This window comes from Halobacillus naozhouensis (genome assembly GCF_029714185.1).
GTDB lineage: Bacteria > Bacillota > Bacilli > Bacillales > Halobacillaceae > Halobacillus_A > Halobacillus_A naozhouensis.
In genome coordinates, this window is the sequence record NZ_CP121671.1 from 1786582 (window position 1) to 1844252 (window position 57671).

The window sequence follows — 57671 nt, forward strand, 5'->3', positions numbered from 1 at the left end:
ATGCTTACGTTTTTCGATTTTATCAGGAATTGTCTTTTTCATAGTCGGATGTTCATCTTCTGCTTCGCCAGAGCAAAATGAGACCATTGCCCATATCGAAACGGCTTACGATTTCACCGATTATGTAGAGTACAGTAAAGAAGGGTCAGACCGAGAGTCCATGAAAATGACTGGGAGAGTAAATGCGAATGAGGAAGGTAAAATTACATGGGTGAGATATTACAATGGCGGAGAGTTAATACGGGCACTGGATGGAGTACGTTAAGTTAGCGTGGGAGTGACGCCTATTAAGAGATTTATTTATGTTGAGGATCTAAATAACTCATTTGCAATTTCACGGCTGTCAATGTAATATATAAATTACATAATGAAACATATATTTTCCTTTGGATAGGTGAGTTTATGAGTAAAATTAAAGTGGCACGAGTAGAAAAGGGGCTTACTCAGTCTCAACTTGCCAAAAGGGTAAAAGCGACAAGGCAAACAATTGGATTGATTGAAAAAGGTAAGTATAATCCAAGTCTAAATCTATGTATTTCCATAGCTAAGGAACTGGATAAAACGTTGGATGATTTGTTTTGGGAGGAGTGATAAAATGGTGCGTTCTTTTCTGAATTACTTTATGCCGGATGATGAATACAAGCGGATTCGTATCTTATACTTTATGGCAGAAGCGGCCTTTATCATGACTGGTATTCTGTTTTTGTTTTCATTTTTGAACCTTTACTGGTTGGAATGGGAGTTTCCTGGAGGTACATTTACTGCCTTTTTAACAGCAATGATTATCATGATTTATACATATCTGCGTTATATTGTTTCGGGGATAGAACATTCCGATATCGCAAATCAAAAACAGTATACTAGGCAGGGTCGAGGAAATTTGAAAAAAGTTTTAATTTTTGGCTTAGTATTTTTTGTCGCTACCTTCATAGCTTCAGGCATTCCTTCTAATTGGTTAGAGTTTCTGGATATTATCGGTCCAACATTTTTGGCTATGATTTTTTTCTATACACTTGACTATATTTCACTCAAGCGCTCTTATAAGAAAAATAAAGAAATAATCGACGACTAGACTTTTTTAACTAAACGTCTTAGGGATTCGAAAAGGGGGATCATATGAGTTTAAGATATAAATGTTTAATACTTGATCACGATGACACAGCAGTAAAAAGCACACCTGAAATACATTATCCATCCTTTGTTCAAGCTTTAAAAGAGTTAAGACCTAATGAAAAAACTCTCACATTTGAAGAGTTCGTTGGGTACTGTTTTAATCCGGGATTTTCTTCTTTATGTAAAGACATCATTCAATTTACAAAGGAAGAACAAGCACACCAGCAAAAAATATGGAAGCAATATACTGAAACAAAAATCCCGGATTTTTATGATAACTTTCCCGAAACCGTTCAAGAATTTAAGAAACAAGGGGGGATTGTGACGGTTGTTTCTCATTCAGAAAGAAGTCGAATTGAAAGAGACTACGCCGTTCATTGTGGGTTTTCACCAGATGCAATTTTCGGCTGGGAACTTAAGGAACACCAGAGAAAACCGCATGCGTACCCTATCAACCAGATAATAACTCAGTTTGACCTTAAAGAAACAGATGCTCTTGTACTGGATGATCTGAGGCCAGGGATGATGATGGCAAGAAGCTGTAACATAGATTTTGCAGCAGCCGGTTGGTCTCACAGGATTCCGGACATCAAGGAGCAAATGAAAAGAGAGTCTGATTATTACTTTGAAACCGTGCAAGCATTCAAGGATTTTATCTTCAATAATTAGTGAAATACATAATTTAAAATGGTTGGCTTAAGAAGGGAGTATTAGATGGTATTTGATTCTATAGATGTAGCATTATTAGCAGGAATAGTTTATTTGCTTCGTCAGGTGATTAACTTAGATGGTCGTGTTAAAGGGCTGTCCTATACTTTAGATCAGGTCACTAACCAAATGACACTGCCGGAATATCTAATAAATGATGATTTGCGAAAACTTATATCAGAAGACGAGGAGATAAAAGCCATTAAAAAAGCGAGGGAAACATTAGGTCTTTCACTAGTAGAGGGAAAAAAGTATATTGATCAATTAAAAAATGATCTATGAATTAAAAAAATTGCCGGCTGATTCAAAAATGAGATGACTCTTTCTTATTGAGTAGACTTACATTGTCAACTACTGCTCAGGCGGCCCGTAGTTGCTTCGACCGAGTGCCAGGGCACCCGGTCGCTATTTAAATAAATAAAATTTTTAGTTATTCGTTTTCTAACCATACCTGGACTTTCTTAATCTGATCATCCACCATTTTCGCAACCTTAAAGTGATGCAGTTCCTGCGAGACGGTTGTGCCCTCTTTCGCATCAATATTCTGATTTAAAATCCAGCCGGAAATCGTATCGACACTTCCGTTCTTAAGGTTAAGATCAAAGTATTCATTAACAGATTGGATAGAAGTTTTACCGTCCAATACGTATGAACCGTCTTCGACTGGAGTAATGTCCTGCTCTTCATCGTGGTCAAATTCGTCCCTTATGTCTCCAACGATTTCTTCTATTATGTCTTCACTTGTCACCATACCCGATGTTCCGCCGTATTCATCCGTCAGGACAACGAGGTGGGTTCTTTCTTTCTGCATTCTTATTAATAAATCATGAATCGGTATATTTTCAAAAACCTTCGAAACAGGACGAATATATGGCTCAAGTGATTCGACCTGGCTCCAGTCTTTATAAAAAAGTTCTTTTAAATGAAGAATACCGATAATATGGTCCTTATCATCACGATAAACCGGAAAGCGTGTGAATCGCTCCTCGTCCATGAATTGTAAGGATTCTTCGACTGGATCCTCGATATCAACGACAGACATATCTGTACGAGGAACCATGATTTCTTTTGCCGTTCGATTATCAAATTCGAAAATGCGGTCAACATATTCAAATTCCGATTGATTAATTTCACCTTGTTGATAGCTTTCCGAAAGAATATGACGCAATTCCTCTTCAGAATGAACTTCCTCAGACTCTTTAGCGGCATGATAGCCAAATAAACGAACCAGCGTGTTTGCTGAACCATTTAATATCCAGATTAATGGATACATGATCTTACTGTAGAGAATTAAAGGTCCGGAAAGCAATAACGTAATTTGTTCGGCCCTTTGAATGGCAATCGTTTTTGGTGCCAGTTCTCCCAGTACGACATGTAAATAGGTAATGACAAAGAAAGCAATTACAAAACTAATGGTATGGCTAACTGTAGAAGGTAAATCGAATCCAGCTAGTAACGGGTGAAGGAGTGCCTCCAAGGTTGGTTCACCTAACCACCCTAACCCTAGAGCAGTGATTGTAATCCCCAGCTGATTAGCAGAAAGGTAGTAGTCTAAATTACCTGTAACCCGAAGAGCGTTTAAGGCTTTTTTATTCCCTTCGGCTGCCCTTGATTCTAATCGTGTTCTTCTTACCTTTACAATCGCAAATTCGCTTGCAACGAAAAACGCTGTTAGAAAAATTAACAGAGCTACCGCTGCAAGCCTAATCGACGTTTCCATAACATATCCCCTTTGTATCATTGTTGGTGATCATATCGTCACCAATTATTTATTTTACAGGAAAAAAGGTCACATGCCTATTTTGCTGATTCCATCCTAAATCATTCAGATCATACTAAGTCTCGATATAGAACCGTATAAAAAAAACACCCAGGGAATGGGTGAATCTTTTTATCAATCGTTCAGCGTTATTCTTCTTCTTCGTTAAACCAAAGCGGGGCGTCGTTTTGAACCTCTCCATTATAGTTAATGAAGATTTCTTCTCCAGCTTTAATATCCGTATGAGCATAGAAGTCGAACGAGTCATTCTCAAAGTTAACTCGATAATCTGCGTTAGGCTGATAAGAATGATTAAACATCATCCCATACCCTAAAAGAAATGCAGTGTGGTTGCTCCCATACTCGAATGCATAATTAGCAAGGTACGTTTTCTCAATATGTTTATGCTCCTCATTTGGATAAGGTAGCACTGGCGCTTCGTGAATGAGTTCATTTTTCGCAATATCGCGAGTGGCGAAAACGCCTTTATTAAACTCATCATCTGTAATTGTGGAAGTTCTTACCTCTATCAATATTTCACCTTCATCCTCTAGTCATTATATCTATCCTTATCAGTTTGACAGGTTATAGGTCAGAAAGCAATTGTCGCAATATTCTTTATGAATGGAACTTATTTCCCTGACAATTCGTAGAAATACAGAGGAAGCTCATATGGAACCAATTGAATATGATAAACACAGAGATAGCTGATAGCATATAGGTTTTCACTTTAGTAGAGAATATAATATTTCTTAATTGGAAGGATGATTACCGTTGGACACTACACAACATAACAGTAATGCCTGGGACAAGAAGGTCGAAGAAGGTTCACAATATACTAAATCTGTCACTCGTGAAACTATTGAAAAAAGTAAATCTGGTGATTGGAGAATTACTGTTACAACAGAAAAACCAGTACCGAGAAATTGGTTTCCTAATTCATTAGATGGTTTGAAAGTCCTTTGCTTAGCTTCAGGGGGAGGGCAGCAAGGTCCTGTTCTAGCTGCAGCAGGAGCAGATGTAACGGTTACTGATATATCTAAAAAGCAGTTGGAACAAGATGAATATGTTGCTCAACGTGATCAGTTAACTTTAAAGACCGTTCAGGGAGATATGAGCGACCTTAGTGATTTTGATGATGAATATTTTGATATGATTGTCAATCCGGTGTCTAATTTGTTTGTAAAAGATGTGCGGCCTGTGTGGAGTGAGGCCTCCAGAGTATTAAAAAATAATGGGATCCTTATTTCTGGTTTTACTAATCCTCTGTTATGGATATTTGACGATAACAAGGAGAGAAAAGGGATTCTAGATGTAAAACACTCTATCCCTTCATCTACATTAGATTATTTACCAGAGGAGGAGGTCGAGGATTTTATAAATTCCAATCACACCATTGAATATGCTCACACATTAGAAGACCAAATTCAAGGTCAAATCGATGCCGGCTTTGTTATTTCCGGCTTTTATGAGGATGACTTTGGACACACGAGGATGCTAGACAAGTATATAAAAACTTTTATTGCTACAAGGGCGATAAAAATAGTCAATTAATCATGCTCAAGTTCCGAAGTTCATTTATGAATAGAGGCGCCCGATTCAGAGGATTGGCTTCGCCCGTTATGGAAGAATACTATAGAAATTCCTCAGTGTTTATTTTGGAGGTGTGTTTAGATCGTGAAGTTCTTTTTGAGATTAAATCTTGTTCGGACATAAAAAAATCCACTCCATTCTCAAATGAAGTGGATCGTTTACATGTTAGCTTTCTGTCTCCTTTAATTCATACAAGGGTACTTCCTGATAAACGTTCGGTTGATCAACGGGATGGATGCGGGCAGTTTCACTTCTTTCAATCACTTCTTCAATATAGATTTGGCGCTCCTCGTGTGTGACGTCAATCATCTCTGAGGAGTGGAAGATTTCTTTGGCACGTTCTTTGTTCATTCGTCATGTCCTCCTTTAGTTTGTGCGTTTAATTTTTGCCTGAATTGACATTACTATGCACGTTTTTCATAAGGCCCGATTTCAATAAGGAATGCGGGTTTGTAGTTTGTAGCCTAATTCGGTTCACTTCAAAGAATTGGTTATGAGCGTTATAATTTTCACATAGAAAAAGGGGGTTGTCGGTGTTGGATCGAACAGGTTTAGTATTAGAAGGAGGAGGAATGCGTGGGGCTTATACGGCAGGGGTTCTTGATTTTTTCCTTGATGAAAAGGTCCATTTTCCTTACGTGGTAGGAGCCTCAGCAGGTGCTTGTAATGGCAGCTCTTATGTGGCTGCACAGCGGGGCAGGAATTATGAAGTGATGGTGAATTATGGGGACCATCCCGAGTACATATCCTTCAAACGGATGTTTACAGAGCGTCAGTTGTTTGGCATGGACTTTATTTTTGATAAGCTTCCTAATCAGCTTGTGCCCTTTGATTATGATGCTTTTTTATCCCGAACGACAGAATTTGTAGTAGGTACGACAAATATGCGAACGGGTGAGGCACAGTTCTTTGACCACTTCCCTGATCGGACAAGCTTGCTTAAGGTGATGCGGGCATCGAGTTCCCTGCCGCTCATAGCTCCAAGTATCTCTTACTTAGGGGAAGAACTTATGGACGGCGGGATAGCTGACCCGATTCCGATCAATCCGTCGATTGAGTCGGGAAATAAGAAGCATGTGATCGTGCTGACAAGGAATGATGGTTATATTAAAAAAAGGATGAAAATGAATTGGTATTTCACTCGCAAATATAAAAACTTCCCGAAATTTGCACAGGCTTTACGAATTCGTCATCAAAAATATAATACGACATTAAGGAAGATCAAGCAGATGGAGGAGAATGGTCAAGTATTTGTGTTACGTCCTCAAACTCCTCTGCAAGTCAGCCGCATCGAGAAAAATAGACAGCGTCTGCATCAGCTCTACATGCAAGGCTACAAGGAAGCTGAGCAGCAAAGTGACCAGCTTGCAAAATTTATTCAAACTTAATAAAAGGAGGTCCATATGGAGCAATCTGTATTAATAAAAGACGCCATTGTTAACGAATTTAAGACCCATCGAAATCCCGCCCAAACCGAGGCGATGGAGAGCTATATGAAGGATCAGTTTTCTTTCTACGGACTGAAGACGCCGGAGCGGTCAAAGCTCGTGAAGCAATGGCTGAAATCTTATGCTTCGATCACTTATAGTGAACGTGTTGAGACGGCTTTATTACTTTTTCAAGAACGGGAGAGAGAATGTCATTATGCAGCACTCGCGTTACTTGAACAAGTCTCTAACCAGCCGCCTGTTTCTGCTATTGCGGTTTATAAACAACTGCTGACGTTGAAGCCCTGGTGGGATACGGTTGATATGATTTCCTCTAAACTATGTGGAGACTACTTGCTTCATTATAACGATGAATTAACAACGATCACAGAAAGCTGGTCCCGTTCGGAGCATTTATGGGTGCGCAGAGCAAGTTTATTGAATCAGCTCAAATTTAAGGACAAGACAGATGAACAGCTACTATATCGGACCATCCACACGTTAAAGCATGAGAAAGAATTTTTCATTGAAAAAGCGATTGGCTGGGTCTTGCGAGAATATAGTAAAACGGCTCCTGAGTCTGTCATTGCTTTTATCGAATCGACAGAGCTGCGGTCTTTAAGTAGAAGAGAAGGCTTGAAATGGATGAAAAATAAGGGGTTATATCCTGCTCCTACAAAGGTATAGATTGGAAACACAACGATCATAATGGGGATAACTACTTAAAAGTGAGGGTCCTATTATGAATCAATGGATAGATGTTTCTTTTCTGGAGCGGGCTATTCAATGGCTTGATCAGGATGTATTGCAAATATTCGGATTAAATGGTGTGCACATTCAATTTGTACTCGTCTTTCTGCTGACAGCCAGCATCATGTTTGTTATCAAACCTATCATGGAATGGCTGCTTGTTAAACAATGGTTCACATTGCTTGGGTATAGTATCACGACTGTTCTGGCTTTTTGTTTTTTACAAATGGTCGATCGTTATGCAATGGGGGCTGAATCAACGTTTTTACCGTCCTATTATTGGTCTGTCAGTCTGCTTGCGATCAGCAGTTACGGTGCGGTCCGGGTAATTGCTGGAATAACCAAGTTGATTATGGTGCGGTGGAGAGTCCGGTCTAAGAAACGTGTAGCCTAATAAATATGACTTTTGTTGCAATATTTTGTTCGTTCCTTTTCTTCGCTGTGGTATAATTTACCTAACAAGAAGTTTTATAGAGAGGGAAGGGGAAGCGGATGCAGAAGGATCAAGGGATTTTATTAGAAAGCGGTACAAATGAACTAGAAATTGTCGAGTTCAGTGTGGCCGAGAACCGGTTCGGCATCAATGTGATTAAGGTAAAGGAAATATTAAACCCAGTACCTGTTACGAAAATTCCTCACTCGCACGCAGCGGTTGAGGGGATTATAGATATCAGGGGAGAGGTTGTCCCGGTGGTTGATGTCGCTCATGCATTAGGTTTTGAGACTTCATCCAATCCAAAGCAGGATAAATTTATTCTCGCTGAGTTTAATCAGACGAAAATCGTTTTTCATGTTCATACGGTCACGCAAATTCATCGTATTTCCTGGGAGTCGATTGAAAAGCCAGGAACGATGTATCAAGGGTTAGAGACGGAAATTACCGGCGTCATTAAAAAAGAAGGCGACATGCTGCTGTTGCTTGATTTTGAGAAGATTGTGGCGGATATTAGTCCGGAATCGAGCATAAAGAAAGCAGATATTCGTGTCCTGGGTGAACGGGAGCGTTCCGACAAGAAAATTTTAATTGTTGAGGATTCTGGGCTGCTGCGCGGGCTGCTGCAAGAAACACTTGAAGAAGCTGGTTACATACATACAACAGCATTTGAAGATGGAAAAGCCGCTTATGATCATCTGGCTGGATTGGCAGCTGACGGAAAGACGATTGAGGAAGAGTATCAATTGGTCATCACGGATATTGAAATGCCGCGGATGGACGGTCACCATTTAACTCGTCGAATTAAAGAAGATCAACAGCTTCAAGCACTACCTGTCGTTATTTTTTCGTCCCTAATCACAAATGATCTCAAGCATAAAGGTGAGATTGCAGGGGCAAATGCCCAGATCTCAAAACCGGAAATAGTGGAACTTATCGAGGTCATTGACCAGCATATAAAATGAAAAACCGCTCCAATTAGGAGCGGCTTTTTTCATTTTCAACTTTTTTAAACAGAGTATCGTGCCAGTCATAGGCTTGTTGAGTAATTGTTTCTGGTTCAGAGCCATACGGATGAGATTCGCGGATGATACTTTTCTCATGATCGGTTAAATGTTCATAGGAAGATCTTAATTCCGTGGCGTATTCCACATATTTATTAAGCTGATACAGAAAATCGTCCATAGGATTCATGGTCATAAAAAATCACCCTCCTAAAGGTACCTATACCTTATTTGGAAGGTGTTGAAACATTCTAATGAAAAGAGTCAGGCTGCTGCCTGGCTCTTTTCGCGACCTTATCGTTTAGGACGCTGGTTCCACGGGGCGATATGCTGCTGTCCAAGCATGGACAGATTTGAATGGGTAGAAGGTGAGTAAGAAGTGGAGGCCTTGTCGCGATCCCAACCTAAATAGTTGTACAGCGTTCGTTTAGCTCTCGATAGGGAGAGCTTTGGTTTCGGATTGCGATACGATTGGTCGACCTTACCAAGGTGTTTCAACTGGTTGAAATCTTTCTTTTCTGCTGGAATATGAAAATAGTAGCCGCCGACCTCTATGAGAAGGGTGGAATGCTGTTTACTAAGCTTAGGGTGGTCAGAAAAATGAAGACCAATTTTTTTAGCTCTTCGTTCCTTCAATAATTTCGTAATCGTTGATTTTTTAATTTCATATAAATGCTTAGGTTCAGGGGCTGTTTTCGCGTGTCGATTGACAATAAATAGTGATTCGGCAAGTTCTCGGTTTGAAAGCTGCTTTTCTCTCATTCATGTTCTCCTTTCTAGACGTATACAAAGCCATTGTATGAAAGTAGTGGCTGGATGGCCTATTTTTTATCGGAATCGTTTATTACATCAACTTCTTTAAATCTGCTATAATCTGATCGATTTCGGCCGCCTTCATACCGCTGTACTGTTTAATAACGTCACCCTCGGGTGTAACTAAATAGAAGCTTGTCCCATGGGCCACCTGGTTAGAGCCTTCCATCTTAGAGACAGGAGATTGAAATGATTTAATCGATAATTCCTTAACTTCATGAAAAGTATAGCCGGTAAGAAAGCTCCACTGATCGTAATCTGGCTGGTAGGCATCTGCAAATTCCTTGAGTTGCTCCGGGGTATCATGTTCTGGATCAACGGAAAATGATACAAGTTTCACATTAAGATTCTCTTGTTTTAGTCGTTGCTGTAAACGCGACATGTTTCCTGTCATCGGCGGACATACAGTTTCACAGCTGGTGAAAATAAAATCAGCTATCCAATAGTCGCCTTTAAGATCCTCAGGTAGGTTCATCGTTTCACCACTTTGGGTCGTAGCTGTAAATTCTCCGACTTCCCGGGACATATTTTCTTCAATAGGAGAGCCGCATGCTGTTAAGAATAACAGTCCTCCTAGAAAACTGATCAATATGAAATATTTCATCGTTCATCCTCCATCAACAGGTAGTCCTTTTATTCTATCATGTACTGAGGTCCTTTCAGCTGATGTCACAAAAACGTTAAAGCTTCGTTTGGAGGTGGAATACCGAATATTCCGGACGGCACATAAATCGATAAGGAAGGCGGGTTGTTCCAATTCCTTTATTTACATAGAGGGTGAGAAGCTCACTAATCGTATGTTTTCCCTCAATGTAGGTATCCGCATAAGGCGGAGTGACGAGCGCCCCGACGAATGGAAGTTGAATCTGGCCGCCATGACTATGGCCGGACAGCTGTATATCGATTCCATGCTGCTGCATTTGGTCCGCTACATCAGGCTCATGTACAAGCAGTATCGTAAAAGGATCCCCTTTAATTTGGGCAGTAGTTGCTGAAATATTTGGTGACCCAAGCATGACATCATCTAAACCTGCCAGGGCGAACGTATCCTGACCATTGTCGATCGTCGCTACACTATTTTGCAGGAGCTGAAATCCGCCATCATCCATAACAGCTTTAACTGTCTCTGTTCCATAACCACCATGATCATGATTCCCGTAAATCCAGTACTTGCCATGACGGGCCTGCAGTCGCTGAAGGAGCTGCGGAATGCTGTGATCAAAGCGATACGTATGCGGCTTATCTACCAGGTCTCCAGTAAAAACGATTAAATCCGCATTCTCAGCATTTATCGTATCAATCAACTGCTCAAATTCAGTTAAATCATAATTAAAGCCAATATGAGTATCAGAAAATTGGACAACCTTAAAATTATTAAACGAGGTCGGTATGTTTGAATGGCTGATCGTATATTCTCGTCTGTCGAGCATGTGTGGCTCAATATGACGGGCGTAGTAATATCCACCGCCGCTCAATCCGAGCAGCCCTAATCCGCTGAATAGAGATTTTTTTATGAAGCTGCGTCGTGTTAATTTCATGTGAAGAATCCCTTCATAATAAATACTCCCGCTATTATACCATGATCCCTTCAGTTTCGATAAGAATAAATAGCTGTGATAAAAGTTTAGAAACTGAACAGGAATTCAGTCGGTGGCTATGGAATGTAATACAGGGACAGGAGGGCGAAATATGAAGGATGAAGTCGTAATTATTACAGGTGGATCAAGTGGTATGGGATTGTATATGGCGAAGCGGTTTGTCGACGAGGGAGCAAAAGTTGTGATCACCGGCCGAAACAGCGAACGGTTAGATAAGGCGCGAACTCAAATCGCTGAAGGGAAAAAAGAGAATGTGTTTGTCATCGAGATGGACGTTCGCAAAGTGGATGATGTGGAAAAAATGGTACAGCAAACCGTAGCTAAGTTTGGCCGGATTGATCATTTAGTGAATAACGCAGCGGGCAATTTTATTGCACCAGCCGAAAAACTTTCCCCAAATGGCTGGAGTACTGTAATAGATATCGTATTAAATGGTACTTTTTATTGTAGCCACGCAGTTGGTAAGTATTGGATTGAAAATGGGCAGAAGGGTTCGATTTTAAATATGGTTGCCACCTATGCTTGGAATGCGGGGGCCGGCGTCATTCATTCGGCTTCAGCAAAAGCCGGAGTATTAGCCATGACGAGAACATTAGCCGTGGAATGGGGATCGAAGTATGGCATTCGTGCAAACGCGATTGCACCTGGTCCGATCGAAAGGACAGGAGGCGCAGAGAAATTATTTGAATCCGAATCGGCCGCTAAGCGGACGCTGCAATCAGTTCCGCTCGGCCGATTAGGCACGCCGGAGGAAATCGCTGGTTTGGCGCGATTTATTTTGTCAGAGGATGCTGCTTATATGAATGGTGAAGTAGTCACACTAGATGGGGGACAATGGCTCAATCAGTTCCCTTTTTAAAGTTTCGGTGTGGCCGGCTGGGACAACTCAGCTTGTGTCGTATGTGATGCTCAAGTGCTCACCGCCGGTTTTGCTCGGTGGTGAGCGCTGATAAAAGAACAGATTCCAGAGGAAGACCTAAATTGCCCGGACAAAGGAAAAACCGCTGCATCAAATCACACAGCGGCTTATTTCATAACTACAGAATATAAAGAAATACCGTGAAGAAATGAAGAATGGATCCGCTGAGCACGAGTAAATGCCAGACCATATGGTGGTAGGCAAAGCCTCTCCACACATAGAAGATGGCCCCAACTGAATAAACGAGTCCGCCTAATACGAGCAGCAGAATTCCGGTGGATGGGACAGCCTTGGTAAGGGGCTCCCAGACAAGCACGACCAGCCAGCCCATGAGTACGTAGAAAACGGTTGACAGTACGACAAACCGTTTGACGAAAAAGATTTTGAAAATTACTCCTGCAAACGCAATTCCCCATACTACCCCGAATAACGTCCAGCCCAGTGTACCCCGTAACGGCACGAGGAGCAGGGGAGTATAAGTTCCTGCAATAAATAGGTAAATTGCTGAGTGGTCAAAGATTTCAAACAAGTCTTTGACTTTTCCTGGTGGAAAGCTATGAACCAGAGTGGAAGAAACATAGAGAACGAGCATCGTAATTCCGTAGATGGTCACGGAAACGACCTCCCATGCATTTCCGCCTAAGCTTGCAAATACAATGAGCAATGTGAGCATAGCTATACTTAATATGGCGCCGACACCGTGAGTGATGGCATTAGCGATTTCTTCACGTTTTGAAAAAATGTGTGTGCCCATGTTCCGTTCATCCTTACTTAAATGAATTTCTATTAGTATAAGCGTTTCAACCTATTTTATAAAGTAAATAACTTATTAGGTTTATCTTCTAAATAATTCTGGGTATTTAAAAGGTGAGCAAATACTGCGCACACGGCGGAAAGTGTCGAATATTGCGTTCGTTTTGCTTAGTGGATCTATGTTAATATTAGATTGAATGCGTGTGAGCGTTTCTTCTTGCTCCTTCAATTGTTTGCTAAAAAGGAGTGGTGATTATGGTAAGTGTACAGAGTAAAAAGCTTGAAATTCCATTAGTTGAAGAGTTAATGATTCCAGCAGAGAAAGTCGCTCATGTTCAGATAGGGAATCCGTTAGACCATGCATTACTCGTATTGGTGAAAACTGGTTATTCGGCTGTACCTGTCGTTGACAAATTGTATAAATTTAAAGGGACAATAAGCAAGACCATTATTCTTGAGGAAACGCTCGGGCTTGAGCAGTTTGAGTTGAATCGATTGAATGATATGACAGTTAATGAGGTTGTCGACACAAGTGTTCCTTGTTTGCATCGTAATGATACGATGATTGATGCGTTACACAAATTGATTGATCATCCCTTTATTTGTGTCATGAATGATGAAGGAGAATTTGACGGGATAATTACGAGAAGAACCATCTTAAAACAATTCAGCAAACATTATCATGAAACATTGAAAAGAGTATAGAAAAACAACTCAAATATAAGAAAGATGGCGCCTCTTGCAGGCGTCTTCTGTTTGTGTGGGGATGAAGGTTCATGGAGCAAGTTCAGCAACTTAAGCAAAAGCAAAAACGCGGACTCGTATTGGCTTCTATTATGCTGGCGATGTTTCTGGCAGCCATTGAGGCAACAATTGTGTCAACGGCTATGCCGAGTATTGTAGCGGATTTAGGTGGTTTCAGCTTGTATAGCTGGGTTTTCTCCGCCTACTTGCTTACGAATGCCGCTACTGTACTCCTGTTCGGCAGACTCGCTGATATTGTAGGGCGCAAGCCGATTTTCTTGATTGGGATTAGTTTGTTCCTGACGGGGTCAACGATGGCCGCTCTGTCCCAGACGATGTTGTTTTTAATTGCAGCTCGGTTAGTTCAGGGACTTGGCGCTGGTGCCTTAATGCCGATCGCAACAACGATCGTAGGGGATCTGTACACAAAAGAAGAACGTGCCAAAATTCAAGGCTATTTGTCCAGTGTCTGGGGGATCTCAGCTGTATCGGGACCGCTGTTAGGCGGTTTCTTCGTAGATATGCTAAGCTGGCCCTACGTATTTTGGATGAATATTCCGCTTGGATTACTGGCAATCATCGGGATTGTTTTGTTTTTTAAAGAAGAAAGGGTTCAGGAAAAGCAGTCGGTGGATTTAGTCGGTTCTTTATTAACGATGGTGGCGGTCAGTCTCTCCATGCTGATTCTTGTAGAAGGAGGAGTGGGAATTCCCTGGCTGTCCCGTGAAATGGGGATTCTATTGATCCTGGCAGCAAGCAGCTTTATCATCTTCTTTTTCCATGAAAAGAAAGCAAACTCGCCGATGATGCCCTTTGAAATATGGAGGGTTAGAGCGATTAAATACGCCAATTTAACTTCATTAACCTCCGGGATGATTTTAATTGGTGTCTCCAGTTATTTGCCGGCTTTTGTGCAAGGAGTGATGGAGAAATCAGCAACGGTGGCTGGGTTTACTCTCACGACCATGTCGATAGGCTGGCCGATTGCCTCGACTTTAGCGGGGAGACTTATTTTAAGGATTGGTTTTCGTACAACTTCGATCCTTGGCGGGATTTCGCTCATTGCTGGCGGGGGGATTTTTTCCTTGTTATCACCTGAACGCGGCCCGGTGTTTGCGGCAATTGGATCATTGTTCATTGGAATTGGAATGGGGCTTTCAACGACATCATTTATTGTGTCCATCCAAAATGCTGTTCAATGGGAAATGCGGGGGATCGCTACAGCTACAAATATGTTTATGAGAACACTCGGTAGTGCTATTGGAGCGGCACTTTTAGGCGGACTGCTCAATAATCGAATTCAGGCTGCTTTGAATGAATCTCACTTGAATGATCAGTTCACAGTGGATTCGACGAATTTGTTATTAAATAAGGAAAGCAGAAGTGAATTAAGCGAACAAGCTCTTCATGTGCTGAAAGAGGGGCTGACGTCTGGTTTGCAGCTCGTCTATATCGGCTTGCTCGTATTGGCGATCATCAGCTTGATTTTAATTTTACAATTGCCAAAGGGAAATAAAACATAAATTCTTGTCACGATTACAGTGCTTTGATAAAGTAAAGAATGTAATTAACTACGCGCCTGAAGGAGGATACATATGAAACAAATGGATGCAAATGAGATTATCTCATTTATTTCAAATAGTGAAAAATCAACACCAGTTAAAGTCTATTTGAAAGGGAAGGACCTTTCGACACTGGACTTTGGTGATGATGTACGAGACTTTATCACTGGTGAATCAGGGGTTCTTTTCGGAGAATGGAAAGTGATTGAACCACTTCTTGAAAAATACAGTGATCAAATTGAAGACTATGTACTTGAAAGTGATCGCAGAAACTCAGCGATTCCTTTACTGGACACGAAAAAAGTAAATGCTCGTATCGAGCCGGGTGCTGTCATTCGTGATCAGGTAGAAATCGGAGACGGAGCGATTATCATGATCGGCGCTTCCATCAATATCGGTTCTGTTGTGGGAGAAGGAACGATGATCGACATGAACGTAGTAATGGGCGGCCGTGCAACCGTCGGAAAAGACTGCCACATTGGCGCAGGGGCTGTTTTAGCAGGTGTAATCGAACCGCCTTCTGCACAACCTGTTGTCATCGAGGATGAAGTAGTCATTGGGGCCAATGCCGTCGTGCTTGAAGGAGTTACGGTTGGAAAAGGCTCAGTAGTTGCGGCCGGTGCGATTGTAACCGAAGATGTTGCTCCAAATACGGTAGTTGCCGGTACACCAGCCAAAGTGATTAAGAAGATTGATGATCAGACGAAATCCAAAACAGAGATTAAGAAAGAACTTAGAAAACTCGATAACTAATTTTCTTAAGACCTTGCTCCTCAAAAAAGCAAGGTCTTTCCTATAACAGGGGGCTTAGCGAATGTTAACAGAATCGGAACTCATCCAAATACGCAGAGATTTGCACAGAATCCCTGAGCTCGGCTTTCAGGAAGTGAAAACCCAGGCTTACTTATTATCGTTTATTCACGAACTTCCCCAAGAGCATTTAACCGTGGAATTGTGGAAGACGGGCATTTTTGTAAAAGTGGACGGAAAGGCGCCACAGAAAACGATTGGGTATCGTACTGATATTGACGGGCTGCCCCTAACAGAAGAAACAGGGTACCCATATGCCTCCGAACACGACGGTCATATGCATGCGTGCGGCCATGATTTTCACATGACGATTGCGTTATCCGCTCTCGAGTCGTTAGCTCATCAGCCTGCAGACAATCACGTTGTATTCCTGTTTCAACCGGCCGAGGAAGGTCCTGGCGGTGCGGAACCGATGCTGCAATCAGAACCGATGAAACAATTTAGACCAGACATCATATTTGCTCTTCATATCGCCCCAGAGCTGCCGGCAGGAGTCGTGTCGTCGAGACCAGGTCTGCTGTTTGCCAACACAAGTGAATTGTTTATTGACTTAAAAGGCGTAGGCGGGCATGCCGCTTATCCGCATTTAACAAAAGATATGATCGTGGCTGGAAGTTTCCTCGTAACCCAGCTGCAGCAAATTGTCGCTCGCAGAGTAGATCCGCTTGATAGTGCCGTGATTACAATCGGCAAGATTACTGGCGGAAGTGTGCAGAATATTATCGCTGAACAAGCGAGGCTAGAAGGAACGATTCGAACGATGTCACCTGAGGCGATGAAGGCAGTGAAAACTGAAATTGAAAAAGTCGTCCAGGGGATAGAGGTAGCCCATGATTGTTCGGCAACCATTGATTATGGGGCGAACTATTATCAAGTCGAGAACGATCCTGATTACGTTGAAAAGTTTGCGGCCATCGCAAACGATTCAGGCGTCACTTATCAAGAAGCGAGTGCAGCGATGACAGGTGAAGATTTTGGCTATATGTTAAAAGAGATTCCTGGATTTATGTTCTGGCTTGGAGTGGATTCGCAGTCAGGCCTTCACACGTCCCGACTGTCTCCTAAGGAAGAGGCGTTATCTATTGGGGCGCGACTTGTAGTCAACGGGCTGCGTCAATTGTAATTCCTATGCATAATCACGGTCCCTTTGGCAATAATAACCACGTGATTCTTATAATGAGGAGGATTTCACGTGAAAAAAGTAGCCATTGAGGAAAATTTAAGCGACATTCGTGCTGCATTGCAGCAAAAAGGGTATGACCTTGTGACCTTACAAAACGATCAAGATGCTGAGGGCTGTGATTGCTGCGTGATCTCTGGTCAGGACCGTGATGTCATGGGGATTCAGAACGCTGCAACGAATGGCGTTGTCATTGATGCCCGCGGCCGTACGGCTGATGATGTTTGCCAAGAAGTAGACAACTGCTTTTCATTATGACAATAGAGGGGCAGCCCCTCTATACATAAGCTTTTTCGAGCAGAAAAAATCCCGGACTTTTAAAGGTCCGGGATTTTAATTAGTTTGCTTTTGTTTTCTCCACGTTGACCTGGTGTGGATACGGAATATCAATGCCTTTTGCTTCAAGTGCTTCTTTAATTGCTTTTCTCATGTCTCGTTCAACGCCCCATTGTTCCATATTGGCTGTCTTCCCGAGCACTCTGAGAACAATATCAGAAGATCCGATACTCTGAACACCTAATACATCAGGGCCTTCCTTAAAGCGTGGATCCTCAGCAAAGTCTTTAGTAACTTTTGATAATACTTCGATAGCCTCATCAATATTATCTTCATAACTAATGCCGATATCAACAAGCGCACGCATATTTCCGCGGGAATGGTTGCTGACTCCCGCGATATTGCGGTTAGGAATGTAATGCAGCGTTCCATCAAACCCTCTTAGTTTTGTGGTGCGAATGCCTACTTCCTCTACGATTCCATCATAACCCGCAGCGGTTACATAATCATCCACCTCGATTTGACGTTCAAGTAGAATGAAGAAGCCCGTAACGATGTCTGAAACTAACCCTTGTGCTCCAAACCCAATCGCAAGACCAACAATTCCAGCACCAGCCAGAAGCGGTCCGATGTCAATGTTGATCGCGCTTAATAGCATAACAATTAAGACAAATAACAATACATAGCTGAAGAGGTTTACAGAAATTTTCTCCAATGTTTTGGTTCGTGCTTCCGTTAGTTTACGCTGCCTTCCCATTCTGCCAATCGCAGCTTCGATCGTTTTTTTCCCTATAGGGCTAATAATTGCAAAACCAATCAGAATGACTAATATCTCCAACCCGCCTGTGATCAGCCACTCGACTATTACAGTGGGGTTGAATTCAAACCCTTCTTCAAACAAATTCATGTGCAAACTCCTTTCATGGTCAACAAGTTCTTTCTATATGATAGCGGAAAATTATTATCTGTTTCAAAGATTTACAACTTTATATGAAATTTTGTCGAAATACTAGATGAGCTTATCATTTTACTTTCCTCAACAAATCATGTTTAATGAGAACTAGTAGTGTCCATATTATGAGTATATGCCCTTTTATTGGAGATCCAAACTAGTTTACATTTATTATTACTTTAGATTGACTCTAATAAAATATCTCGTTATACTATATTATGTGCTTATTAAAGCAGGATCATCTATATAAACGCTATAAAACATTTGGAGGGATTTATAATGGCAGAACGTATGGTAGCAAAACAAGCACCCCGCTTCGAAATGGACGCAGTGCTTCCAAACAAAGAATTCGGTAAAGTTTCACTAGAAGAGAATATGAAGAACGATAAATGGACGGTTCTATTTTTCTATCCAATGGATTTCACTTTCGTATGCCCGACAGAAATTACAGCTGTTTCTGATCGCTTCGATGAATTCGAAGATCTTGATGCAGAAGTTGTTGGTGTTTCAACAGATACGATCCACACACACTTAGCATGGATTAACACATCTCGTGAGGATAATGGTCTTGGTGATCTAGAGTATTCTCTAGCAGCGGATACGAACCACCAAGTAGCTAAAGACTACGGAGTACTTATCGAGGAAGAAGGGGTTGCTCTTCGCGGTCTATTCATCATCAGCCCTGAAGGCGAACTTCAGTACCAAGTGGTGAACCACAATAACATTGGCCGTGACGTTGATGAAACTCTTCGTGTACTGCAGGCGCTGCAAACTGGCGGACTTTGCCCGGCAAACTGGAAGCCAGGCCAAGAAACTCTTTAAGGTTAAATAAGGTCACAAAGGTCTAACCTAAGTGTTAGACCTTTTTCGATAAAAGTTGGACAGGAGGAATAACAAATGCGTTTAAGAACACCTATGCCTGAACTTCCTGAAGCAACACAGTGGATGAACAGTGATGCTCTCACAAAGGAAGATTTAACTGGCGATAAACCGACATTGATTCACTTCTGGTCTGTCAGCTGCGGACTATGTAAAGAAGCGATGCCTAATGTCAATGAATTTAGAGATGAATATAGTGATGATTTAAATGTGGTAGCTGTTCATATGCCTCGTTCTGAGAAAGATTTAGACCTTGAACAGATTAAAGAGGTTGCTGAAGAACATGGCATCACGCAGCCAATCTATGTTGATAATCAACACGCCCTAACGGATGCTTTTGAAAACCAATACGTACCGGCTTACTACGTGTTTGATGAAGAAGGCAATCTAAGACACTTTCAAGCAGGCGGTGGCGGCATGAAAATGTTGCGTAAGCGTGTGAACCGTGTACTTGGCGTCAATCAAAAATAGCAGTCATAAAGAGCAATTCCCTTCGTAAAATGGGGGAGTTGCTTTTTTTTATGAATAAATTTGGAGAAATTTTTAAAAATTACCTCAAATAGGTGGAAATTTATTTCGATTGCCGATATATTATTAATTACGTAAAAAGAAAGGGAGGGAGACATCATGGAAACGTTTAAAAAATTAAAGCAATTTTACTGGCCGTTTAAGTCCTTCTTTTTATGGTCATTATTTGCCCTTCTATTTGTCACAGTCATCACCGTCGTCTATCCAATTGTGTTGCAAATTACAATTGATGAAGTGGTGCGGGGCGAAAGGTATAATCTTATCCCGTATATCGGGGCTGCTTTTATTTTACTAATGATTGTAAAAGGGGTCGCGACATATTTCCATCAGTACCTTGGTGACTATTTTGGGATCAGGTCGGTTTATACCATGCGTGATGCGCTCTATAAGAAGCTGCAAAGACTTTCGTTTAAGTACTATGACAACGCAAAGACAGGTGACATCATGTCACGTCTGACAGCAGATGTGGAAGGATTTCGGTTCTTTCTATCAGTAGGATTTTCTGAACTTATCCGCATTGTATTATTAATTTTGATCAGTCTTAGTGTCATGTTTTACTATTCCGTTCCTCTTGCGCTGGTTACGATGGCTGCCATGCCTTTCCTGACGGTGGTAGTGTTTAAGTTTGATAAACAAGTTCATCCGGCTTTTCGTAAAATTAGAAAGTCATTTGGTAAGCTGAACACACGTGTCCAGGAAAACATTAGCGGTATGAATACAGTGAAATCGCTATCAAGGGAAGAGTTCGAAGTCGGCCGCTTCTTAAACCGCAGTGATGATTACCGGAAAAAATATATTGATACGTCTAATATTTGGTCTCGTTACTTCCCGCTCATGGAATTCATCGGCAATGTCAGTGTTGTCGCACTGCTAGCTTATGGCGGCTATCTCGTCATTAACGGGTCCTTGCAATTAGGAGAGCTTGTCGCCTTCTTTAGCCTGGTTTGGTATATTTTAGGGCCGTTAATGAATTTTGGCTTCGTCATTAACCTTTTTTCTCAATCAAAAGCCTCTGGAGAACGCTTACTCGAGATTTTAGAAGCAAAAGAAGACGTTACGGAAAAAGATGATTCAATCGTACTCGACCGTTTGCAGGGACATGTGACGTTCGATGATGTCACCCTTACTTATACAGAAGATGATGATTCAGCATTGAAACATATCAGCTTCGATGCGCCTCCAGGTAAAACAATCGGACTGATTGGGGCAACCGGATCAGGGAAAACGAGCATTACCCAGTTGATTACCCGCTTCTATGAACCTGAACAGGGCCGGGTCCTGGTCGATGGAAAGCCAGTAGCTGATTATGGGTTAAAAACACTACGTAAAAATATCGGTTTCGTGCTGCAAGAATCATTCTTATTTTCAACTTCTATTAAAGAAAATATTTCGTACGGGAATCCTGATGCCACCCTTGAAGACGTAATCGCTGCAGCCAAAAGAGCGCAGGCTCACGAGTTTATTATGGATATGCCTGAAGGATATGACACCTTGCTTGGTGAGCGAGGCATGGGCTTATCTGGCGGTCAGAAGCAGCGGATTGCGATTGCACGGGCGATATTAATCGACCCAGCCATTCTCGTTCTCGATGATGCGACTTCGGCCGTTGATATGGAGACAGAGTTTAAGATTCAGAAAGCACTGCAAGAGGTGATGGTAGGCCGAACGACGTTCATCATCGCTCACAGAATCTCTTCGTTAAAACATGCTGATGAAATTCTCGTACTTGAGGATGGCCTCGTTAAGGAGCGCGGCGTTCATGACGATCTACTAGTAAACGGCGGGCCATATCAACGAATTTACGATATTCAGTATCAAGATAAAGAGAAAATATTAAATACATCACATATCTCTTAAAAGTGGAGAAGTTTTTTTCAAAAGGAGGGGAGAGCATGGCTCGTAAACCTAAGCATAGACCTGAAACGAATAAACATTTAAACCGGTTTAAGTACACCCAGGACCAGGCGATAGAAAAGCCGTTCAACTGGACGCAGATGCTGCGCCTACTCTCGTACGTTAAACCGTACACTAGGCGCCTGCTGCCGATATCGATTATTGCGATGCTGGTGTCAACGATCGTACGGCTGGTGGTTCCTATTTTAATTGGTAAAGTAGCCATCGATGTTGCGATTGCAGAAAACAATGTGAATTTGCTGATTCAGCTCGTGGTCGGCATTTCCATAATGTATGTGTTAAGTTATATCGGAAATGCCCTAAGGATTAAATATGTTAATATTTTGGGGCAAAATGTCATTTACGACTTGCGTCAGCACTTATTTTCCCATGTGCAGCGCCTATCCCATAAGTTTTTTGATTCAAGATCGGCGGGCTCGATTCTCGTGCGGATTATGAATGATATAAATTCCTTACAAGAGCTTTTTACTAACGGGATCATCAATCTACTAATGGATGTTGTCATGTTAACAGGGATTATCGTGATCCTGTTTGCACTGAGTCCGAAGCTTGCCTTGGCGATCTTAGTAATTATGCCGATCATGTTCTATATTTCAACGAAGCTTCGACGGAATATTCGTCGCTCGTGGCAGCAAGTTCGTATCCAGCAATCAAGGTTGAACTCTCATTTAAATGAGAGTCTTCAAGGGGTGCGTATCACTCAATCCTTTTCACAGGAAACAGAGAATGCAGAATACTTTAATGGCGTAAATACCGACAATTTTCAGTCGTGGAATATGGCGACAAGAAAAAGTGCTATGTTCCGTCCGTTTGTAGAACTGAGTAATGCTGTTGGAACGGTTATCCTCGTGGCATACGGGGCACATCTTATTTTACAGGGCGATATTGAGATTGGTACATTTGTGTCGTTCGCTTTCTTCCTTGGTATGTTCTGGGAGCCGATTTCCCGTCTCGGTCAAATGTATAATCAGCTGCTAATGGCGATGGCCGCCTCTGAGCGCATCTTTGAGTTTCTTGATGAACAGCCCAACGTTCAAGAAAAACATGATGCCCGTGAACTTACAGACATGAAGGGGCATATTGAATTTGATCAAGTCCAGTTTGCCTATGATGAAAAACGAATCGCTTTGCACGACATTTCGCTTGAGATGAAGCAGGGAGAAACGGTAGCCTTAGTCGGACACACGGGGTCTGGTAAATCAACGATTGCCAACTTAATCAGCCGTTTCTATGATCCTACCAAAGGCGCCGTGAAAATCGATGGTACGGACTTACGCGATGCAACGATTGATAGTGTCCGTCAGCAGATCAGTGTTGTTTTGCAAGACACGTTTATTTTTTCAGGCACGATTATGGAAAATATTCGGTTTGGCCGCCCAACTGCTTCTGATCAAGAGGTGATCGAAGCGGCCAAGGTTGTTGGAGCAGATGATTTCATCCAGCGATTAAGTGACGGATATGAAACAGAAGTCGAGGAGCGGGGTAATATTCTATCAGCCGGTGAACGACAACTGTTATCCTTTGCACGAGCGCTTCTCGCCAATCCAAGGATATTAATATTAGATGAAGCGACCGCGAGTATCGACACAGAAACCGAAATGAAAATCCAGGAAGCCTTGAGGCGATTGTTGAAAGGCAGAACTGCTATTATCATTGCTCACCGACTGTCAACGATCAGGGAAGCTGATACGATTTATGTACTCGAGCACGGCAAGATCCTCGAACATGGATCCCATGATCAGCTGATGGATCAAAAGGGCGAGTACTTTGAATTAGTGAAAGCACAGTTTCAAATGCTTGATGCTATCTGATTTGCTTAAGAAAACCACCTGAATAACATGGAAAACCCATCAATGCCAATTAGCGTTGATGGGTTTTTTGTGCTAGTCTCATAAATCTTCACCATTTAGGATTGTAAGATCCACAGTAGGGTAATGTATAGAAGAGTACGCCTACATAATATGCGCGAGTCCTGTCATAGTTTTAGTGGAATAGAAAGTTTGTGAAGTTCGTCACAAAATCTTCATCAATCGTGCACACTGGAACCGTTTACACGATTTATACTTAAAGAAAGAATCACATCTTATTCATTTGTAAGGGGGAAAATCACGTATGTTCTTTGAAGACAGCGTCCTGATGAGCCGATTGCTTACCTTCTTAACCCTCGGATTTCATGTCATCTTTGCAACTGTTGGTGTCGGAATTCCGATTATGATTTCGATCGCCGAGTGGATCGGCATTAAGAAGAAGGATCCACATTATACCTTATTAGCGAGAAGGTGGACGAGGGGGCTGACCATTACAGTTGCTGTTGGGGTTGTAACCGGAACAGCGATTGGTTTACAGCTTTCTTTATTATGGCCAAGCTTTATGAAAGTAGCAGGAAATGTGATCAGCCTTCCATTATTTATGGAGGTCTTTGCCTTTTTCTTCGAAGCTATTTTCCTGGGAGCTTACTTATATACGTGGGATCGTTTTAAAAATCCGATTTATCACTGGCTGCTGTCGATTCCGGTAGTTATCGGATCTACTTTATCAGCCTTCTTCATTACAACGGTAAATGCCTTTATGAACGCCCCACAGGGGTTCGAAACTGAAGGAGATAAGCTGGTCGCGGTAGACCCGTTTGCGGCGATGTTCAACCCGGCTACACCGACAAAAGTAGCTCACGTGGTTAGCTCGTCTTATTTAACATCGGCAGCTATTTTAGCTACGATAGCCGCGTTTATTATGTTAGTTCGTAAGAGTAGCATTTATCATAAAAAAGCTTTAAAGCTAACCGTAGCTGCTACATTTATTTTCGCTGTAGCTACAGCCGTGGCCGGGGATTCTTCAGCTAAATACCTTGCCGAATACCAGCCCGAAAAACTAGCCGCCGGCGAATGGCACTTTGAGACAGAGAAGAACGCGGATCTTATTGTATTTGGTACGTTAAACGAAAATAATGAAGTAGAAAATGCCATACGGATTCCCGGGGCCTTGAGCTTTCTGGCTCATGGAGACTTTAATGCTCCCGTGGAGGGCTTGAATGAAACACCTGAAGATGAACGGCCGCCGCTTTGGATTCACTACATGTTTGATTTTATGGTGATGATCGGTTTCTATTTAGTCGGCATCTCGTTCCTTTTCTTAGTTTTCTGGAAAATGAAACGCTGGAATGAGTTTAATAGATGGTTGTTAACAGGTCTTGCTGCTGTAGGCCCGCTAGCGATGCTCGCCATCGAATTTGGCTGGATTTTTTCTGAAGTGGGCCGTCAGCCTTGGATTTTACGAGGATTTATGACCGTGGCTGAAGGGGCCACCACGTCACCGCACGTCGGTTTAATGTTTTTACTCTTCCTTGCCCTGTATATCGTCTTAGGAGTAGGATGCTTAGTTGTTCTCAGAAAAATATTTAAGAACAATCCTGCAGAACTTGAATTGGAAAGTCGCTACCCTCATGTAAAGGAGAGTGACAAAGAATGAGTTATGAATATATTGGGATCACGGTCCTCTGGTTATTTCTGTACGGATACTTGATCGTTGCTTCTATCGATTTCGGTGCCGGATTCTTTGCTTATTATGCCAGGCTGACGAAGCAGGACCATATTATTAATAAACTCATTTCAAGGTACCTTTCACCAGTATGGGAAGTGACCAACGTATTCTTTGTCTTTTTCTTCGTTGGTCTTGTCGGATTTTTCCCGGATACGGCATACTACTTCGGTCAATCCTTGCTCGTACCGGGAAGTATTGCGATCGTCCTGCTTGCGATACGCGGCTCTTTCTATGCATTTGAAAGTTATGGATCAAAAGATAACCATGTGTATATGTTTCTTTACGGAGCCACAGGCTTATTGATCCCAGCTTCGCTTGCTACCGCTATGACAATCTCAGAAGGAGGATTTATCGAAGAAACAGCAAATGGAGTTCACTTGATGATTGGCAAATTGCTGACCAGTCCGTACTCCTGGAGTGTGGTGCTGCTTGCGATTGTATCGGTACTATATATCAGCTCGACATTTCTTACCTATTATGCACATCGGGCCGATGATGACCCAGCCCTTGCTATCGTTCGCAAATATGCACTGTTCTGGAGTTCACCAACGATTATTGCCAGCTTAACAACGTTCATCGCATTAAGTCAGCATAACTTCGCTCATTTCCAAAAAGCCATTGAGCTTTGGTGGGTGTTCGGGCTTTCGGTTGCATTCTTTATGATCGGCTTATTTCTCATCTATCAAGGGAAGTATTATGGTTGGGCCTTCATCGCCGTGATGTTCCAGTTTTTCTTTGCTTTCTTTGGATATGGGGCTTCCCATCTACCTTATATCATCAAACCATTTGTCACGATTACGAATGGTGCTACGAATGAAACAATGGGCCTCACCTTAATTATTGCTTTTATAGGTGGACTGCTGTTGTTAATACCATCTCTAATCATGCTCATGCGTATGTTTTTATTCGATGCAGATTATGTCCAGGGAAAAAAATAGAGCCAGAGTCGTTAATTTATAAGGACGAATTCGATCTGTTCTTATCGATGAATTGTGATAAAATATGGATACATTGATTTGAAAAGTTGGAGGATGAAGCATGAAAAAGGACTTTGCAGTCGTAGGGCTGGGCCGCTTCGGCGGCAGTATATGCCGTGAACTCAATAATGAAGGCATGGAAGTGTTAGCCTTAGACTTGGATGAGGAAAAAGTAAATGAATACAGGGATATTGCCGCACACGCTGTTATAGCAGACTCGACAGATGAAAGTGTGTTAAAAGAGCTAGGGTTGGGTAACTTTGACCATGTCATCGTAGCGATTGGGGACAACATTTTATCCAGTATTCTAACCACGGTAATTCTCAAAGAACTAGGAATTGCGACGGTTACCGTCAAAGCACAAAATGATTATCACGAGAAAATTTTACGGAAAATCGGGGCAGACCATGTTGTTCACCCAGAGCGTGATATGGGTAAACGAATTGCCCATAACATTATCTCTAATAACATTCTCGATTATATTGAATTATCTGATGATCACAGCGTGGTAGAAGTTAAAGCTGGTGAAAGAATGAGTGGACAAACCCTTGTTGACCTGGATATCCGTGCCGAATACGGTTGTAACGTTGTAGCGATTAAGAGGGATAAAGACGTTATTGTTTCTCCGATGGCTACTGAGGAAATTCAGCATAGAGATGTGCTAATCGTCATAGGTGCCGATAAGGATATTAGTCGATTTGAGAAAAATTTAGTTGTGGAAAATTGAGGAAAGGCACCCTGGCCAGCGGGGTGTCTTTGGTTTATCTGTTGGTAATTTAGGATAAAGAGGAGGTATAGGCTAACTTGGAAAGGATGATAGAATATGTCTACTCAACGAACAGGAACAATATTAGCAGATCAACTTATAGACTGGGGAGTTAATCATGTATATGGTCTTCCTGGTGATTCGATTAACGAATTCATAGATGATCTAAGGAAAGAACAAGAGCGTATCAAATTCTTTCAAGTACGGCATGAAGAGACAGGTGCGCTTGCGGCTGCCGCCTATGCGAAATTGACAGGTAAACTGGGAGTTTGTTTGTCGATTGCCGGACCAGGCGGGATTCATCTCCTGAATGGCTTATACGACGCCAAAGGTGATGGGGCTCCTGTTCTGGCCATAGTCGGGCAGGTAAGCAGTGAAGCAGTTGGAACGGGAGCCTTTCAGGAGGTTAATCTGGAACGTTTGTTTGATGATGTCGCTGTTTACAATGAACGCGCTGAGACCGAAAGCCAGCTGCCTGATTTATTAAACCAGGCTATCCGTGAAGCTTATGCCAAAAAAGGGGTAGCGGTTTTAGTGGTGCCTGATGATCTTTTCTCTGTTAAGCAAAAGGACGAAGAAAGGCTGACCGCACAAGCCTATTATAAGCCGACGATTACCCCGAGGGATGAGCAGCTTAAAGAGGCTCGGCAATTGATTGAGAAGGCCGAAAATCCGGTCATACTTGCCGGAAAGGGAACGAGTGATTCTCAAACCGAACTTATCGATTTTGCTGAAACAATTAAAGCGCCCATCGTTCTTAGCTTACTTGCTAAGGGAGTAATTCCCGACAATCACCCTTACTGCTTAGGCCACCATGGACAAATTGGCACGAAACCAGCGTATAAAGCGATCAAAGAATGTGATCTGCTGCTATTAATCGGTACACAGTTTCCTTATCGCGATTTTCTGCCAGACCATGTGCAGGCGATCCAAATTGATAATGAACCTGAACATTTGGGTAAATATTATCCGATCGAGCTCGGAATAGCAGGGGACGCTAAACAGACACTCAGCGGCCTCACTAAATTGATCTCTCCACGAAGTGAGAATCCGAACCTTGAAAGGTATCAGGACATGATGAATCAGTGGAGAGTTTCCTTGCAAAAAGAAAAGCGTTCAGAAGAAGATCCACTCCACGCACCTCAAGTGATGTTTGAATTGGAAAAACATATGAAGTCACAAGCCATCGTGTCGACGGATGTGGGGAGTGTAACCGTGTGGGCATCGCGGTTCCTGCCATTAGTTGATCAAAAATTTCTGATTTCAGGCTGGCTTGCAACAATGGGAGTGGGGTTGCCTGGAGCGATTGCCGCCCAAATTGCCTACCCTGATCGCCAGGTGATTGGGATTTGTGGTGATGGAGGTTTTTCTATGGGGATGCAGGATTTTGTAACGGCTGTCAAATATGACTTGCCGGTTAAAATGGTGGTCCTTAACAACAGTAAGATTGCGATGATCAAATATGAACAAGCCCAAATGGGCCACGAAACGTTTGAAACATCGCTTGGTGAGGTTGATTTTGCTAAATTCGCGGAAGCCTGCGGTGGGGAAGGCTATCGGATTGAGTCTTATGAAGATTTATCAACCCGTATGGAACAAGCTTTTTTATCAGATAAACCAGCGATTATTGATGTGGTGATCGAAGAACAAGCTCCACTGCCAGGTCATATCGACTATGTATCAGCTGTCAACTTTTCTAAATATATTATTAAGCATTTCTTTGAGACAGGTGAGATGGACTTGCCTGACATGAGTAAATCCTGGGAACGTTTAAAATAAATACAAAAAAGGTCCGCTAACCTAGTTAGCGGACTTTTTTTTGTGTGATCAGACTTCCATAATAATCGGAAGGATCATTGGGCGGCGTTTCGTTTTCTCAAATAAGAATGGTGCAATCGTGTCAGTGATTTCATTCTTTATCTCAGACCACTGCGTAGTGCGGCGGTCCATGACTTTTTCTACATGTGTACTTACAAGTTTTTGCGCTTCTTTAATCAGGTCTTCTGATTCTCTCATGTAGACAAACCCGCGAGAGATAATGTCAGGACCAGAAGCGATCTTGAATTCTTTCATGTTGATGCTTACGACGACAATAACGAGTCCTTCTTCGGAAAGGATACGGCGGTCACGCAAGACAATATTGCCAATATCGCCGATTCCGCTTCCGTCTACATAAACGGATCCGGACGGGATTTTACCTGCGATCATAGCTTCATCTTTGCCAAGTGCAAGGACATCACCATTGTCCATAACGAAACAGTTGCCTGGATCGATGCCGCATTCTTCACTTAACTTCACATGTTCTTTCAGCATCCGATATTCACCATGAATCGGCATAAAGAATTTAGGCTGGATTAAGCGCAACATAAGTTTCATTTCTTCCTGGCTGCCGTGTCCGGATGTATGGATGTCATTTAATGGTCCGTGAATGACATCGGCACCTGCACGGTAAAGTTTGTTGATGGTTCGTCCTACACTGATCGTGTTACCAGGGATTGGGGAAGAGGAGAACACGACCGTGTCGCCAGGCATAATTTGAATTTGACGGTGAGTTCCGTTAGCAATTCGTGAAAGAGCTGCCATAGGTTCACCCTGTGAGCCGGTACATAAAATAACTACTTCATGTGCAGGCAAACGATTAAGCTGCTGGGCATCGATAAACGTTTCCTTAGGTGCGCGGATGTACCCAAGGTCCTGTCCAATTCGAATTGATGACTCCATGCTTCGTCCAAACACAGCCACCTTACGATTATTCCTGACTGCTGCCTCAACAACCTGTTGAAGACGGTGGATGTTTGAAGCGAAGGTTGCAAAGATTAAACGACCATTCACACGCGTAAAAATGTCTTGAATGCTTTGTCCGACTACCCGCTCAGACTTGGTAAACCCTGGTACTTCACTATTCGTGCTATCAGATAGTAAAGCAAGTACACCTTCTTTGCCGATCTCAGCCATTCTCGCTAAGTTTGCCGGCTCACCTACTGGGGTGAAATCAAATTTGAAGTCCCCTGTATGAACGACGTTACCAGGCGGTGTTTTTACAACGATTCCATATGAATCTGGAATACTGTGCGTCGTACGGAAGAAGGATACAGATGTTTTACGGAATTTAATCACATCATCTTCCTGAATTGTGTGCATCTTCGTATTTCGCAATAATCCGTGCTCATCCAATTTGTTGCGTAGTAACCCCGCAGCAAGCTTGCCTGCATAAATAGGGATGTTAATTTCACGCAGCAGATAAGGAATCCCGCCAATATGGTCTTCGTGGCCATGGGTAATAAAAAGCCCTTTAATTTTGTCCTCGTTCTGGACTAAATAGGTGTAATCAGGAATAACATAATCAATTCCTAATAGTTCGTCTTCTGGAAATTTGATTCCAGCATCAATGAGGATGATTTCGTCCTGGAATTGAACAGCGTATGTGTTTTTGCCAATCTCACCGAGTCCGCCTAAAGCGAAAACAGCTGTTTGGTCATTTTTAACAAACTTCATCTGTTACACATTCTCCAATTGGAAATCTTCAGATTGTTTCTCATAAGCCAAGTGATCCTCATCAAGCACCTGGATAAATTCAATATTTATATTTTTTGCGGCCAATTTCTTACGCACTTCTCTTTCTTTTTCCGCTTCGACATACATGGCCTGTGTACGTTCGCGAACAGGAACCTCTTGTGCAAGTTCCTGGTACAATACTTTAAAAATCATGTCTTTATCGCTCCTTACTAAAATAGTTTCCTCGATCATTCTGTTGATTATGATAGCACGTTTGTTATGAATGTGGGAATACATTCCAAGGTTGAATCAGTCACACTCCGCCATATGACTATTGGATATTTACGCGTATGTTTTTCGTTCCAAAAGTTTTTTCCAACGTTTTCTAAGCTTTCTTCTAAGACGCTTCATCATATGAGCCATCTCCTTTCGTGATGAAGAAAGTCAGCAAAAAACGTTAAACCGCCCAATCCCTGTTAACTTTAGTATAATACGGTTTCGTTCAGAATGAAACAATTACCTTTCATCATTTTCAAATATGTTTCCGAAAATAGTAACGAATTATGAATATCTTTCGTTTTTCTTCTCAATTATATCCACTCATGCTAAAGTATAGCCAGCGCAGTATGTGGTTAAAAGTATTTTATGTATCTTGTATGTTTAATCTGTGATGAGGGGAATGATTGGTATGGGAAAAATCGCTTTTTTTGATATAGACGGGACGTTGTTAAATCATAACAAAAAGCTGCCAGAGAGTACGATTAAGGCAGTGAAGGAGTTACAAAAACAAGGGGTATACTGTGCGATCGCGACAGGGCGTGCTCCATTTATGTATGAAGAGTTGAGGGAAACCCTGGGCATTAATTCTTATGTTAGTTTTAATGGACAGTACGTGGTTTTTGAAGGCAATCCAGTCTATAAAAATCCGCTATCGAAAGATGACTTAGAAAAACTCTACATGGATGCGGAAGAAAATAACCATCCCATGGTGTTTATGAATCAGGATGAAATGAAAGCGTCAGACCGTGAACAAATGTACATTAAGGAAAGTCTTGCATCCCTGCACTTTGAGTACCCAGCAATTGATGCAGCCTTTTATAATGATTCAGAAATTTATCAGTCGCTGTTATTTTGTGAAGGGGATGAGCTGAAATACTACGAGTCAAAATATGATGCCTTTGACTTTATTCGCTGGCATCCCTATTCCTGTGATGTCCTGCCTAAAGGCGGTTCAAAAGCAGAAGGAATTAAGCAATTAATTGACGCGGCCGGGCTTAACATTGAGGATACGTATGCATTTGGCGATGGACTGAATGATATAGAAATGATTCGCGAGGTTGGCACTGGCGTGGCGATGGGCAATGCCGTGGATGAAACAAAAGCTGTCAGTGATCATATCACAGCGGACGTTGACGAGGATGGACTTGTGAAAGCGATCTATGACATTAACTTATTATCGAAGTAAAAGAAACGCCTGCGTAAGCGGGCGTTTCTTTTACTTCGTATTCGCATTCTTTATGCGTCAGCAGGTTTGGCGTTTTCTGGTTCTTTAAATGGTTGCTCCTGATCAATGTGGTCATAGAACATAATGCCATGAAGGTGGTCAATTTCATGCTGAAAGACTATAGCTGCATAATCTTTCAGACGCAGTTTTACTTCGTTTCCTTCCAGATCAACAGCTTTCACTGTAACCCTTCGATATCTCGGAACATAGCCGGGAACTTCCCTGTCAACTGATAAACATCCTTCTCCGGACGATAGGTAGGTGCGCTCCACGGAGTGACTGATAATTCGCGGGTTAAATAAACCGTAACTGTAGAACTTATCATTTAGATCTGTAAAATGAACCGCAAGCATTCTCTTATTGACATTAATTTGCGGGGCAGCCAGCCCCACCCCGGGGCGCAAGCCATACCGCTCACAAACCTGTTCATCCTGACTATTCTTTAAGTATTCCAACATATCTTCAAGAATTCGTTTATCCTCTTCCCTTGGTGGAATTTCTACTTTTTCGGTTACTTTTCTAAGGGCAGGGTGCCCCTCGCGTATAATATCGTCCATTGTAATCATCCAATTCATCCTTTCTGAACACCATCATCTAATTCGTATTTCATTCTAACATAGAAATGTCAATGCTTATGGTTATTAAAAAACTGGAAAGAAAAAGAAACCTTTCAATTTAATTTTATTTATTATACTATTGTACATATGATAAAAAAGGTATCAAGACACCAGTTAGAGGGGGATGAATTGTGCGTTTCACGAAGATTTTCTCGTTGCTAGCGGCAACGATTTTTATTTTGTCCGCGTGCTCAGGCCAATCGGCTTCGGAGAAAATATATGAGCATTTAGAAAAAGCGGTATCGCTTGAGGATAAGTTTCGGGAGCAGCAAGAACCGCTTATGAAATTAGAAGAGCAGGAACAGCAGTTATACAATCAAATTATTGACTTAAGTATGGACGAGTTTGATCAAATAAAGGAATTGTCTAAGGAAGCGGCAGCACTGGTTGAAGAGCGTGCAGAAAAACTGGAGCTGGAAAAAGAAAGCATTGACGCTGCCAAAGAGGAATTTGATAAAATTAAACCTTTAATTGACGATTTTGGCGAAGAGAAAGCCGAAGCCAAAAAAATAGCTGAGCAACTCGTGGAAACGATGAATAAACGTTATAACGCTTATCAGGATTTATATAAAGCCTATCAGAAGGCGCTCAATTTAGATAAGGAATTGTATAAAATGCTTCAGCAGAAGGATTTAACGCAAGAAGAACTACAACAGCAAGTGAAAAGTATCAATGAAAGTTACAGCGCTGTGATCGAAGCTAATAAGCAGTTCAATAAATATACACAAGAGTATAATGAACTCAAAAAACAATTTTATGAAGCGGTTGGACTCGATGTGGCCTATGAGAATTCCGCTGAGAGTAAATCTAAGGATAATAAAAATAAATCAGAAGAAGCAGAATAGAAAAGCGACCCAATGAAAGGGTCGCTTTTGTTCTGAATAAAATTATTTGCATCCTTCTTATAAAAAAAGTAAAATTAATACAGCCTTAAAATAATAATAGTACAGCCGAATGTATATTTCATTTTTAAGGAAAGTTCTTATATATGGCAGTGAATGCTCACCAGTGGTAACCAATTTGTTGCAGAGTGTTTGACGAACCCTGTCCTGTTGAGCTAAACTACATATGAAAATATTATTGTACCAGTAAACATTGCTTTGACAATATAACAGTTTGACTAATTTCGCGTTTATGATTAATCGAGATGTGTTCAGGGTAAACCGTAGTAGAGCAAATAGGTACAGTTTTTTTCGGAGTTTTGGGAATGCTACTCAACAGCATCTATTTTAAATGGAGAAAGGAAGAGGTGAGTGACTTTGAAACGAGTTCTTGAGAGTATCGAAAACCAATTCGAAACGTTTCAAATCCTTGATGAAGAAGGTAAGATCGTAAACGAAGATGCGATGCCTGACCTATCTGATGAAGATTTAAAAGAAATAATGCGCCGCATGGTGTATACACGAATTTTAGACCAGCGTTCTATTGCCCTTAACAGACAGGGACGCCTTGGATTCTATGCACCAACTGCCGGTCAAGAAGCTTCCCAATTAGGAAGCCATTTTGCCCTGGAAAAAGAAGATTTCATCCTGCCGGGATATCGTGATGTGCCACAGTTAATCTGGCATGGCCTTCCGTTAACGCAGGCATTCCTCTTTTCTCGTGGTCACTTTAAAGGGAATCAAATGCCTGAAGGAGTCAATGCTGTTAGTCCACAGATCATCATTGGCGCTCAAATTACGCAGGCTGCCGGTGTAGGATTTGGCTATAAGAAGCGTGGAAAAGATGCAGTAGCGATCACGTACACAGGTGACGGCGGTGCTTCTCAAGGTGACTTCTACGAAGGAATTAACTTTGCCGGCGCTTACGGTGCTCAAACGATTTTTGTTGTTCAAAATAACCGCTTCGCGATCTCTGTACCGGTTGAGAAACAGTCCGCTGCGGAAACAATTGCACAAAAAGCTGTTGCAGCGGGTATTGAAGGCATTCAAGTTGACGGAATGGATGTTCTTGCCGTATATGCCGCTACTAAAGAAGCCCGCAAACGTGCCATTGATGGAGAAGGCCCAACGTTAATTGAAACCTTAACGTACCGTTATGGACCGCACACAATGGCAGGGGACGATCCGACAAGATATCGTACAGAAGATATGGATAACGAATGGGAGAAACAGGATCCGATTGTTCGTTTCCGTACATTCCTTGAAGAAAAAGGTCTTTGGTCTGAAGAGGAAGAAAACAAAGTGATTGAAGACGCTAAATCTGAAATTAAAGCTGCCATCAAAGAAGCAGACAATACTCCAAAACAAAAAGTAACCGATCTTATCGGTAACATGTATGAAGAACTTCCATCTAACCTTCAAGAGCAAATGGAAGAATATAAGGAAAAGGAGTCGAAGTAGATCATGGCACAAATGACAATGATTCAAGCCATCACAGACGCGATGCGCACAGAACTTAAGAACGACGAGAACGTGCTCGTCTTTGGTGAAGACGTTGGCCAAAATGGCGGCGTATTCCGTGCAACAGAAGGTCTTCAAGATGAGTTCGGCGAAGACCGTGTGTTCGATACACCACTAGCTGAGTCAGGAATCGGTGGTTTGTCCATTGGTCTTGCACTTACTGACTTCCGTCCCGTTCCTGAGATTCAGTTCTTCGGATTTGTTTACGAGACGATGGATGCTATCAGCGGGCAAATGGCTCGTTATCGCTACCGTACAGGTAACACGAAAAACATGCCGATTACAGTCCGTTCTCCTTTCGGCGGCGGTGTGCATACTCCTGAACTTCACGCTGACAGTCTAGAAGGATTAATGGCTCAACAGCCTGGTTTGAAGGTTGTTATTCCATCCAATCCATACGACGCCAAAGGTCTTCTGATCCAGTCGATCCGCGATAATGATCCGGTCATTTTCTTAGAGCACATGAAGCTGTACCGTTCATTCCGTGAAGAAGTTCCTGAGGAAGAATATACAGTAGATCTTGGTAAAGCTAATGTTAAGCGTGAAGGTACAGATGTGACACTTATTGCTTATGGAGCTATGGTTCACTCTTGCTTGAAAGCGGCTGACGCATTAGAAGAAAACGGCGTGAGTGCAGAAGTGATTGACTTGCGCACTGTAAGTCCTGTAGATTATGAGACTATTCTCGCTTCTGTTGAGAAAACTAATCATGCGGTTATGGTTCAGGAAGCTCAGAAACAAGCAGGTATTGCTGCAAATGTCGTTTCCGAGATTCAGGAAAAAGCCATCCTGCACCTTGAAGCACCAGTTCTGCGTGTGACGGCACCTGATACCGTATATGCCTTTACACAAGCGGAAGAAGTATGGCTTCCAGACCACAACGATATTGTTGAAAAAGTAAATAAAGTAATGAACTTTTAATCATCTCTACTATTAGGAGGTAATAACCGTGGCGTTCGAATTTAAACTGCCCGATATCGGTGAAGGGATCCACGAAGGTGAAATTGCCAAGTGGTTCGTCAAACCCGGTGACGAAGTAAAAGAAGACGATGTGCTTTGCGAAGTACAAAATGACAAAGCAGTAGTTGAGATTCCTTCCCAAGTAGATGGTACTGTTAAAGAGATCCATGTTGATGAAGGAGAAACAACCACTGTAGGTACAGTTATCATTACCATTGATGATGGTTCGGAAGACACAGGCGGCGATGATTCCGCAGAAGAATCGAAAGAGGAATCCAAAGAAGAACCTAAAGAGGACAAACAAGAGGCTTCTCCTTCTAAAGAGGACAAGAAGGAAGAAAAATCCGAGCAGCCTGCAGCACAAGCTGATGACAGCGATGTAGATGAAGACAAACGGGTTATCGCTATGCCATCTGTGAGAAAATATGCACGTGATAACGAAGTTGACATCCGTAAAGTACAAGGGTCAGGAAAAAATGGCCGCGTACTCAAAGACGATGTGGACAGCTTCCTTGATGGTGGACAAACACAAGCATCTGAAGAACAAGCTGAAGAAACAGCAACAGAAGAGACAACGGCTAAAGAAGCACCGGCAGCTGGTGAAGCTTATCCTGAAACGCGTGAGAAGATGAGTGGAATGCGTAAAGCAATCGCTAAAGCGATGGTTAACTCTAAACATACCGCTCCACATGTTACGCTAATGGATGAAGTAGATGTATCAGAGCTTGTGGCTCACCGTAAGAAATTCAAAGCTGTTGCTGCCGAGCAGGACATTAAACTGACATACCTTCCTTATGTCGTGAAGGCTCTCGTTTCAACACTGAAGAAATATCCTGTCCTAAATACTTCTTTAGATGACGAAACGGATGAAATTATTCAAAAACACTATTATAATATTGGTATTGCAGCTGATACAGATAAAGGTTTACTTGTTCCTGTTGTGAAAGATGCAGATCGTAAATCAATCTTCTCCATTTCAAGTGAAGTGAATGAGTTAGCTGTGAAGGCTCGTGACGGTAAACTTTCTTCTGCTGAAATGAAAGGTGCATCTACAACCATTACAAATATTGGTTCAGCTGGGGGACAGTGGTTTACTCCGGTTATCAATCACCCAGAAGTAGCTATCCTTGGTATTGGACGTATTGCTGAAAAACCAGTTGTGCGTGATGGGGAAATTGTTGTTGCTCCAGTGCTGGCTATTTCATTAAGCTTTGACCACCGTATGATCGACGGTGCTACAGCACAGCATGCAATGAATAACATCAAGCGTTTACTGAACGATCCACAATTAATCATGATGGAGGCGTAAAGTATGGTAGTAGGAGATTTTCCAATTGAATTAGACACATTAGTTGTTGGCGCGGGTCCCGGCGGTTATGTTGCCGCCATCCGTGCCGCACAAACAGGTCAAAAAGTTACGATTGTAGACAAAGGAAACCTAGGTGGTGTTTGTCTGAACGTTGGTTGTGTACCCTCCAAAGCACTTATTCAAGCAAGTCATCGTTTTGACCACGCAAAAGGTGCAGATGATATGGGGATTCAGTCTGAAAACACAACCGTTGACTTTTCTAAAGTACAAGAATGGAAAGGCGGCGTTGTTGACAAGCTGACTGGCGGTGTAGAAGGACTACTTAAAGGCAACAAAGTAGACATCGTAAAAGGAGAAGTTTACTTCGTGGACAAAAACACGGTCCGCGTTATGGATGAAAAGAACTCCCAAACGTACACATTCAACAACTGCATCATTGCGACTGGATCTCGTCCAATCGAGCTTCCATCCTTTAAATTCTCTGACCGTGTACTAGATTCTACAGGAGCTCTTGCTCTTCAAGAAGTTCCTAAGAAACTTGTTGTTATTGGCGGGGGATACATCGGTACAGAGCTAGGTACAGCTTACGCTAACTTCGATACTGAAGTAACCATTCTTGAAGGCACAAAAGATATTCTTGGCGGTTTCGAGAAGCAAATGTCCACTCTCGTTAAACGTCGTCTGAAGAAAAAAGGCGTCGACGTCGTTACTAACGCGATGGCACAAGGTGTTGAGGAAACTAAAGACGGCGTAACGGTTAAATATGAGGTTAAAGGTGAGGAGAAATCCATTGAAGCTGATTACGTTCTTGTAACAGTCGGCCGTCGCCCTAACACAGATGAAATCGGCCTTGAAGAACTAGGAATTGAAATGAGTGATAAAGGGATCATTCAAACTGATAAACAATCCCGTACAAACATCGATAACATTTATGCGATCGGTGACATTGTAGAAGGATTACCGCTTGCTCACAAAGCTTCTTATGAAGGTAAAATTGCTGCTGAAGCAATCTCTGGTGAGAAATCTGAAATTGACTACCTTGGAATTCCTGAAGTCGTATTCTCAGAACCAGAATTAGCCTCTGTAGGTTATAGAGAGCAAGAAGCGAAGGATGCGGGATATGATGTACAAGCATCTAAATTCCCGTTCGCGGCAAATGGACGTGCACTATCTCTTAACGACAGTGACGGCTTCCTGAAGCTGATTACGCGTAAAGACGATGGTCTGGTCATTGGCGCCCAAATCGCTGGTCCAAATGCGAGTGATATGATTGCTGAACTTGGTCTTGCAATTGAATCAGGCATGACTGCTGAAGACTTAGCTCTAACCATTCATGCGCACCCAACACTAGGTGAGATTACAATGGAAGCAGCTGAAGTAGCGATGGGACAACCTATCCACATTGTTAAGTAAGCAGCCATCATCAGCCCCTGACTCTTAATTAGAGTCGGGGGCTTTTTTATGTGGCCGGAAAGTAATAAGCATCTTAGCGTGGGTTATTTTTTTAGCTGAGGGTACGGTCCCGTTCGGCGCAAACAGTCCAAGGACTCGGAAGACCATAACACCTGTCTCACATGACGATTGAGCTTCCTATCTTCTTTACATGTGTCTCATTTGCTTACCGTGGTACTGTCAGGGCATTCGGACACTGATTAAAGGAGGCGTCTATAAATAGTTTCAATTGAGGGAGGACTAAAAAAAGCACCCCGTATCACTCGACTCGTGATACGGGGCGCTGTCCATTATTTTCTTTACTACCTTTGGCTGTAAAGCTGTCTAATTTTTTTTCTTTAGACCTATGCTTTTTGCTTCCGCTTTAAATTCCTTCATAAGCGAGAAGCACATGAGAATCATAATAAATGTGAACGGGAAGGCCGCGATAATTGCTGCTGTCTGTAAGGCTGTCAGACCGCCTTGCCATAATAATACGGCTGCAGCGCCCGCTTGAATTAGTCCCCATATAAACTTCACTTGGTTGTTTGGGTTAAGACTGCCGTGGGTAGTCTGCATTCCTAGAACGAAGGTAGCAGAATCGGCAGATGTAATAAAGAAAGTACTAATAAGCAACAATCCGATCACTGTCATGACTCCGCCTAGCGGAATGTGTTGCAGCGTGGAGAATAGGGCTACTTCTGTACCAAGGTTTTGGACATCAGAGATAATGTCAACACCATTGAAGAATTCTAATGAAATGGCAGTACCGCCAAATACAGAGAACCATAATGCACCAAAGATTGTTGGCACTAATAATACACCAGAAATAAATTCTCTAATCGTTCTACCTTTGGATACTCGGGCAATAAATGTTCCGACAAACGGTGCCCAGGAAATCCACCAGGCCCAGTAGAAGATTGTCCAGCCTTTGATCCAAGTGTCGTCTTCTACAAATGGTGTCAGTCTGAAACTCATATAAGGAAGATCACGCACGTATGAACCTAGAGTGAGTGTAAAGTAATCCATGATAAAGCCGGTTGGACCGATTAATAACAGCGAGAACATAAGTAATAAAGCTAAAACGATATTGGCATTACTTAAATACTTGATCCCTTTATTCAAACCGGTCATGGCCGAGGTCATAAATAGTACGGTAACAACGCAAATAATGATTAATTGCAGACTAAATGTGTCTTCAAGGCCGTCAATCGAATAGGAAAGACCGCTTGAGATCTGTAAAGCACCTAAACCAAGAGAAGTGGCTACACCAAAAATTGTAGCAAATACAGCGATAAAGTCGATAAAGGTCCCAAGGCCGCCTTTAATCCGTTTTTCACCTAAAAGAGGGACGAGGGCTGCGCTGATGACACCTGGAGCTCCCTTTCTAAATTTGAAGTAGGCTAGCGCCAATGCCAGTACGGCGTAAATTCCCCATGGGTGTAATCCCCAGTGAAAGAAACTGTATTTCATGGCAGCTCTTGCAGATTCCTGAGAAGCTGGCTCCATGCCAGGAACAGGGGTTGTATGGAAGTGGGAAAGAGGTTCGGCTGCTCCCCAGAATACGAGTCCGATTCCCATTCCTGCACTAAATAACATAGCAAACCAAGTAATGTACGAATACTCAGGCTCATCATCCGGTTTTCCTAATTTAAGCTTTCCGTATTTAGAAAAAATTAAGTAAATGGCAAAAATTAAAAAGCCGGTAGCCGACAGTAAGTAGAACCATCCAAATTTGTCGGTAATAAAGGCCTGTACATTAGAGGTTACATTGGATAAATTCCATGTTGGCAATACATCTTTAGGAATTACACCCCAAATGATAAAAAGGGCGGATATAACTAAAGAGATATAAAACACTTTAGATGCCTGTCTCACAATAATCATTCCTTTCTTAAATTAATGAAGTCTTACGTTGAACCACTTGATACTACAGACTCCTCGTACTGGGCACATATTCTCTCTAACTCCTCCAACACATCATGGAAACTAAGTAATTCATACATAAGAATAGTTTGTGGTGGAAGCTGGCGTTTAGTTTTGTCGGAGTACTCCACATGTAACTCCTTCCACTTCCAAAATAGATGATCGAGCTTCTCAACTTTTTCATATTGGTCTTCGCCAATTTTGTGTTCCTGATTTTCCAACGTCTCCGCAAAGGACTGGACAATTCCCTTAAGGAGGGTTCTTTCTTCTGTACTAAAATCATCAGGTTGAACATGTGCATACTGTAAATTGCCTAGGTGGTAAGCTATTTGTTGAAGAGCAGCCAGCTTTTTTTGTGAAAGCTGGAAGGCACTCATTTGCTCAATTGTATGGCGGTGATATTTCCACTCTTCCCTTTGATATTGCGACAATTGAAACGCTTTTTCCAGTTTTGCTGTTAACTGACGATAAGATCGTGAAATATTGCGAGTCTTTTCGTTAGAATCTCCCTTAGTGCTTGAAATTATGCGAATCGTTAACTGTGACGAATGAGTAAAAAGCTCGTTAATATTCTTATTAATAATAGGAAAATAGTTAGGCGGCAAAAGGAAAAAGTTAACAAAAGTTGAGACGACGATACCAATAGATGTAGTACCCAGTCTGGTAATAAACGAAACAAAATAATGATCATGAAATTCTGGAATCATGGCTGTTGCTGTAATGGTAGCAACAATAATTCCATCATCCAGCTTAAGTTTGTGACAGATGGCTATCGTTAGCATAGCCGCCAGAGCATAGGTTATAGCTTCTTTTCCCAAGAGGGCATAAAAACTTGTCGCCAATAAAGCCCCTATTGCTGAGGCAGGAAAACGTACCATTGCTTTTTTGATTGAGTCTGCAGCAGTATGTTCGATCGTAACAATCGCCGTTATGACTGCAAAAATTACCGGGAAATTAAAAAAACCACAAATAAGTGCGGTTATAAACACGGAAACGCCTGTTTTAATTGTCCGACCGCCTAATAAATTGAAATTTTTCAAAGGTTTGAGCATTCTTATCACCTTTAGCTTTCAAGTGGTTGCTAAGTCACAATGTGTAATTATATCTTAAAATTTATCAAAACGATAGTAAAAATGGAAAACAATATACTATAATATAGAAAGTGGAAATACATAACAGTTGGGGGTCTTTTTTTTATGAAACAAACGTTAGGGTTATTGTTGTTGGCCTTGGTACTTACAGCTTGTACGGGGGGACAGGCTGAAGAAACACAGGAAAGTAAGCAGCCAGAGACGTCAGAAACAGGTGAAAAAACTGCTGAACAAGATCGAGAGGATAAGAAAGCTGAGCAAGAGAATGCTGGAGAACTAAAGGATAAAGAGGAGTCACAGGAAAATGCGGACGCCGCTGAAGATGAATCAGTAGTGGCGAATGCTGTGGAGCCAGAATATGAAATTACGGAAACGTGGTCATTTAAACCGATTAATGATGCTAATGAACAAGTTGCTTTGCTTACTTTTGATGACGCCCCGGATGAGCATGCATTGGAAATAGCCGAGACATTAAAGGAGCTTGAGGCTCCGGCCATCTTTTTTGTAAATGGACATTTTCTGGATACTCGTGAAGAGAAGAAGGTTTTAAAACAGATTCATGAGCTCGGCTTTGCAATCGGAAACCATACGGCAACTCATACTTCGCTGGCCACGATATCGAAGGAGCAGCAAAAGCAAGAAATCGTCGGCCTTAATGATAAGGTAGAAGAAATTATTGGCGAGCGCCCGCAGTTCTTCCGGGCTCCACATGGACAGAACACGGAGTATTCCAAGCAGCTGGCAGCTGAAGAAGGGATGCTCGTTATGAATTGGACGTACGGGTATGATTGGAACACTGAATATCAGAATGCACAACGATTAGCAGACATCATGGTAAATACAGAACTTCTCTACAACGGAGCTAATTTGTTGATGCATGATCGGGAATGGACAGCGAAAGCAGTGCCGGAAATCGTGGAGGGTCTAAGAGAGAAAGGGTATGAACTATTGGATCCTTCCTTAATCAAAACACCTTAAATCACAGCAGGAACCAAAGACAAAGGTTGTCTTTGGTTCTTTTTTATTGCGGGAATTCGTAAACTAAAGGGGGAATTTATTAGTATGACACATTTATAAAAAAGTTATACTTTTGGGGTTGATTTTTTTATTGTGTCATATTAAAATAAACATACAGTGAAACCGATTACAAAAAAAGGTGGGGATACAATATGGGTACAATCGTATGTCAGGACTGTCAAAAGGTTATCGAGCATTTTGAGAATGAAAAGGTGTCAACCCTTTATAGTAAGTGTCCTTCTTGCAATAAAGCGAAGAAAAAGTAGCAAAAAAATCCACTCCTCCAATTGAGGGAGAGTGGATTTTTTGTTTTCCGAACTCTAAATTTTTCTGACAAAGATTTTACTTTAGAAAATTCTACTCTTCATCCAAAAGGTGCCGCTCGGGTTTGAGCGGCACTTTTTTTATTGAAAAGCTCTGTGTTCCTTAATAACTCGGAGTGTTTCTAATGTATCGTCTTCTGGTCCTTGAACAGGCAAGCCTGCTCTGACATTTTCACGAATATAATGCAAGTTATCTTCCGTAATAATTTCACCAGGGATAAAGATTGGGATGCCTGGCGGATAGACCATAATGAATTCAGCACTAATTCTCCCTACTGATTCTGCAAAGGGCACAATCTCCGTAGCCGCATAGAAAGCGTCACGGGGAGTTAGGGCCAATAACGGAATTTCGGGCACTTGAACAGGTACATGCTTGTACTCATAGGACAGTGGGTGGCTTATGACCAGTTCTTCTAAGGCGTTTATTAGGCGGTGAATTTCCTGCTTCTCGTCCCCGGGAGTTATAATACATAGAATGTTATAAAGATCTGATAGTTCTACTTCGATTTGATGGTGTTCCCTGAGCCAGACTTCAACATCATACCCTGACAATCCCAGATTTTTCACGGATATAATCAGCTTGGTTGGATCAAAATCAAACGTCGCATTGCTTCCTAGTAATTCCTCTCCTGGACAGTGGAGTGGCGTGAGTTTGTTGATTTCATTTCTTGCGTAATCGGCGAGCCGAATCGCTTCTTCCAGCAGTTCCTTCCCTTTTATGGCTAACTGACGTCTGGCTGTGTCAAGGGAAGCAAGCAGCAAATAGGACGTAGAAGTTGTTGTCAGCATCGACAGCACGGCTTGTACACGCTCACGCGAGACGAGTCCTTCACGTAAGTTGAGGACAGAACTTTGGGTAAGCGCTCCGCCAAGCTTGTGAACACTAGTCGCTGCCAAGTCAGCCCCGGCTTGCATAGCAGAGGCAGGGAGCCGTTCATGAAAATGAATGTGGACACCGTGAGCTTCATCTACAAGGACAGGCATATCAAAGGTGTGGGCGATTTTAACGATTTGTTTTAAGTCGGCTGAGATTCCGAAATAGGTTGGGTTGATTACGAGTAAGGCCTTAGCATCCGGATGCGCGTCACACGCTTTTTGAACAGCATCGGGAGTAATTCCGTGTGATATGCCTAAGTGCTCATCCAGTTCAGGGTGAATAAAGATCGGTGTGGCTCCTGAAAAGATAATGGCAGACGTTACCGATTTATGAACGTTACGGGGCACGATGATTTTGTCGCCAGGCTGGCATACACTCATGACCATCGTCATGATCGCTCCAGACGTCCCTTGTACGGAGAAAAAGGTATAATCGGCCCCGAATGCTTCTGCGGCAAGGTTCTGCGCCTCATCTATAATTCCGTGAGGGTGATGTAAATCATCTAAGGGTTCAATATTTATTAAATCAATGGAGAGCGCATTGTCTCCCATAAAATGGGCAAATTGCTGATCCATCCCTTTTCCTTTTTTATGGCCAGGGATGTGAAACTGAGTCGGGTTCTTTTCGGCATGCTGCTTGAGCCCGGTAAATAATGGAGTAAGATTTTGATTCAAGATGATCACCTCTTCGTTAAGCATGAAAGCAAATGAATTATAGCAGAGGAAAGCCGTTGTGGCTAGTTTTATATTAGGCTGTTTTTCGTATTGATTGTTTGTATCAATGGCTCCCAGTTCTGCTTAAGTTTATTGTCATTTTAAAAAACAACAGTCTTTTATAAAAACTCTTGTCGTAAATTTTGTTGCTCTTCTCACAGGGAGCGTTCTTTGCGAGCGAGGAGGCTCAGCGCAAGCGCGCGGAAAGCGTAGTGTATTTCCGATGCCGTATGTTATGACGTTGTTTATAGTTTTTGTGTCAAAAACAACAACCTTTTGAAAACAGTCTATTCTTAAGAGAAGGGGGGCTGGAAAAGACAGACAGTTTTCTAGAAAGTCTGCTTTGATCCATGGTAAGATGAAGCTTAGGAGGGGGATAAAATGATGGAGTGGAATAATCGTGTGACCGAAACATTAGGCATTACTTATCCTATTATACAAGGGGGATTGGCACACTTAGCGTATGCTGAATTAGCGGCTGCCGTTTCGAATGCTGGAGGACTTGGCCAGATCACAGCTATGAGTATGGGTCGTCCTGCAGAACTTCGTGAAGAAATACATAAATTAAGACAATTGACCCGTCAATCGTTTGGCGTTAATTTTGCGATTGGTCAGCATGGGCGTCCTTTTGAAGAAATGGTACAAGTTGCGATCGATGAAGAAGTGCCGGTTATTTCTGTTACAGGAGGAAATCCTAAACCTGTCATTGATATGGTGAAAGACACACCGATTAAGGTACTAGTGTTAGTAGCTGCAAAACGGCAGGCAGAGAAAGCAGAAGAACTGGGAGCAGATGCAGTGATGGTTGTGGGACACGAAGGTGGGGGGCACTTAGGAAGAGCAGATACGAGTACGCTCATCCTCACCCCGCAAGTGGTTGAGTCTGTATCCATTCCTGTCATTGCCTCAGGAGGAATCAGTGACGGGAAGGGCTTGATGGCCGCTTTAGCGTTAGGCGCTGAGGGAATTGAAATGGGTACACGGTTTATTGCTACGAAAGAATGCGTACATGCAAATGACACCTATAAGCGTGCTCTCGTTGAATCCGATGAGAGTTCCACCGTCGTGATTAAGCGTTCGCTGGGGATGCCGGCACGGGCTTTGAAAAATTCCTGGACAGAACAAATTTTAGAGTTGGAAAAAAACACTCCAGGTTATGAGGGATTAAAGTCGTACATTAGTGGAGAAGCGAATAAACGGTATATCCATGAAGGCGAAGAGGATGGTTTTGCCTGGGCCGGCCAGGTCGCTGCTCGTATTCAGGATGTGCCTTCCGTTGCAGAGTTAATGGACAGAATTATAGAAGAAGCTGAAGCGATTCGGGGCAAATGGTCTAACTAGAAAGGTGGCTTTACCATGAGTTATAACTATCCTATAGATGAAACCTATTGGTCAAAAGAAGAAATTATTGATGTCGTCAATTTTTACTCATTAGTAGAACAAGCTTACGAATCAAGTGTTAAGCAGGATGAGTTATTACTCGCTTATACGAGATTTAAGCAAATTGTGCCTTCAAAAAGTGAAGAAAAACAGCTTTGCGGGAAGTTTGAGAAAGAGTCTGGCTATTCCTGTTATCGCACGGTCAAACAAGCCAAATCAGCCTCAACAGGTGAGAAGATTACCATGTCATAGCTAGAAGAACGGCGGGGTTTACTGATAACCTCGCCGTTCTTCTTGTTTAATTAGAATGTTTAGCATACCTGTACAGGGGCTCGAGTGTCTGGAATGTATCTCGGCACAGGTGAATAAACGCATCAGGATCTGTTAATTGATCATCATCCTGGCTAAGGTGAATCCCACAAAGAATTTCAGCTTTTTTTACCTCTGTCAGTCGTGTGAACATGGCCGCAAATTTTTCATCGCTCATTTCTCCCTGTACAAAAGCATCTGGCTTTGTATGGTCTGTTGACCAGACGAAATGGTCGGGTATGATATTCTTGATCTCCTTTTTATGTTGAAGCAGCGTTTCGCCAAAGGCCTCTTTTACCGGATTTTCATAAATCACCGCAAACCAAATAAACACATGACTTTCCCACATGCCGATTTGAAAGTGGGGAAGCTTTTTGTATCCGCGTTTATTTGAAGCAAGGGCCGCCCACGTATCATTCGGAGGATTCGTTGTTCTTCTGGCATGCTTAGCGACATGGACGAACATTTCATCGCCGGTCATCGCGGTAACATCAGGCGCGAGCTCCGTAGCAATCGCATCAAGCTTAGGAGAGATTCGTTCTCTTAACTCTTCCATCCTTTCCTCAAGTCCTGGTATGGAAAATACATCAAAATCTTTTTGACTGAAACCTGTAAAGTCACTCATGTTCTCACTCCTCTATATTCTAATGGAAGTTTATCATATAAGCGGAATATGTCTAAGCAAAGTGTTTAAATGGTTTGGATTATAGTAAAATGGGTTATTTATAGAGTAAACTTACAGGGCTTTAGGACATATATATAAGTAAGGGTTGGAAGGGGAGGAAAGAGCAGTGAAACATGTAATGGAAGCGTTGCGTAAAAAAGAAGCTGAAGAAAGGCTCCCAGTCATCCGTTTAGAAATTGATTATGAATTAGTCACTTTGCATGATGCAATGCTAGCTCAAGATCAAGAGCAGATCGACGCCTGTAAAGTGAGACTAGCTAAACTTCGTCAACAGTTATTGGAATGGTCATCTTAAAAAAGAGCAGCGGAGCCGTTGCTCTTTTTCACCTTCAGCTATCGAAAAGCCTCTTATTAAAATCCCATGACCTGTCACTGTAGTCTCTTCAAGTGGTAGAACGTACTTTTTATCCCTGAGAGATGCTTTCCTAGTTTTTGCTAATTGTGTGCAGTTCATGCATGGATCTGATACGATATAGGGATACTACCATTTGAAGGAGCTTTCCAAGATGGATAAATTACAACGAACAAACTTATATAAGCAGGCTAAAGAATGGGTCCTTGAAGCAGGACAACGAATACGGGAAACGATCGATGATCCAAGAACGATTCAAACAAAGTCCAATGCGAATGATCTTGTCACAGAAATGGATCAGGAAACAGAGCAGTTTTTTGCTGGGATGATCAGAAAGCTATACCCTGATCACCATGTATTTGGTGAAGAAGGGTTTGGAGATGAAATTACCAGTTTAGAGGGGACGGTTTGGATTATTGATCCTATCGACGGAACGATGAATTTCGTCCATCAGAAGCGAAACTTTGCGATCTCTGTCGGTATATATGAGGATGGAGTAGGCGAGATTGGTCTTATTTATAACGTGATGGAAGATACGATCTACACAGCTGTACGCGGAGAAGGAGCGTATAAAAATCATCATCGTCTCGCCCAGTTACCTGAGGAAAAACAGTTAAAACAGGCGATCTTTGCTTTAAATACAACGTGGATGCTGCCGGAGAACCCGTTTATTTCCCATAAAGGTGTCCATGAGCTTGTCAAAACGTTAAGAAGCACGCGTACTTACGGATCAGCTGCATTAGAATTCGCGTTTGTGGCTGAGGGAATCATCGATGGTTATTTAACGATGACGCTCATGCCATGGGACATCGCAGCTGGCATGGTTATTTTAAAGGAAGTCGGAGGTACGGTGACGACAGCGGATGGTCAGGATATCGATATGCTTCATCAAACGACGATCTTAGCCTGTCATCCTAAACTTCACAGTGATGTCATTGGAGAATTTGTTGACTTGAAGCAATAGAAAAAGCTGCCCCGGTGAGGCAGCTTTTTCTTATGCGTTTTGTTGCTTTCTTTTTTTAGATAAGCCAAAGCCCATAATGGCAAAGCCGGCCAGAAACAATAACACGGCCAGCCAGAACAACTGCTGACCGATAGCGAATCCGACCAGGACAAAAGATAAAATGACAAAGAAGGCAAGTCCAAACATATTCCAATTCATGATCTATGTTCACCCCATTCCCTTTCATTATAATAGAAAACAGTTGGAAAGGAAACGAAACCATCTAGAAAAAGAACAGTGGCATTGGAAGTGATGATTTAGTATGATGGATGGGGAGATGAGAAAGATGGTAAAGGGGGTTCATCCATATGGAGAATACGTCCACTTTAACGGTGCCTGCAGATTTATGGCCTGTGGCTGACTTCTTTTTTAGGGGACTGGGTAGTGAAGTGAATTTGGATAACGAAGCGGAAGTCGCTGTGTTGTTTCGCTCGTTTTTTCTCTTATATTTAACAGTCGTAGCCTTAGCTATTGCTACATTTAAACTGGGTTTTGCCAGAAAACTGCCCCTCGCAAAATCGATTGTCGTGTACGCGGTACTTGTTGTAGGGACCTTTATACTTACTTTGATTTTAGGCTTGAATTTACCGATTGCCGAAAGTTTAATGGTGGCAGCGTTAATTCTAGGTGTCTACCGCTTACGGCTTCATAAAGAGCGGAGCGGACGGGAAAGCCGCCAGTCATAAACAAAGCCCTGACTTCAAATCGTCAGGGCTTTGTTCTATCTTGTATTACGATAAATGCTTCTCGCGTTTTCGTTCCCGATTAAAGCGGAAATTACCTGTTTGTAAACGTTTCTCAGTGTTTTCTTTAATGCGATCGTGACAGGACGGACACATATACGTGTGAATCCTGCGGTTTCGTAAACGTTTCGCCTGTAAAGAATAGCTGTCAATTTTCTCAATAGTATCGCAAAGTACACATTTTACACGCATGTCCTCACCTCAATCCTTCCACTATGACTTTATGATAACATGTTTAGCCGAATCACGCATTTTTCTTTTAGTGTACATGTTTTAAGTGAATGAATTGAGGGAATATAATGGGTAGTAGAACAGAAAGGATGATTTGATGAAGAAACGATGGATATTTACTGCAGTAGGAGCAGCAGCTGGAGGAACCTTAGCTTATTTTATGAAAGACGAGGATAACCGTCAGCGAGTCAAGGATAAAGCGAAAACGGTACAGGCTAATTTTATGCAGGACGGACAAAAGGCTGACATGCCTGTAGAAGAAGCCGGGCAGCCAGAAGAAGTTTCTAACATGGAAAATTCTAAAATGGTTTCTGAGGGATCCCAATTTGGCGTCCAATACTATAATGAACTGACTGAAAAAGAGCGGGAAATTTTAGAAAAAAGCAACAGCTAAATCCATATGGATTTAGCTGTTTTTGGTCATGGGCGGACTTGAAAGGCAGACATTGATTACTGTTCTTTAGATTGCTTTTCTTGAAGTTGTTTAATCTTTTCCTTATCTTCTTTAGGAACAGATTCTTTGTTTGGATCCTGAGATTCAGGCTGATCTTCTATCGGTCGTTCCGGCATATAACGAGCGACGATTTGGCTCAGTTCTTCGGTTATGGCTTGGACAGGGTGTCCTTGTGAAATTTTTTCACCGAGCCCGCGCAAGCGTTCGACACCATCTGCATCCGCAATTACGATTGCTTCTTTCCCATAGGGGTCATGCTTCAGGGCTTCGGCTACAGAAAATTTAATCATCCCGACACGTGCACGGTCCAGGTCCTTATCGACATCGATACCGACTGCTGCATAAGATCCAAGAACAACTGCTGTGGCATCATGAACGCCAGGTTCCTCAACGGCTATTTTGGCTAAGTGACTAGCTGTTTTCTGATTGGACATATTTGGCTGCTCGACTGGATCTGAATCAGTTACATATTTCATTTCCGAGTTGCCACCCTGATCCTCTTGAAGCAATTGCTTTTCACCTGTCTGCTGGCATGCGGACAAGCAGAGCAGGCCGATTATTAATAGTATTGTTTTCATACGAAACACTCACTTTTTTTAATTAGCTTGTGGTTAATGTGAGTGTTTTATACGCAAAAAGGACAGCTTGCCCGCTGTCCCTTTGTCATCATTCAAAAATTATTTTTTTAATCCCTGTAATAGGAGCATCTTTATTGGACCCATCCTTGAAATACAGGTGGACTGGTCCATCTTCTTTTAATGGTTTTCCTGCTTTTGAGAATAATAAAAGCGACTCGCCTAACTCGTCAGCGTCAATTGAATGGTCTCCATCATCTGTTACTAACACAGCAGAAGTCACTTTCGGGTCCGGTTCACTCGTATGAATGAATGGTTTGATAGGCATTAAAAAAGTTTCTGTTTTTATGAGTTCTTTCTCCGCTCGCGTGAGGCTTTTGTTCACCGGCGGGTTGATTTTCTGCTGATACATTTCACGATCGAAGCGTAGTGATTTTCTTTTTAACTCGTCTTCCGCTTCTTCTTCACGGGAAGAAGCTTGTGAATTATGGAACACTTCATCATAAGTAAGTTTTCGGTCATCGAAAATCCAGACTGTTGGATCAAGGGTAATTGGGAATTTCACCTGACCTGATATTTGTACTATCAAGTGATGCGCCACCTTTCCTATTAAAAATCTTGCCTTATTAATCATAGCAAAAAATGAGAAAGTTTTCATTTCTGGGAGGGTTACTTATGGAGGAAAAAATATCAACGACTACCTTGGAAGAATGGCTTGAGAACGTCAAACCGTTCGCCTATGATGGTCAGCTTGCTGATTATATACCGGCACTGGCGAAACAAGATCCGGAAGACTTAGCCGTTTCGATTTATTATTTAGACGGTGATTGCGTCCATGCCGGCGACGTTGAGTCCTGTTTTACTTTGCAAAGTATTTCGAAAGTCATCGCCCTGGCTCTCGCCTTGATTGATAATGGGGAAGATTATGTTTTCGAACGCGTTGGGATGGAACCGACCGGAGATCCGTTTCATTCGATTTATCGACTGGAACAACATCGGCCTTCAAAACCGCTTAATCCGATGATTAATGCTGGAGCGCTGGCTGTTTCGAATATGATTCACGGTCAGACCCCGGACGAGAAAGTTGGCAGGCTGCTTAGCTTCATCCATGAAATGACAGATGACCATTCAATTCGGTTTAACAGTGAAGTGGCTTCCTCTGAATTCGAAACGGCATTCTTAAATCGCTCATTGCTCTATTATTTAAAGCAGCATAAAGTGGTGACAGGAAGTGTAGAAGAGACACTCGATGCCTATACAAAGCAATGCTCTGTTGAACTGAATGTGCGGCATTTATCAAAGATTGGAGCACTGTTTGCTAATGAAGGCCGAGATTTGAATTCAGGCAGACAAATTATTCCTAAGCACTTTGCCAGAATATGCAAAACGTTCATGGTCACGTGCGGAATGTATGATGCTTCTGGTTCGTTTGCCATTAAAGTAGGTATACCAGCTAAAAGTGGTGTATCAGGCGGCGTGATGGGTTCTCTTAACGGTTTTGGCGGCATTGCTGTTTATGGGCCGGCCCTTGATTCAAAAGGTAATAGTGTCGTTGGGTTGAAACTGCTTGAAATGTTGTCGAACCGCTACGACCTTTCGATTTTTTAGTCAAATCCCCAATAGTTAGTTGCAATTTTTTAAATGAAACGATACTATTAATAAAAGAAAGTTTGTTACTGGAGGGGATCTTAATGTTGTCTGATGTGGCTGTGGATCATCGTGAAAAGGCCTACGCCCTTCTAAAAGCTGATGCTGATAAAATTTTACGATTAATAAAAGTACAAATGGACAACTTGACTATGCCTCAGTGTCCGTTATATGAGGAAGTTCTAGATACACAAATGTTTGGGTTGTCACGTGAGATACATTTTGCTGTGCGCTTGCACTTAATCAGTGAAGAGGAAGGCAAAGCTATACTGGATAACTTAGAAAAACAACTCAATGTTTTACATGAAGCTGCTCAGAATTCGTGACGAAAGAACTCAAATTGCGACGTATTTGTTGTAATTTGAGTTTTTTTGTATCCGTTAGCGCTTTCATGCATTTAAATAGACAGAATTGTCATATAAGAAGGAATTGTGACAACTTTTATAGAAAATATACATAGTAGGGATGAATGATATGTTACAACGATTGAAAACCTATGACTTCACATTGCTTTTTGCCCCTATTGCTTTAGTATCTTTCGGCACTGTCATGGTTTATAGTGCGAGTATGGTGTACGGGCCGGTTGTTCTTGATGTTCCCAGTAATCATTATTTGTTGAAACAATTACAATGGATGGTACTCGGAATTATCATGCTATTCTTTATGTCCGTCTTCCCATACCGACACTTTAAACGACTGGCAAAAGCAACCGTGCTGCTCATGGTCATCTTATTAGTCGGTTTGTTTATTTTCGGGAGTGAGGTCAATAATTCATTATCCTGGTATGACCTTGGCCCGTTAAGTTTTCAGCCGGCTGAGTTTGTCAAGATTGGCATAATTATTTACCTGGCATCTGTGTATGCCAACAAGCAGGAGTACATTGGGAATTTTCCTAAAGCTGTGCTGCCGCCACTCGTTATTATTTCGGTACTGCTCGGGTTAATCATTATGCAGCCAGATATCGGTTCGGCCGCGATTATCGGGATGCTTGCCAGTATCATGATTATGAGTTCAGGGATTAAAGGTAGGCACATCCTGCTGCTCGTTGTAGTGACCGCTGGTATTCTTATCATGGCAGGATCACAGCTTGTAACGGAAGAAAGGATTAACCGTTTTTCAGGTGCTTACCAGCCATTTGAAGCTCCGGAAAGTGATGGGTATCATTTGATTCAATCGTATGTTGCCATTGCTACAGGAGGGTTAACAGGTGTCGGGTTGGGACAAGGTGTACAAAAACTGGGTTACTTACCAGAACCGCATACCGATTTTATTATGGCGGTTATTGCAGAAGAACTGGGTTTTATAGGTGTTGTGATTACAGTAGGTTTATTAGCTACCATTGTATTAAGAGGTTTGTACATATCGTGGCGCTGTAAAGATGCATTTGGATCTTTACTCGCCCTCGGAATCTCCTCGTTATTTGCTATTCAGTCCTTTATCAATTTAGGGGCGATGAGCGGTCTTCTGCCAATTACAGGTGTGACGCTGCCGCTTGTAAGCTATGGAGGTTCCTCGCTGGTCATCATGATGATATCTTTGGGGATTCTTAACAACATTGCAAGGACTGTAAAAGTTAGAGAAGAAGAAAGGCAGGAAACGTACGAACCAGAAAGGGAACCAGTACCTCGTACAAGACAACAAGGAGTGAGATCATGGAATTGAAGAAAATTGACAAGGTTTTAGTAGCCAACCGTGGAGAAATTGCCATTCGTGTTTTCCGTGCCTGTACTGAATTGAATATCCGTACAGTAGCTGTCTACTCACAGGAAGATACAGGTTCTTACCACAGGTATAAGGCGGATGAAGCCTACCTGATTGGGGAAGGGAAGAAGCCGATCGATGCTTATTTGGATATCGAAGGGATTATTGAAACAGCTAAAAGCGTCGGAGTAGATGCGATTCATCCCGGCTATGGTTTTCTATCAGAAAATATCGACTTTGCCAGAAGGTGTGAAGAAGAAGGGATTATCTTTATCGGGCCTACCAGCGAACATCTCAATATGTTCGGCGATAAAGTAAAGGCAAGAGATCAGGCTGTCCAGGCTGATATCCCAGTGATTCCTGGAAGTGATGGTCCAGTAGCAGGCATCCAGGAAGTCAGCGATTTTGGGGATCAGAATGGATATCCTTTAATGATTAAAGCAGCGATGGGAGGCGGAGGTCGCGGCATGCGGATTGTCCGCAGTGCTGAGAATCTCCAGGATGCTTATGATCGTGCCCGTTCTGAAGCTAAAGCGGCTTTTGGAAGTGATGAAGTTTATGTGGAGAAACTTGTAGAAGAGCCTAAACATATTGAAGTGCAAATTCTTGGTGATTTTGATGGTCAGATCGTTCACTTATATGAGCGGGATTGTTCCGTGCAGCGCCGCCATCAGAAGGTGGTTGAAGTGGCGCCCAGTGTATCACTTCCAGAGGGGTTAAGAGAAAGAATTTGTGATGCGGCCGTTACCCTCATGAACAATGTGAATTACGTGAACGCAGGTACTGTGGAGTTTCTCGTGTCTGGTGATGAATTTTATTTCATTGAAGTGAATCCACGTGTTCAAGTAGAACATACGATTACGGAAATGATCACAGGTGTTGACATCGTACAGACCCAAATATTGATCGCAGAAGGTCATCACCTTCACAGTGCCCAAGTAGGGATTCCTGGCCAGGAAGATATCCGTACACACGGCTATGCGATTCAATCCCGTGTAACGACGGAGGATCCGCTTAATAATTTCATGCCGGACACCGGCAAAATTATGGCTTACCGGACCGGTGGTGGATTTGGGGTGCGCCTTGATGCCGGTAATGGGTACCAGGGGGCTGTCATTTCACCTTACTATGATTCCCTTCTTGTGAAACTATCAACATGGGCTCTGACATTCGATCAGGCCGCACATAAAATGGTACGTAACTTGAAAGAATTCAGAATCCGCGGAATTAAAACGAACATTCCATTCTTAGAAAATGTTATTCAGCACAGCCAATTCCAATCAGGTGTTTACAATACGACCTTTATTGATCGATCGCCGGAACTGTTTGTTTTTCCTAAGCGAAAAGACCGTGGAACGAAGATGCTGAGCTATATTGCTGATCGCACAGTCAATGGGTTTGAAGGCAAGGGGAGCAGAAAGAAGCCGACAATTCCTAAGCCACGTATTCCACAAGTCAAGTATTCAAATGAAATACCCGGAGGAACGAAACAGATTTTAGATGAAAGAGGTCCTGAAGGTCTGGCAAAATGGTTAAAAGAGCAGAAAGAAGTCCTGCTGACAGATACGACGTTCCGTGATGCTCACCAATCATTGCTGGCCACAAGGGTAAGAACAAAAGATCTAAAAACGATCGCAGAGCCTACATCACGATTGCTCCCTGATTTATTCTCATTAGAAATGTGGGGCGGAGCGACTTTTGATGTAGCCTACCGATTCCTGAACGAAGACCCGTGGGAAAGACTGCTGACACTCCGGCAGAAATCGCCAAACGTACTTTTTCAAATGCTGTTACGTGCTTCCAATGCAGTAGGGTATAAAAATTATCCCGATAACCTCATTCGTGAATTTGTTGAGAAGAGTTCCAACGCTGGTATTGATGTGTTTAGAATCTTTGATAGTTTGAACTGGGTTGAAGGAATGAAACTAACGATTGATGCGGTACGGGAAAACAATAAGATTGCCGAAGCCTCGATGTGTTACACAGGGGACATTATGGATTCGTCCAGACCTAAGTATGACCTGAAGTATTATCAAAACTTGGCAAAAGAGCTTCAGGACGCCGGGGCCCATATCCTTGGCATCAAAGATATGGCTGGATTGCTTAAACCAGAGGCAGCTTATCAGCTTATCTCCAGCCTGAAAGAAACAGTCGATATCCCGATCCACCTTCATACCCATGACACGAGTGGAAATGGAATATTTACGTATGCACGAGCTATCGAAGCAGGCGTAGATGTGGTGGACGTGGCAACAGGTTCCATGGCCGGATTGACTTCTCAGCCAAGTGCCAACAGTCTTTACTATGCACTAGAAGGCAGTGAACGCAAGCCTAATGTAGATATTGAGGCATATGAACAATTAGGTCATTACTGGGAAGATATCAGGGAGTACTATACCGATTTTGAAAGCGGCATGATGGCCCCGCATACTGAGGTCTACCATCACGAAATGCCTGGCGGGCAATATAGTAACCTGCAGCAGCAGGCACGTGCTGTCGGTTTAGCGGATCGCTGGGACGAAGTGAAACATATGTACCGCAGAGTGAACGATATGTTCGGGGATATTGTAAAAGTCACGCCGTCCTCCAAAGTGGTTGGTGACATGGCTTTATTCATGGTTCAGAACGATTTGAATGAAGATGATATCTATGAAAAAGGAGAATCATTAGCATTCCCGGATAGTGTTGTAGAACTTTTCCAGGGGTATTTAGGGCAGCCTTATGAAGGGTTTCCTTCTGAGTTGCAGCGGATCGTATTAAAAGGCAGACAGCCGATTAATGAACGTCCAGGTGAACTGCTTGACCCTGTCGATTTCAAGGACTTGAAAGAAACCTTGTTCCATAAACTAGATCGGCAGGTTACTAGTTTCGATATGATTAGCCATGCTCTGTATCCTAAAGTGTTTATGGACTATCACAAGTTTACAGAACAATATGGTGACATGTCTGTTTTAGATACACCGACGTTCTTCTATGGTATGCGGCTTGGGGAAGAGATCGAGGTGGAGATCGAACAAGGTAAGACTTTAATCGTCAAACTCGTTTCGATTGGAGAAGCTCAAGTTGATGGAACGAGAACGGTCTACTTTGAATTGAACGGTCAGCCTCGTGAAGTTGTAATTAAGGACTTGAATGTAAAAGCTACTGTCCAGCAGCGTCCAAAGGCAGACAAATCAAATGCTAAACACATTGGAGCGAGTATGCCGGGTACAGTCATTAAGGTCATTTCCGAAAAAGGTGACAAAGTCCAAAAAGGAGATCACCTCATGATAACCGAAGCCATGAAGATGGAGACGACAGTCCAAGCGCCATTTGATGGTGTGATCAAAGATATTTATGTCGGTAACAATGAAGCGATTCACGTAGAAGATTTACTCATCGAATTTGAGTAAATCCTTTAGAGACCTGGTACCTGTAAAATAGGACCAGGTCTTTTTTATACATACACAAGCGAAATGATCAGCTGGAGGCTCAGGATTCATCGAAATAGGGACTTTTGGAGGTACTACAGTTGACAAAATTTGAATTCTGGATGCCGGATAAAATTGAATTCCTGCTGAACAGGACCTTGCATTGTGGCCCGTAATTTGCTAGAACTATAAAGGTGTCTATTTTTTCTTTATGTACATAGGAGATCCAGGGAAAGCCTTTCCAAAAAAAGCGTCACATATTTGTCACATTTTAATAAAATTGTGAAGGAAAAATAGATAGAAGTGAAATTCCATGATACAATTATTCTGATGTTTCCATGAATTGTTTACTTTTATGGAGAATGATGACTGATTTATAGCTAACTTGCCAATGCTATAAAAGACAGAAGGAGGGAAGATATTTCGATGGACAATCCTAGAACAGTTGAGTCCGCTGCTTCATATGTTGTGAGCGAGTCAACTGTCCGTGAAACTTCAATGATAGCTGACATCAAAAGCTT

62 protein-coding genes (1 of these 62 running past the window's edge) are annotated in these 57671 nt (G+C 42.3%); 42 read left to right on the forward strand and 20 right to left on the reverse strand.

From position 1 onward, the window contains the following. Positions 1-402 precede the first annotated feature (402 nt). The 4 genes from P9989_RS09425 to P9989_RS09440 are packed head-to-tail and all read left to right on the forward strand — an operon-like array spanning position 403 to position 2103. Complete coding sequence (locus P9989_RS09425; RefSeq protein WP_283078506.1) at positions 403-591, forward strand: helix-turn-helix transcriptional regulator; 189 nt, start codon at positions 403-405, stop codon at positions 589-591. Between the two features lie 4 nt (positions 592-595). Continuing rightward, positions 596-1072 carry a hypothetical protein gene (locus P9989_RS09430; RefSeq protein WP_283078507.1) on the forward strand — a complete coding sequence of 159 codons (477 nt, stop codon included), beginning with the start codon at positions 596-598 and terminating at the stop codon, positions 1070-1072. Between the two features lie 44 nt (positions 1073-1116). Beyond that, entirely contained in the window at positions 1117-1782 is a 666-nt protein-coding gene (locus P9989_RS09435; RefSeq protein WP_283078508.1) for an HAD family hydrolase, read from the forward strand. A 45-nt stretch (positions 1783-1827) separates the two neighbouring features. Next, on the forward strand, positions 1828-2103 hold the full coding sequence (locus P9989_RS09440; RefSeq protein ID WP_283078509.1) for a hypothetical protein: 276 nt from the start codon (positions 1828-1830) through the stop codon (positions 2101-2103). Positions 2104-2251: 148 nt separating this feature from the next. Here the strand turns inward: P9989_RS09440 and P9989_RS09445 are convergent, their stop codons facing one another. Both P9989_RS09445 and P9989_RS09450 read right to left on the reverse strand, forming a co-directional pair. Further along, positions 2252-3541 carry a hemolysin family protein gene (locus P9989_RS09445; protein WP_283078510.1) on the reverse strand — a complete coding sequence of 430 codons (1290 nt, stop codon included), beginning with the start codon at positions 3539-3541 and terminating at the stop codon, positions 2252-2254. Between the two features lie 188 nt (positions 3542-3729). After that, entirely contained in the window at positions 3730-4113 is a 384-nt protein-coding gene (locus P9989_RS09450; protein ID WP_283078511.1) for an SET domain-containing protein, read from the reverse strand. A 241-nt stretch (positions 4114-4354) separates the two neighbouring features. On the opposite strand from P9989_RS09450, the gene P9989_RS09455 reads away from it, so the two are divergent. Beyond that, positions 4355-5134, forward strand: a complete 780-nt coding sequence (locus P9989_RS09455) for a class I SAM-dependent methyltransferase (RefSeq protein WP_283078512.1) — start codon at positions 4355-4357, stop codon at positions 5132-5134. Between the two features lie 204 nt (positions 5135-5338). On the opposite strand, the gene P9989_RS09460 is transcribed toward P9989_RS09455, so the two are convergent. Then, the gene (locus tag P9989_RS09460) at positions 5339-5524 is read right to left on the reverse strand and encodes an H-type small acid-soluble spore protein (protein WP_283078513.1); all 186 of its coding nucleotides are present in this window, start codon (positions 5522-5524) and stop codon (positions 5339-5341) included. A 182-nt stretch (positions 5525-5706) separates the two neighbouring features. Here P9989_RS09460 and P9989_RS09465 point away from each other — a divergent pair, with 182 nt between their 5' ends. The 4 genes from P9989_RS09465 to P9989_RS09480 all read left to right on the forward strand — a co-directional run bounded on the left by P9989_RS09465 (position 5707) and on the right by P9989_RS09480 (position 8748). Continuing rightward, positions 5707-6561, forward strand: a complete 855-nt coding sequence (locus P9989_RS09465) for a patatin-like phospholipase family protein (RefSeq protein ID WP_346274899.1) — start codon at positions 5707-5709, stop codon at positions 6559-6561. Between the two features lie 15 nt (positions 6562-6576). Further along, entirely contained in the window at positions 6577-7287 is a 711-nt protein-coding gene (locus P9989_RS09470) for a DNA alkylation repair protein (protein WP_283078514.1), read from the forward strand. A gap of 55 nt (positions 7288-7342) precedes the next feature. Beyond that, positions 7343-7744, forward strand: coding sequence for a hypothetical protein (locus tag P9989_RS09475; RefSeq protein WP_283078515.1), 402 nt, complete (start codon positions 7343-7345; stop codon positions 7742-7744). 98 nt (positions 7745-7842) lie between these two features. Then, positions 7843-8748, forward strand: coding sequence for a chemotaxis protein (locus P9989_RS09480; protein WP_283078516.1), 906 nt, complete (start codon positions 7843-7845; stop codon positions 8746-8748). 13 nt (positions 8749-8761) lie between these two features. On the opposite strand, the gene P9989_RS09485 is transcribed toward P9989_RS09480, so the two are convergent. From P9989_RS09485 to P9989_RS09500, 4 genes are all read right to left on the reverse strand, one after another. Beyond that, positions 8762-8983, reverse strand: coding sequence for a hypothetical protein (locus P9989_RS09485; RefSeq protein WP_283078517.1), 222 nt, complete (start codon positions 8981-8983; stop codon positions 8762-8764). Positions 8984-9081: 98 nt separating this feature from the next. Next, on the reverse strand, positions 9082-9549 hold the full coding sequence (locus P9989_RS09490) for a YkyB family protein (RefSeq protein WP_283078518.1): 468 nt from the start codon (positions 9547-9549) through the stop codon (positions 9082-9084). Between the two features lie 82 nt (positions 9550-9631). Beyond that, positions 9632-10204, reverse strand: a complete 573-nt coding sequence (locus P9989_RS09495) for an SCO family protein (protein WP_283078519.1) — start codon at positions 10202-10204, stop codon at positions 9632-9634. Positions 10205-10280: 76 nt separating this feature from the next. Further along, complete coding sequence (locus tag P9989_RS09500) at positions 10281-11138, reverse strand: metallophosphoesterase (RefSeq protein WP_283078520.1); 858 nt, start codon at positions 11136-11138, stop codon at positions 10281-10283. 151 nt (positions 11139-11289) lie between these two features. On the opposite strand from P9989_RS09500, the gene fadH reads away from it, so the two are divergent. Then, entirely contained in the window at positions 11290-12057 is a 768-nt protein-coding gene (gene fadH, locus P9989_RS09505) for a 2,4-dienoyl-CoA reductase (protein ID WP_283078521.1), read from the forward strand. A 178-nt stretch (positions 12058-12235) separates the two neighbouring features. Here the strand turns inward: fadH and trhA are convergent, their stop codons facing one another. Then, a complete protein-coding gene (gene trhA / locus P9989_RS09510) occupies positions 12236-12871 on the reverse strand; it encodes a PAQR family membrane homeostasis protein TrhA (protein WP_283078522.1) in 636 nt (211 codons plus the stop codon). Positions 12872-13125: 254 nt separating this feature from the next. Between trhA and cbpB the strand changes: the two genes are divergently transcribed. From cbpB to P9989_RS09535, 5 genes are all read left to right on the forward strand, one after another. Continuing rightward, positions 13126-13575 (forward strand): cyclic-di-AMP-binding protein CbpB, encoded by a 450-nt coding sequence (cbpB, locus tag P9989_RS09515; protein ID WP_283078523.1) that lies wholly within the window; start codon positions 13126-13128, stop codon positions 13573-13575. Between the two features lie 71 nt (positions 13576-13646). After that, positions 13647-15137, forward strand: a complete 1491-nt coding sequence (locus tag P9989_RS09520) for an MDR family MFS transporter (protein WP_283078524.1) — start codon at positions 13647-13649, stop codon at positions 15135-15137. Between the two features lie 72 nt (positions 15138-15209). Then, a complete protein-coding gene (dapD, locus tag P9989_RS09525; protein ID WP_283078525.1) occupies positions 15210-15929 on the forward strand; it encodes a 2,3,4,5-tetrahydropyridine-2,6-dicarboxylate N-acetyltransferase in 720 nt (239 codons plus the stop codon). Between the two features lie 61 nt (positions 15930-15990). Then, positions 15991-17109 carry an N-acetyldiaminopimelate deacetylase gene (locus P9989_RS09530; RefSeq protein ID WP_283078526.1) on the forward strand — a complete coding sequence of 373 codons (1119 nt, stop codon included), beginning with the start codon at positions 15991-15993 and terminating at the stop codon, positions 17107-17109. Between the two features lie 69 nt (positions 17110-17178). Next, a complete protein-coding gene (locus P9989_RS09535; RefSeq protein ID WP_283078527.1) occupies positions 17179-17424 on the forward strand; it encodes a YkuS family protein in 246 nt (81 codons plus the stop codon). A gap of 79 nt (positions 17425-17503) precedes the next feature. Here P9989_RS09535 and P9989_RS09540 read toward each other — a convergent pair whose 3' ends face one another. Then, positions 17504-18349, reverse strand: coding sequence for a mechanosensitive ion channel family protein (locus tag P9989_RS09540; protein WP_283078528.1), 846 nt, complete (start codon positions 18347-18349; stop codon positions 17504-17506). Between the two features lie 324 nt (positions 18350-18673). Between P9989_RS09540 and P9989_RS09545 the strand changes: the two genes are divergently transcribed. From P9989_RS09545 to P9989_RS09580, 8 genes are all read left to right on the forward strand, one after another. Further along, entirely contained in the window at positions 18674-19216 is a 543-nt protein-coding gene (locus P9989_RS09545; RefSeq protein WP_079529683.1) for a peroxiredoxin, read from the forward strand. Between the two features lie 75 nt (positions 19217-19291). Next, positions 19292-19744, forward strand: coding sequence for a TlpA family protein disulfide reductase (locus tag P9989_RS09550; protein WP_283078529.1), 453 nt, complete (start codon positions 19292-19294; stop codon positions 19742-19744). Between the two features lie 156 nt (positions 19745-19900). Beyond that, complete coding sequence (locus tag P9989_RS09555) at positions 19901-21658, forward strand: ABC transporter ATP-binding protein (protein ID WP_283078530.1); 1758 nt, start codon at positions 19901-19903, stop codon at positions 21656-21658. A gap of 35 nt (positions 21659-21693) precedes the next feature. Continuing rightward, the gene (locus P9989_RS09560) at positions 21694-23526 is read left to right on the forward strand and encodes an ABC transporter ATP-binding protein (protein WP_283078531.1); all 1833 of its coding nucleotides are present in this window, start codon (positions 21694-21696) and stop codon (positions 23524-23526) included. 301 nt (positions 23527-23827) lie between these two features. Beyond that, positions 23828-25180 (forward strand): cytochrome ubiquinol oxidase subunit I, encoded by a 1353-nt coding sequence (locus P9989_RS09565; protein WP_283078532.1) that lies wholly within the window; start codon positions 23828-23830, stop codon positions 25178-25180. Beyond that, positions 25177-26190: a cytochrome d ubiquinol oxidase subunit II gene (locus P9989_RS09570; RefSeq protein ID WP_283078533.1), complete on the forward strand. Its 1014-nt coding sequence runs from the start codon at positions 25177-25179 to the stop codon at positions 26188-26190. Before P9989_RS09565 ends, P9989_RS09570 begins: the two co-directional genes overlap by 4 nt. A 100-nt stretch (positions 26191-26290) precedes the next feature. Then, the gene (locus P9989_RS09575) at positions 26291-26956 is read left to right on the forward strand and encodes a potassium channel family protein (protein ID WP_283078534.1); all 666 of its coding nucleotides are present in this window, start codon (positions 26291-26293) and stop codon (positions 26954-26956) included. Positions 26957-27052: 96 nt separating this feature from the next. After that, positions 27053-28774 carry a pyruvate oxidase gene (locus tag P9989_RS09580; protein ID WP_283078535.1) on the forward strand — a complete coding sequence of 574 codons (1722 nt, stop codon included), beginning with the start codon at positions 27053-27055 and terminating at the stop codon, positions 28772-28774. Between the two features lie 48 nt (positions 28775-28822). On the opposite strand, the gene rnjA is transcribed toward P9989_RS09580, so the two are convergent. Both rnjA and P9989_RS09590 read right to left on the reverse strand, forming a co-directional pair. Beyond that, the gene (gene rnjA, locus P9989_RS09585; protein ID WP_283078536.1) at positions 28823-30490 is read right to left on the reverse strand and encodes a ribonuclease J1; all 1668 of its coding nucleotides are present in this window, start codon (positions 30488-30490) and stop codon (positions 28823-28825) included. 3 nt (positions 30491-30493) lie between these two features. Further along, positions 30494-30703, reverse strand: a complete 210-nt coding sequence (locus P9989_RS09590; protein WP_283078537.1) for a DNA-dependent RNA polymerase subunit epsilon — start codon at positions 30701-30703, stop codon at positions 30494-30496. A 475-nt stretch (positions 30704-31178) separates the two neighbouring features. On the opposite strand from P9989_RS09590, the gene P9989_RS09595 reads away from it, so the two are divergent. Further along, a complete protein-coding gene (locus P9989_RS09595; protein ID WP_283078538.1) occupies positions 31179-31955 on the forward strand; it encodes a Cof-type HAD-IIB family hydrolase in 777 nt (258 codons plus the stop codon). A gap of 50 nt (positions 31956-32005) precedes the next feature. Here P9989_RS09595 and def read toward each other — a convergent pair whose 3' ends face one another. Continuing rightward, positions 32006-32560, reverse strand: coding sequence for a peptide deformylase (def, locus tag P9989_RS09600; protein WP_283078876.1), 555 nt, complete (start codon positions 32558-32560; stop codon positions 32006-32008). Between the two features lie 182 nt (positions 32561-32742). On the opposite strand from def, the gene P9989_RS09605 reads away from it, so the two are divergent. The 5 genes from P9989_RS09605 to lpdA all read left to right on the forward strand — a co-directional run bounded on the left by P9989_RS09605 (position 32743) and on the right by lpdA (position 38695). Then, the gene (locus P9989_RS09605) at positions 32743-33456 is read left to right on the forward strand and encodes a YkyA family protein (RefSeq protein WP_283078539.1); all 714 of its coding nucleotides are present in this window, start codon (positions 32743-32745) and stop codon (positions 33454-33456) included. Between the two features lie 414 nt (positions 33457-33870). After that, positions 33871-34953 carry a pyruvate dehydrogenase (acetyl-transferring) E1 component subunit alpha gene (gene pdhA / locus P9989_RS09610; RefSeq protein ID WP_283078877.1) on the forward strand — a complete coding sequence of 361 codons (1083 nt, stop codon included), beginning with the start codon at positions 33871-33873 and terminating at the stop codon, positions 34951-34953. A gap of 3 nt (positions 34954-34956) precedes the next feature. Further along, positions 34957-35934 (forward strand): alpha-ketoacid dehydrogenase subunit beta, encoded by a 978-nt coding sequence (locus P9989_RS09615; RefSeq protein ID WP_283078540.1) that lies wholly within the window; start codon positions 34957-34959, stop codon positions 35932-35934. Between the two features lie 28 nt (positions 35935-35962). After that, positions 35963-37282: a dihydrolipoamide acetyltransferase family protein gene (locus P9989_RS09620; protein ID WP_283078541.1), complete on the forward strand. Its 1320-nt coding sequence runs from the start codon at positions 35963-35965 to the stop codon at positions 37280-37282. Positions 37283-37285: 3 nt separating this feature from the next. Next, positions 37286-38695, forward strand: a complete 1410-nt coding sequence (lpdA, locus tag P9989_RS09625) for a dihydrolipoyl dehydrogenase (RefSeq protein WP_283078542.1) — start codon at positions 37286-37288, stop codon at positions 38693-38695. Between the two features lie 363 nt (positions 38696-39058). On the opposite strand, the gene P9989_RS09630 is transcribed toward lpdA, so the two are convergent. Then, positions 39059-40591 (reverse strand): glycine betaine uptake BCCT transporter, encoded by a 1533-nt coding sequence (locus P9989_RS09630; protein ID WP_283078543.1) that lies wholly within the window; start codon positions 40589-40591, stop codon positions 39059-39061. Between the two features lie 32 nt (positions 40592-40623). Beyond that, positions 40624-41691: an aromatic acid exporter family protein gene (locus P9989_RS09635; protein ID WP_283078544.1), complete on the reverse strand. Its 1068-nt coding sequence runs from the start codon at positions 41689-41691 to the stop codon at positions 40624-40626. A 144-nt stretch (positions 41692-41835) separates the two neighbouring features. Here P9989_RS09635 and P9989_RS09640 point away from each other — a divergent pair, with 144 nt between their 5' ends. Beyond that, complete coding sequence (locus tag P9989_RS09640) at positions 41836-42708, forward strand: polysaccharide deacetylase family protein (protein WP_283078545.1); 873 nt, start codon at positions 41836-41838, stop codon at positions 42706-42708. Positions 42709-42899: 191 nt separating this feature from the next. Continuing rightward, the gene (locus P9989_RS09645; RefSeq protein WP_283078546.1) at positions 42900-43013 is read left to right on the forward strand and encodes a GapA-binding peptide SR1P; all 114 of its coding nucleotides are present in this window, start codon (positions 42900-42902) and stop codon (positions 43011-43013) included. A 138-nt stretch (positions 43014-43151) separates the two neighbouring features. On the opposite strand, the gene P9989_RS09650 is transcribed toward P9989_RS09645, so the two are convergent. Further along, positions 43152-44621: an aminotransferase class I/II-fold pyridoxal phosphate-dependent enzyme gene (locus P9989_RS09650; RefSeq protein WP_283078547.1), complete on the reverse strand. Its 1470-nt coding sequence runs from the start codon at positions 44619-44621 to the stop codon at positions 43152-43154. A gap of 423 nt (positions 44622-45044) precedes the next feature. Between P9989_RS09650 and P9989_RS09655 the strand changes: the two genes are divergently transcribed. Both P9989_RS09655 and P9989_RS09660 read left to right on the forward strand, forming a co-directional pair. After that, entirely contained in the window at positions 45045-46001 is a 957-nt protein-coding gene (locus P9989_RS09655) for an NAD(P)H-dependent flavin oxidoreductase (RefSeq protein ID WP_283078878.1), read from the forward strand. A gap of 15 nt (positions 46002-46016) precedes the next feature. Beyond that, entirely contained in the window at positions 46017-46292 is a 276-nt protein-coding gene (locus tag P9989_RS09660) for a UPF0223 family protein (RefSeq protein WP_283078548.1), read from the forward strand. Positions 46293-46338: 46 nt separating this feature from the next. On the opposite strand, the gene P9989_RS09665 is transcribed toward P9989_RS09660, so the two are convergent. Continuing rightward, the gene (locus tag P9989_RS09665; RefSeq protein ID WP_283078549.1) at positions 46339-46974 is read right to left on the reverse strand and encodes a YktB family protein; all 636 of its coding nucleotides are present in this window, start codon (positions 46972-46974) and stop codon (positions 46339-46341) included. A gap of 166 nt (positions 46975-47140) precedes the next feature. On the opposite strand from P9989_RS09665, the gene P9989_RS09670 reads away from it, so the two are divergent. Next, entirely contained in the window at positions 47141-47329 is a 189-nt protein-coding gene (locus P9989_RS09670; protein ID WP_283078550.1) for a hypothetical protein, read from the forward strand. A 211-nt stretch (positions 47330-47540) separates the two neighbouring features. Continuing rightward, positions 47541-48350, forward strand: a complete 810-nt coding sequence (locus tag P9989_RS09675; protein WP_283078551.1) for an inositol monophosphatase family protein — start codon at positions 47541-47543, stop codon at positions 48348-48350. Between the two features lie 30 nt (positions 48351-48380). On the opposite strand, the gene P9989_RS09680 is transcribed toward P9989_RS09675, so the two are convergent. Further along, positions 48381-48548, reverse strand: coding sequence for a DUF5325 family protein (locus tag P9989_RS09680; protein WP_283078552.1), 168 nt, complete (start codon positions 48546-48548; stop codon positions 48381-48383). Between the two features lie 149 nt (positions 48549-48697). Here P9989_RS09680 and P9989_RS09685 point away from each other — a divergent pair, with 149 nt between their 5' ends. After that, on the forward strand, positions 48698-49075 hold the full coding sequence (locus tag P9989_RS09685) for a YlaH-like family protein (protein WP_283078553.1): 378 nt from the start codon (positions 48698-48700) through the stop codon (positions 49073-49075). Positions 49076-49120: 45 nt separating this feature from the next. Here P9989_RS09685 and P9989_RS09690 read toward each other — a convergent pair whose 3' ends face one another. Next, positions 49121-49324 carry a YlaI family protein gene (locus P9989_RS09690; RefSeq protein ID WP_283078554.1) on the reverse strand — a complete coding sequence of 68 codons (204 nt, stop codon included), beginning with the start codon at positions 49322-49324 and terminating at the stop codon, positions 49121-49123. Positions 49325-49460: 136 nt separating this feature from the next. On the opposite strand from P9989_RS09690, the gene P9989_RS09695 reads away from it, so the two are divergent. Continuing rightward, the gene (locus P9989_RS09695) at positions 49461-49757 is read left to right on the forward strand and encodes a hypothetical protein (protein ID WP_283078555.1); all 297 of its coding nucleotides are present in this window, start codon (positions 49461-49463) and stop codon (positions 49755-49757) included. A gap of 56 nt (positions 49758-49813) precedes the next feature. Here P9989_RS09695 and P9989_RS09700 read toward each other — a convergent pair whose 3' ends face one another. Both P9989_RS09700 and P9989_RS09705 read right to left on the reverse strand, forming a co-directional pair. After that, positions 49814-50395: a YhcN/YlaJ family sporulation lipoprotein gene (locus P9989_RS09700; RefSeq protein ID WP_283078556.1), complete on the reverse strand. Its 582-nt coding sequence runs from the start codon at positions 50393-50395 to the stop codon at positions 49814-49816. Positions 50396-50483: 88 nt separating this feature from the next. Further along, positions 50484-50981 carry a hypothetical protein gene (locus P9989_RS09705; RefSeq protein ID WP_283078557.1) on the reverse strand — a complete coding sequence of 166 codons (498 nt, stop codon included), beginning with the start codon at positions 50979-50981 and terminating at the stop codon, positions 50484-50486. An 86-nt stretch (positions 50982-51067) separates the two neighbouring features. Here P9989_RS09705 and glsA point away from each other — a divergent pair, with 86 nt between their 5' ends. The 5 genes from glsA to cyoE all read left to right on the forward strand — a co-directional run. Continuing rightward, entirely contained in the window at positions 51068-52000 is a 933-nt protein-coding gene (glsA, locus tag P9989_RS09710) for a glutaminase A (protein ID WP_283078558.1), read from the forward strand. Between the two features lie 83 nt (positions 52001-52083). After that, positions 52084-52365, forward strand: a complete 282-nt coding sequence (locus P9989_RS09715) for an Fpa/YlaN family protein (protein ID WP_079529716.1) — start codon at positions 52084-52086, stop codon at positions 52363-52365. Between the two features lie 148 nt (positions 52366-52513). Continuing rightward, entirely contained in the window at positions 52514-53701 is a 1188-nt protein-coding gene (ftsW, locus tag P9989_RS09720) for a putative lipid II flippase FtsW (RefSeq protein WP_283078559.1), read from the forward strand. Further along, complete coding sequence (gene pyc, locus P9989_RS09725; protein ID WP_283078560.1) at positions 53692-57132, forward strand: pyruvate carboxylase; 3441 nt, start codon at positions 53692-53694, stop codon at positions 57130-57132. Before ftsW ends, pyc begins: the two co-directional genes overlap by 10 nt. Positions 57133-57576: 444 nt before the next feature. Continuing rightward, a protein-coding gene (cyoE, locus tag P9989_RS09730; protein WP_390306783.1) for a heme o synthase crosses the window boundary here: on the forward strand, positions 57577-57671 show its start. 844 nt of this gene lie beyond the right edge of the window; only the first 95 of its 939 coding nucleotides appear in the window; it begins with the start codon at positions 57577-57579; its stop codon lies beyond the right edge, outside the window.

What these genes read in the sequence shown, in the direction of transcription:
- P9989_RS09530 (WP_283078526.1), top strand. Translation starts at nt 15,991, where the DNA reads ATGTTAACAGAATCGGAACTCATCCAAATACGCAGAGATTTGCACAGA.
- P9989_RS09490 (WP_283078518.1), bottom strand. Translation starts at nt 9,549, where the DNA reads ATGAGAGAAAAGCAGCTTTCAAACCGAGAACTTGCCGAATCACTATTT.
- pyc (WP_283078560.1), top strand. Translation starts at nt 53,692, where the DNA reads ATGGAATTGAAGAAAATTGACAAGGTTTTAGTAGCCAACCGTGGAGAA.
- dapD (WP_283078525.1), top strand. Translation starts at nt 15,210, where the DNA reads ATGAAACAAATGGATGCAAATGAGATTATCTCATTTATTTCAAATAGT.
- fadH (WP_283078521.1), top strand. Translation starts at nt 11,290, where the DNA reads ATGAAGGATGAAGTCGTAATTATTACAGGTGGATCAAGTGGTATGGGA.
- P9989_RS09485 (WP_283078517.1), bottom strand. Translation starts at nt 8,983, where the DNA reads ATGACCATGAATCCTATGGACGATTTTCTGTATCAGCTTAATAAATAT.
- P9989_RS09675 (WP_283078551.1), top strand. Translation starts at nt 47,541, where the DNA reads ATGGATAAATTACAACGAACAAACTTATATAAGCAGGCTAAAGAATGG.
- P9989_RS09555 (WP_283078530.1), top strand. Translation starts at nt 19,901, where the DNA reads ATGGAAACGTTTAAAAAATTAAAGCAATTTTACTGGCCGTTTAAGTCC.
- P9989_RS09700 (WP_283078556.1), bottom strand. Translation starts at nt 50,395, where the DNA reads ATGAAAACAATACTATTAATAATCGGCCTGCTCTGCTTGTCCGCATGC.
- P9989_RS09445 (WP_283078510.1), bottom strand. Translation starts at nt 3,541, where the DNA reads ATGGAAACGTCGATTAGGCTTGCAGCGGTAGCTCTGTTAATTTTTCTA.
- P9989_RS09680 (WP_283078552.1), bottom strand. Translation starts at nt 48,548, where the DNA reads ATGAATTGGAATATGTTTGGACTTGCCTTCTTTGTCATTTTATCTTTT.
- P9989_RS09460 (WP_283078513.1), bottom strand. Translation starts at nt 5,524, where the DNA reads ATGAACAAAGAACGTGCCAAAGAAATCTTCCACTCCTCAGAGATGATT.
- P9989_RS09565 (WP_283078532.1), top strand. Translation starts at nt 23,828, where the DNA reads ATGTTCTTTGAAGACAGCGTCCTGATGAGCCGATTGCTTACCTTCTTA.
- P9989_RS09685 (WP_283078553.1), top strand. Translation starts at nt 48,698, where the DNA reads ATGGAGAATACGTCCACTTTAACGGTGCCTGCAGATTTATGGCCTGTG.
- P9989_RS09665 (WP_283078549.1), bottom strand. Translation starts at nt 46,974, where the DNA reads ATGAGTGACTTTACAGGTTTCAGTCAAAAAGATTTTGATGTATTTTCC.
- P9989_RS09695 (WP_283078555.1), top strand. Translation starts at nt 49,461, where the DNA reads ATGAAGAAACGATGGATATTTACTGCAGTAGGAGCAGCAGCTGGAGGA.
- P9989_RS09635 (WP_283078544.1), bottom strand. Translation starts at nt 41,691, where the DNA reads ATGCTCAAACCTTTGAAAAATTTCAATTTATTAGGCGGTCGGACAATT.
- P9989_RS09540 (WP_283078528.1), bottom strand. Translation starts at nt 18,349, where the DNA reads ATGAATTTGTTTGAAGAAGGGTTTGAATTCAACCCCACTGTAATAGTC.
- def (WP_283078876.1), bottom strand. Translation starts at nt 32,560, where the DNA reads ATGATTACAATGGACGATATTATACGCGAGGGGCACCCTGCCCTTAGA.
- P9989_RS09425 (WP_283078506.1), top strand. Translation starts at nt 403, where the DNA reads ATGAGTAAAATTAAAGTGGCACGAGTAGAAAAGGGGCTTACTCAGTCT.
- P9989_RS09470 (WP_283078514.1), top strand. Translation starts at nt 6,577, where the DNA reads ATGGAGCAATCTGTATTAATAAAAGACGCCATTGTTAACGAATTTAAG.
- P9989_RS09655 (WP_283078878.1), top strand. Translation starts at nt 45,045, where the DNA reads ATGGAGTGGAATAATCGTGTGACCGAAACATTAGGCATTACTTATCCT.
- ftsW (WP_283078559.1), top strand. Translation starts at nt 52,514, where the DNA reads ATGTTACAACGATTGAAAACCTATGACTTCACATTGCTTTTTGCCCCT.
- P9989_RS09550 (WP_283078529.1), top strand. Translation starts at nt 19,292, where the DNA reads ATGCGTTTAAGAACACCTATGCCTGAACTTCCTGAAGCAACACAGTGG.
- P9989_RS09640 (WP_283078545.1), top strand. Translation starts at nt 41,836, where the DNA reads ATGAAACAAACGTTAGGGTTATTGTTGTTGGCCTTGGTACTTACAGCT.
- P9989_RS09595 (WP_283078538.1), top strand. Translation starts at nt 31,179, where the DNA reads ATGGGAAAAATCGCTTTTTTTGATATAGACGGGACGTTGTTAAATCAT.
- cbpB (WP_283078523.1), top strand. Translation starts at nt 13,126, where the DNA reads ATGGTAAGTGTACAGAGTAAAAAGCTTGAAATTCCATTAGTTGAAGAG.
- P9989_RS09660 (WP_283078548.1), top strand. Translation starts at nt 46,017, where the DNA reads ATGAGTTATAACTATCCTATAGATGAAACCTATTGGTCAAAAGAAGAA.
- glsA (WP_283078558.1), top strand. Translation starts at nt 51,068, where the DNA reads ATGGAGGAAAAAATATCAACGACTACCTTGGAAGAATGGCTTGAGAAC.
- P9989_RS09435 (WP_283078508.1), top strand. Translation starts at nt 1,117, where the DNA reads ATGAGTTTAAGATATAAATGTTTAATACTTGATCACGATGACACAGCA.
- P9989_RS09570 (WP_283078533.1), top strand. Translation starts at nt 25,177, where the DNA reads ATGAGTTATGAATATATTGGGATCACGGTCCTCTGGTTATTTCTGTAC.
- P9989_RS09715 (WP_079529716.1), top strand. Translation starts at nt 52,084, where the DNA reads ATGTTGTCTGATGTGGCTGTGGATCATCGTGAAAAGGCCTACGCCCTT.
- P9989_RS09545 (WP_079529683.1), top strand. Translation starts at nt 18,674, where the DNA reads ATGGCAGAACGTATGGTAGCAAAACAAGCACCCCGCTTCGAAATGGAC.
- P9989_RS09495 (WP_283078519.1), bottom strand. Translation starts at nt 10,204, where the DNA reads ATGAAATATTTCATATTGATCAGTTTTCTAGGAGGACTGTTATTCTTA.
- rnjA (WP_283078536.1), bottom strand. Translation starts at nt 30,490, where the DNA reads ATGAAGTTTGTTAAAAATGACCAAACAGCTGTTTTCGCTTTAGGCGGA.
- P9989_RS09430 (WP_283078507.1), top strand. Translation starts at nt 596, where the DNA reads ATGGTGCGTTCTTTTCTGAATTACTTTATGCCGGATGATGAATACAAG.
- P9989_RS09480 (WP_283078516.1), top strand. Translation starts at nt 7,843, where the DNA reads ATGCAGAAGGATCAAGGGATTTTATTAGAAAGCGGTACAAATGAACTA.
- P9989_RS09500 (WP_283078520.1), bottom strand. Translation starts at nt 11,138, where the DNA reads ATGAAATTAACACGACGCAGCTTCATAAAAAAATCTCTATTCAGCGGA.
- lpdA (WP_283078542.1), top strand. Translation starts at nt 37,286, where the DNA reads ATGGTAGTAGGAGATTTTCCAATTGAATTAGACACATTAGTTGTTGGC.
- P9989_RS09560 (WP_283078531.1), top strand. Translation starts at nt 21,694, where the DNA reads ATGGCTCGTAAACCTAAGCATAGACCTGAAACGAATAAACATTTAAAC.
- P9989_RS09690 (WP_283078554.1), bottom strand. Translation starts at nt 49,324, where the DNA reads ATGCGTGTAAAATGTGTACTTTGCGATACTATTGAGAAAATTGACAGC.
- trhA (WP_283078522.1), bottom strand. Translation starts at nt 12,871, where the DNA reads ATGGGCACACACATTTTTTCAAAACGTGAAGAAATCGCTAATGCCATC.
- P9989_RS09475 (WP_283078515.1), top strand. Translation starts at nt 7,343, where the DNA reads ATGAATCAATGGATAGATGTTTCTTTTCTGGAGCGGGCTATTCAATGG.
- P9989_RS09440 (WP_283078509.1), top strand. Translation starts at nt 1,828, where the DNA reads ATGGTATTTGATTCTATAGATGTAGCATTATTAGCAGGAATAGTTTAT.
- P9989_RS09615 (WP_283078540.1), top strand. Translation starts at nt 34,957, where the DNA reads ATGGCACAAATGACAATGATTCAAGCCATCACAGACGCGATGCGCACA.
- P9989_RS09645 (WP_283078546.1), top strand. Translation starts at nt 42,900, where the DNA reads ATGGGTACAATCGTATGTCAGGACTGTCAAAAGGTTATCGAGCATTTT.
- P9989_RS09590 (WP_283078537.1), bottom strand. Translation starts at nt 30,703, where the DNA reads ATGATTTTTAAAGTATTGTACCAGGAACTTGCACAAGAGGTTCCTGTT.
- P9989_RS09580 (WP_283078535.1), top strand. Translation starts at nt 27,053, where the DNA reads ATGTCTACTCAACGAACAGGAACAATATTAGCAGATCAACTTATAGAC.
- P9989_RS09575 (WP_283078534.1), top strand. Translation starts at nt 26,291, where the DNA reads ATGAAAAAGGACTTTGCAGTCGTAGGGCTGGGCCGCTTCGGCGGCAGT.
- P9989_RS09520 (WP_283078524.1), top strand. Translation starts at nt 13,647, where the DNA reads ATGGAGCAAGTTCAGCAACTTAAGCAAAAGCAAAAACGCGGACTCGTA.